Below are 57,671 nucleotides of genomic sequence, written 5' to 3' on the forward strand. Positions count from 1 at the left end.
GCTTGTGCTCGCGTGCCGGGCGATCGCCGCGGGCTGCTGCAGCCGGTTTTTCCTTGCCACCCTTGTCCTTGCCTTTGTCCTTGCGACCGCCGCCGCCACCACCGCCGTTCGGACCGTCGCCGCGCGGGCCACGTGAGTTGCGCGGGTTACGCACATCCGGACGCTCGCGGACTTCAGGCTTCTCGGCTTCGACAGCGCTGGAATCGAAGCCCATCAGGTCGCCGTCAGCAATTTTCTGCTTGGTCATGCGCTCGATGCTTTTCAGCAGTTTTTCTTCGTCCGGAGCAACCAGCGAGATCGCTTCGCCCGAACGACCGGCACGGCCGGTACGGCCGATACGGTGAACGTAATCTTCATCGACGTTCGGCAGTTCGAAGTTGACCACGTGTGGCAACTGGTCGATGTCGAGACCGCGTGCGGCAATGTCGGTGGCGACCAGAATGCGCACTTCGCCCGCCTTGAAGTCGGCCAGCGCTTTGGTACGTGCGTTCTGGCTCTTGTTGCCATGGATGGCGACGGCGGTGAGGCCGTGTTTGTCCAGGTACTCGGCCAGACGGTTGGCGCCGTGCTTGGTGCGGGTGAACACCAGCACCTGTTCCCAGGCGCCCGCAGTGATCAAATGCGCCAGCAGCGACCGCTTGTGGTTCGCCGGCAGACGGAAGACACGCTGTTCGATGCGCTCGACCGTGGTATTCGGCGGCGTGACTTCGATGCGTTCCGGGTTGTGCAGCAGCTTGCCGGCGAGGTCAGTGATGTCTTTGGAGAAGGTCGCCGAGAACAGCAGGTTTTGACGTTTGCTCGGCAAGCGGGCAAGGACCTTCTTCACGTCATGGACAAAACCCATGTCGAGCATGCGGTCGGCTTCGTCCAGCACGAGTATTTCCACATGGGACAGGTCGACGCTGCCCTGGCCGGCGAGGTCGAGCAGACGGCCGGGGCAGGCCACCAGCACGTCAACGCCGCGGGACATGGCCTGAACCTGTGGGTTCATGCCAACGCCGCCGAAGATGCAGGCACTGACGAACTTCAGGTCACGGGCATAAACCTTGAAGCTCTCGTGTACTTGAGCCGCGAGTTCGCGAGTAGGGGTCAGGACCAGTACGCGCGGTTGGCGCGGGCCGTGGCGCTGGGATTTGTCCGGGTGACCGTTGGGGAACAACCGTTCCAGAATCGGAAGGGCGAAGCCGCCGGTTTTACCAGTACCTGTCTGAGCCGCGACCATCAGGTCGCGACCTTGCAACACGGCGGGAATGGCCCGCTGTTGCACCGGAGTAGGCTCGGTATAGCCCGCCGCCTCGATGGCACGGACTAAAGCCTCGGAGAGACCGAGGGAAGCAAAGGACATGAGTAATCCTGTTTTAGTTAGGGCTTGGCCCAATGGGAGTCTTGCCTGGCGCGAATGGCGTTTAAGAAGAACGCAATCCCGTCCGGTCCTGCTGGGTCACGAAGGCTCGTCTGGAGCGCTCGCGCGGGCTTGAAAGCTGCGCTGTAGCGGGTTCGAGATGCCTTGAACGGTTCCGAGCGTCCGGGCGTGAGCCTGGCGGGAAGGCCGGAGTATAACAGAGCAATCACTGCGCGCCGCTTTCCTGCTGCTCAACGGTTTGTTCAACGCTGTTAGTCGGCCTGTCGGCTTTTGCGCTGGCAGCCGGCCCGGCGCCGTATCGCGCGCTCAGCTCCGCATAGGCGGGTTCACGTTTGAAACGCTTGAGTTCAGCGCCAAAGCGCTGCACCAGCAGATCCATGCCGGCATTGCGGCGCACTGCCAGAAACTGGCTCTGCTGGCTGATGATGGTAGGGTTCTCACTGATCTGGTCGCGGATATTCAGTTCGTCGAGCAAATGCTGGCCGACACGGCGGTCGGTGATCAGCAGGTCGATACGTCCGCGTGCAAGCTTGCCGAAGTTGGCTTCATGACTGGGCGCCGGTTCGCGAGTGAACAGCGTCGAATTGCGAAAATCTTCGCTGTAGAGGTAGCCCGGCGAGGTGCCGACAGTCAGGCCACGCAGGTCTTCGAGGGTGCGAAACGGGTGAGGGCGCTCGTTGGCGTAGAAGATGACGAACTGCACCTCTGACAATGGCTCGCTCGGGTAGAGCAGGCTCGCATCGCGTTCGGGACTGTGGAAGATATCCAGCGCGCCGTCGGCCTGGCCTTGCTCGAGCATGGACAAACAGCGCTTCCAGGGCAGAAATTGCCAGTCCACCTCGATGCCCAGTCGTTTGAAGACGATGGCTGTCGTTTCATAATCCAGGCCCAGTGGTTTGCCGTCTTGCTCATAGACATAGGGGGCCCACGGCTCGGTGACAATGCGCAGTTTCTCGCCCCGGGCAGTCACGCTCAGGCAAGTGAATAGCAGCAGGATGAGTAACTGGGAAATCCAAGGCATGGCCTGAGATTACGACGAGAAACGGCAAAGAGCCAGAAACCGCATGCAGAAGCTCTAGCTCCGTGTGTTGCTTCACATTTTCAGCTAGCGAGAAAGCAAAAAATCGCAGCTTCATTTCACCTTGGAGCCCGTAGGAGCTGTCGAGTGAAACGAGGCTGCGATCTTATGATCCTACCGGGTGCTTTCAGCTTGAAGCTTGCAGCTGTTTCACCGCGGCAACTTCAAATTATTCCACACCGCCAGACTCGCTTCAGCCTGATTCAATGTGTAAAAGTGCAAGCCTGGTGCGCCGCCCTGCAACAGGCGTTCGCACATCTCGGTGATGACCTGCTCGCCAAAACGCTGAATGCTCGCAGTGTCATCGCCGTAGGCTTCCAGCTGCTTGCGAATCCAGCGCGGAATTTCGGCGCCGCAGGCATCGGAGAAACGCGCGAGCTTGCTGTAATTGGTGATCGGCATGATCCCCGGCACGATCGGGATGTTCACGCCCAGCGCCCGTACTCGTTCGACAAAATAGAAATAGCTGTCGGCGTTGAAGAAGTACTGGGTGATTGCGCTGTTTGCACCGGCATTGGCCTTGCGCACGAAATTAGCCAGATCGTCTTCAAAGTTGCGCGCTTGCGGATGCATCTCCGGGTAGGCGGCGACTTCGATGTGGAAATGGTCAGCGGTTTCTTCACGAATGAATTCAACCAGATCGTTGGCGTGGCGCATCTCGCCGCTGGCCATGCCCATGCCGGAAGGCAGGTCACCGCGTAGCGCAACAATGCGTTTGATGCCGGCCGATTTGTATTGAGCGAGCAGGTCGCGCAGGTCGGCCTTGCTATCGCCAACGCAGGACAGATGCGGAGCGGCGGGAACTTTGACTTCGCTTTCAAGCTGCAACACGGTGTTGAGCGTGCGATCACGGGTCGAACCGCCAGCGCCATAGGTGCAGGAAAAGAAGTCGGGGTTGTAAGTCGCCAACTGACGGGCAGTGGCGAGCAGTTTTTCATGCCCAGCATCGGTCTTGGTGGGGAAGAACTCGAAGCTGTAGCGACGGTCTTGGGACATGGGCGGGACCTCCAGCTGCAAGCTGCAAGCTGCAAGCTGCAAGCTACAAGAGGCGTAGCGCCGACTCTCGTAGTTGAAGCCTGCAACTCACGGCTGCGTAATAGCGATGAAGAAACGAGCAACAAGCCTCAAACCTCAAGTAAACGAATCGCTTTTACTTGCCGCTTGAAGCTTGTAGCTCGCAGCTGCTCTTAGTAGCGATAAGCGTGCGGCTTGAACGGGCCTTCGACGGTGACGCCGATGTAATCAGCCTGTTGCTTGGTCAATTGAGTGACCACGCCGCCGAAACCGCGGACCATTTCCAGGGCCACTTCTTCGTCGAGCTTCTTGGGCAGTACTTCAACGGTCAGGCGCTCGGCTTTCTGGGCTGGCGACAGGTCGGCGTACTTCTGGCCGAACAGGAAGATCTGTGCCAGCACCTGGTTGGCGAACGAACCGTCCATGATGCGGCTCGGGTGACCGGTGGCGTTACCCAGGTTTACCAGGCGGCCTTCAGCCAGCAGAATCAGGTAGTCGTCGTTCTGCGCATCAAATGCACCAGCGCCGGTGCGGTGGATCTTGTGAACCTGCGGCTTCACTTCTTCCCATGCCCAGTTCTTGCGCATGAAAGCGGTGTCGATTTCGTTGTCGAAGTGGCCGATATTGCACACCACAGCGCGCTTCTTCAGCGCTTTGAGCATGTTCGAGTCGCACACATTGACGTTGCCGGTGGTGGTCACGATCAGGTCGATCTTGCCCAGCAGCGCTTTGTCGATGCTTGCTTCGGTGCCGTCGTTGATGCCGTCGATGAACGGCGAAACCAGTTCAAAGCCGTCCATGCACGCTTGCATGGCGCAGATCGGGTCAACTTCGGAAACTTTGACGATCATGCCTTCCTGACGCAGGGACTGCGACGAGCCCTTGCCCACGTCACCGTAGCCGATGACCAGCGCTTGCTTGCCGGACAACAGGTGGTCTGTGCCGCGCTTGATCGCATCGTTCAGGCTGTGACGGCAGCCGTACTTGTTGTCGTTCTTGCTCTTGGTCACCGAGTCGTTGACGTTGATCGCAGGGATTTTCAGCTCGCCCTTGGCCAGCATGTCCAACAGACGGTGAACGCCGGTGGTGGTTTCTTCGGTCACGCCATGGACGCGGTCGAGGATTGCCGGGTATTTCTTGTGCAGCAACTCGGTCAGGTCGCCGCCGTCGTCGAGGATCATGTTGGCATCCCAAGGCGCGCCATCTTTGAGGATGGTTTGCTCCAGGCACCACTCGTACTCTTCTTCGGTTTCGCCTTTCCAGGCATACACCGCGATGCCGGCAGCAGCGATGGCAGCAGCGGCCTGGTCTTGCGTCGAGAAAATGTTGCAGGACGACCAGCGCACTTCGGCACCCAGGGCAACCAGGGTCTCGATCAGCACGGCAGTCTGAATGGTCATGTGAATGCAGCCGAGAATCTTCGCGCCTTTGAGCGGTTGCTCAGCAGCGTACTTGCGACGCAGACCCATCAGGGCCGGCATTTCGGATTCGGCGATAATGGTTTCGCGACGACCCCAGGCAGCCAGGGACATGTCGGCGACTTTGTAATCGGTAAAATCTGCAGGCGTGATAACAGCGCTCATGAAGAGCCTCCATTCGTAATGTATGCGAATGGGCGCCGTTGTGCGTTTAGTGTCTGGCCATGGCCAGGCAACGCCCCATCCGAGCCTGACAGGTCGAACCTGCTGCAGCGCCCCTCGGACAGGTGGCGGGAAAACGGTCGTGAGTGAAAATGACCGTTCTGAAACGGTGGCGATTATAGCGGGCTATGCTGATCTTCCAAAGCGTTTCTGTCGGCCAATGTCCGAACGGTAATCGAGACCATAGTCGATGCTCAATAGAGCTCTGGCCCGGGCTCTGCCATGATGGTCGGCATCAATAGGCAAGACGGTCAGGAGTGAATATGAATTTCCACACCCGCAAATGGGTAAAACCCGAAGACCTCAACCCCAACGGCACGCTGTTCGGCGGCAGCCTGCTGCGCTGGCTCGACGAAGAAGCGGCGATCTACGCCATCGTGCAGCTGGGTAATCAGCGTGTCGTGACCAAGTACATTTCCGAAATCAACTTCGTCAGCGCCTCGCGCCAGGGCGACATCATCGAGCTGGGCATCACCGCCACCGATTTTGGTCGCACCTCGATCACCCTGAAATGCGAGGTGCGCAACAAGATCACCCGCAAGAGCATTCTGACGGTGGAGAAAATCGTCTTCGTCAACCTGGGTGAGGACGGCCTGCCGGCACCGCACGGCCGCACCGAGATCAAATACGTCAAAGACCAGTTCAAGGACGATGCCGCCGTCGAATAATGTGAGCCCTGTAGGAGCTGCCGAAGGCTGCGATCTTTTGATCTTGAATTTCCGCGACCAGGATCAAAAAGCAAAAGATCGCAGCCTTCGGCAGCTCCTACAGAACGGACCCGGACTCCGCGTGTCGTACCTTCATCGCACGCCACCGGTTCCGGAGTTATATGGACACGCAAAAAGACGGCAAGACCCCGAACCTTTCGGCGCAAGAGAAACACGAGGTCGACAAAAATCAGCCACCGCGCGCTGCGGTGCTGCATGAAATCATCCGCAGCCAGGGCGATCAGGAACTGGAACGCAGCGTTGCCGCCCTGTGGTGGTCGGCCTTGGCTGCCGGCCTGACCATGGGCCTGTCGCTGATGGCGATGGGGCTGCTCAATTCACGGCTGCCGGACGCCGAAGGCTTCAAGGTGATCGCCAGCTTCGGCTACTGCGCAGGCTTTCTTGCGGTGATTCTCGCCCGTCAGCAATTGTTCACCGAGAACACGTTGACGGCCGTATTGCCGGTCATGACCAAACCCACGCTGAACAATTTTGGCCGCCTGATGCGCCTCTGGTCAGTGGTACTGGTGGGTAACCTGTGCGGCACGATACTGGTGGCTTACGTGATGTTGCACCTGCCGATTTTCGACACCAAGACCGACCTCGCTTTCCTCGAGATCGGCCGCAAGGTCATGGAAAACGACTCAGGCAAAATGTTCGCCAAGGGCATTATTTCCGGCTGGATGATCGCCACCATGGTCTGGATGATCCCGTCCATGGAAAGCGCCAAGATGTGGATCATCGTCCTAATCACCTACCTTATGGCGCTGGGCGATTTCACTCACATTGTGGTCGGCTCGGCCGAGGTGTCCTACCTGGTGTTTGCCGGCGAATTGTCGTGGAAGGACTTCTGGATGGTGTTCGCCGGGCCGACACTGGCGGGGAATATCATTGGCGGCAGTTTCATCTTCGCCTTGATCAGTCACGCGCAGATTCGCAGCGAGAGCGGGCCGCCAAAATCCGGCGGCCATGAAAAAGATCAGGCCGAATCCCGGCCGGATTGATCTGGCTCAGGTGTTTGCTGAAGAGCGTTACACAGGGCGTTCATCATGTTGGGCCGATCGGTTTGAACGTGGCTGATCAGCGCAATTTCCCTGTCGTAGCGCCGGTTGCCGACCCGTTTCACAGCGCATTTATGACCCCAGTGCTCGAACCCGGACCAATAAGGCACGAGGCTTACGCCAAGGCCTTCAGTCACGAGCATGGCAATTGTTTCCAGGGCGTCGAGATCGACCAATGGCGTAGGCATCAATTGCTGGTCCGCCAGATATTCCTCCGCATGTCGCCCGCCCCAAGAGTCGGGATCGTAGCGAATATAGGGTCGCGTGGTGAGTTGAGCAGGAATGCTGTCTGAAGTCTTTTCCTTCGATAGAAAAACCAGAGGTTCCTTGCGTAGTTGAACCATCCGCAAGGCTTTTGGTAATTCGAACGGAGGGACCACCAACACGGCAGCGTCAATTGCTCCTGAGAGAAGCGCCTCATACAGCGAACGCGATGTTCCAGGCACTATGACCGGTGTGATCCCCGGCGCCAATTCGGTCAATATGCGTAATGCCTGAGGTAGAAGACCGGTCAACACGGTTGAAATGGCGCCTATCCTCAGCTGCCCCGTAAGTCCGCCCACGTCGGCGTCTCCCGCCAGCAATGCAGTCTCGCGAACGATGCGTTTTGCCCTGGGCAGTAATCCCAGGCAGGCTTGACTCGGCTTGGCTGAGTGGCCGATACGCGACAGCAGCTCGAAGCCGAGTTGCCGTTCAAGCACGAGAATTCGCTGGCTGACCGCTGCCGCCGTCAACCCCTCCAGCCGCGCAGCATGAGCAATGGAGCCACATTCCACGACGGCAATGAGGCTTTTCAGATAACGCGTGTCCATAAGTAATACTTTCGGTGACGCAAGAATTACATGCTATCTCTTTCGGTGAAATCCCCACAAGCTTCAACCCGTTAGTCCTTTTACTCTCCGGTGATGTTCAGGAGCCACTTATGCAGTCGATTTTTCACCTTGCTATTCATGTCCGCGATTTGCAGTCGTCCCGCCAGTTTTATGGAGATTTGCTGGGCTGCGAGGAAGGTCGTAGCACCGAGACGTGGGTTGATTTCAATTTTTTCGGACACCAGTTGTCGTTGCATCTGGGCGAACCTTTTGCGGTCACTCACACGGGAAAAGTAGGAGCACACATCGTGCCGATGCCCCACCTTGGAGTGATACTTAAAATGTCAGACTGGATCGTTCTAAGAGACCGTTTGATTAACGCCGACGTCAGGTTTGTGCTCGCACCAACCATTCGGTTTTTAACAGAGCCCGGTGAACAGGCCACGATGTTCTTTATGGATCCGTGTGGAAATCCTATCGAAATTAAAGGCTTCAATGATTTGGATTCGGTTTATGCCGCTTGAGTCTTGTCGGAGGCCCGCTTTTGGAAAGTGGTGTTACAACCAACCATTAAGTCCGCCGGAATATCCGTAACGCGAAGGAGCCATATGCACGATTTCGATGAACTTGACGCCACCGCCATTTCGGAAATAGTTCGTTCGAATGTGGTGAGCGCAGAGACAGTCGCTGATCACTTTCTTGAGCGTGTCGAATCCCACGAGCGCCACATAAACGCGTTCGTCTCGTTCGATCCGGAAGCGGTGCGCACGCAAGCTTGCCAATTGAAAAACAGCCACGCGAGAGGTCTCCTGGCCGGTGTGCCAGTTGGGATCAAAGACAACTATGACACCGCGGATCATCCCACCCGGTTTTTCTCTGCGATCTATGACGACAACTGTCCATCGCGAGACGCTCATGTCGTCTCGCTTTTGCGCCAGGCCGGCGCCGTCATTATGGGCAAGACCCATACCACCGAATTTGCATACATGCATACCGGTCCGACCCGCAATCCACATGATCTTGACAGGACCCCGGGCAGTTCCAGCGCAGGGTCGGCCGCAGGAGTGGCGGCTGGCTTTTTTCCGATGGCATTGGGAACACAGACAGCCGGCTCACTGCTTAAACCGGCCTCCTATTGCGGGATTTATGCTTTCAAACCTTCGTTCGGGTTGGTGCCTCTGGAAGGGGTCAAACCCTTGGCGCCGAGCTTCGACACGGTGGGATGGTACGGTCGCTCCGTTCGTGATCTGGCGCTGATGGCTCACGTGTTGATCCCCGGATTCCCGACACCGGCTCATGAGCGCAACGTACGGTCGTTCGGCTTCTGTCGTACGGCGCGATGGGGTCAGGTAGATGAGGAAGTGGCCCTGGCACTGGAGAGTGCGGTAGAAAAACTGCGATTGGCGGGACATCAAGTGAACGAGGTAGTACTGCCCGAGGAATTTACAAGAGTATTTGATGACCATCTGCTGATAAACGACTGCGAGGGAGCCCGATCGCTCTCTAAAGAGCTGCTAATGCACCCTGACAAACTAAGTGGCGAGTTGCTAGCCATGTTCGAGCGCGCAAGCGTAACGGCGTGGGACCAAGAGTCAGCGGCAAGAAAGCGCCTGGCCAATTTATCCGCCGTTCTGGAAACGATATTCATGCCTTTTGACGCCGTGTTGGGTGCAAGCTGTGGCATCGTCGCGCCGGTGGGGCTTGAAGCGACCGGGCCATCTGATTTCTGCAAGTTCTGGATGGCGTTTGGATTGCCTCAGATTAATCTCCCGCTCCCTCGTCACGCCGGTGCGCTGCCCATAGGGCTTCAAATGGTCGGGGGGTTTAGAAACGATCGTGATCTGTTACACGCTGCGGAACACGTCGATGCGGTACTCAGAGCAGCCGTCGCTGCACCTGCCGCATCGGGTTGATGCAGCAGGCACCGGCCCTGGACGGGCGCACTTCCAGGGTTACGCAGTGACGCGACGCACCACGCGGCCAATCGTCAGCCCCTGCAGCAGGATCGAGGACAGCACCACGATGTAAGTAATGCTCAGCAGCAGGTCACGCTCGGCCCCGATCGGCAGCGACAGTGCCAGTGCTACCGAAACGCCCCCACGCAGGCCACCCCAGGTGAGAATCCGGATGGTCCCGCGCGGCACCGTGCGCCAGCGTCGCAACAGCAGAATGGCGGGCGCTACGGTCAACAAGCGGGACAGCAGAATCGCCATCGCCAGTACTCCGGCAGCCAACAGGTGCAACCAGTTGAAAGGCAGCAGCAACAGCTCCATGCCGATCAGGGCGAACAGCAGTGCGTTGAGCATGTCGTCAAGCAGCTCCCAGAAACCGTCCAGGTACTTGCGCGTCATGTCGTTCATCGCCAGGTTGCGGCCCAGGTTGCCGATGATCAAACCGGCGACCACCATCGCAATTGGCGCCGAAACATGCAGTTCGCTCGCCATGGCCGAGCCGCCGATCACCAGCGCCAGGGTCAGCATGACTTCGATCTGATGCTGCTCGATGCTTTTGATCATCAGGTACACGAGATAACCGATCAGCCCGCCGAACAGCACGCCGCCGATCGCTTCGTGGGCGAACAGCATGGCCGTGGCGCCGAGGGTCGGGGTTTCACCCAGTTGCGCGATGCCCAGCAGAACGGTGAACACCACGACCGCAGTGCCGTCGTTGAACAGCGACTCACCGACGATGGTGGTTTTCAGCGGTTTGGATGCGTTGGCGGTTCGCAGTACGCCGAGCACTGCGATCGGGTCGGTCGGCGAGATCAAGGCGCCGAACAGCAGGCAGTACAGGAAACTCACGTGCCAGCCGAACAGGGCGAAAATGTAAAAGGCCAGACTGCCAATCACGGCGGTGGCAATGAGTACGCCGAACGTCGCCAACAGGCCGATGGGCCAACGGTAGCTGCGCAAGTCATTGAGGTTGACGTGCAGGGCGCCGGCGAACAGCAGGAACGACAGCATCCAGTTCATCAGCAGATCACCGAAGTCGATCTGGCCGATCAGTTGTTGAACACGTTCTTCCAGGCCGGGGTAACCAAGCAGGCTCAAGCCTTGCAGCAACAGGGAAAACATCAGCGCGGTGACCATCACACCGATGGTCGGCGGCAAGCCGATGAAGCGGAAATTCACGTAAGTGAGGAGGGTGGTGAGGCAGATAAACGCAGCGACAAGTTCAAGCATCCGGGGTCCTTGGATGGGAGGTGGGTAGAAGGATTGTGTTTGGGCAGTTGAACCGCGTCAGCTTCATCGCGAGCAGGCTCGCTCCCACTATGGATCTTCGGTGGATGCACTATCGGGAGCTACGCAAGCCCTGTGGGAGCGAGCTCTCAAAGTGGATCTGCGGTAGATGCGGAACCCTGTGGGAGCCAGCCTGCTGGCGATTACGGTGGCAGCCGCAACGCGATGATTCAGCCGGTCACATTGACCGCAGCGACGCTGCGACGTTGCAAGTAAATAAAGAGCAGCGCCGTGAGCACCGTCAAGCCGCTGACCAGGACGCCCGTCCAGGGCAGCTCGGAGAGGTCCGCGCCGCTGGCGACTACGAGACCGCCAATCCATGCGCCCGCCGCGTTGCCGAGATTGAATGCGCTCTGGTTCAGCGTTGAGCCTAGGTTCGGTGCTTCATGCGCCTGATCGATGATCAGCAATTGCAGAATCGGGCACAGTGCAAAGGCAAAAATTCCCCACAGCACTAGCGTGATCGCAGCAGGGATGGCCGAGTGACTGGTCTGGGTGAACGCCGCCAACACGACTGCCGTTGCCAGCGCCATGCCGACCAGCGAAGGCAGCAAGCGACTGTCCGCCAAACGTCCGCCGAGCATGCTGCCGGCGGTTAAACCAACTCCGAACAACAGCAGCATGATTGTTACGCCGTGGGGGCTGACGCCGGTGATGTCCTGCAGAATCGGCGCGATGTAGGTAAAGACACTGAACAGGCTGGTCGAGGCCAGCACGCTCATGCCCAACGCCAGCAGTACATTGACCTTGCCCAGCACTTTGAATTCGCTGGCGAGGTTGGCTTTGCCCATGGCGATGTCCCTGGGGAGCCAGAGCCATTGAGCGATGGCCGCGACCACCCCGATTACCGACACCGCCCAGAACGTCGAACGCCAGCCGGCGTACTGTCCCAGCGCAGTTCCCAGCGGTACGCCGAGCACGTTGGCCAGGGTCAGACCGGTGAACATCATGGCGATTGCCTGGGCCCGTTTGTTCGGTGCAACCAGGCCGGCCGCCACCACCGAACCGATCCCGAAGAACGCTCCGTGGCACAACGCTGTCACCACGCGAGCAGCCATCAACGTGGCATAGTTGGGCGCCAGCGCGCACAAAATGTTGCCGAGAATGAACATCAGCGTCATGCCCAGCAGCGTGGCTTTGCGCGGCAGGTTGGCCGTGCCGACAGCGAGGATCGGTGCGCCAAACACCACGCCCAAGGCGTAGCCGGTGATCAGCAGGCCGGCGTCGGGAATGCTGACGGCTAGGTCGCGGGCCACATCGGGCAACAGACCCATGATGACGAATTCAGTGGTGCCGATACCGAAGGCGGCAACGGCGAGAGCAAATAAAGCGAGTGGCATGCGCAAGGTCTCTGTCGGTAGTCTTGACGCTTTGATCAGGCATACGCATGCCCGTGACTGCTCTCGACGAGAACGGACAAAGACAGGAATTATTGGAATTGGTCTGTGCGCAACTGAATGCGGCGTGGTCGCGTGCAGTATAAACAGCTGCCGACATATCGCGAATTACTTATCCACCTGAATTCCTTTAGAAGCTGTCGAGTGAAACGAGGCTGCGATCTTTTGATTTTGGTTTTGGATGGATGTGAAAAAGATCGCAGCCTCGTTTCACTCGACAGCTGCTACAGGGCTAGGTGGCAAAACAATAAGGAGCCTGCCGTGCTTGCGACAGCGTTGGTGTTGGTGGCGGCGCTGTTGCATGCGACGTGGAATACCCTGATCAAATTCAGCGCCGAACGGCTGCTGGTGGTGGCGTGCATGGACAGCGTGGCATTGCTCGTGGTCGCCGTGGCACTGCCCTTCGTAGCGTTGCCGCCGACTGCGATCTGGCCGTGGATTCTCGCCTCGGCGGTGTTCGAATTGCTCTATCGCTACCTGCTGATACAGGCCTATCGCGTCGGCGATCTCGGTCTGGTGTACCCGTTGATGCGCGGTTTGTCGCCACTGGTGGTGCTGGCCCTGACGCTGATCTTCGCTGGCGAAGTACTCTCCGATCAGCAAATATTCGGAATTCTGCTGATCCCGTTCGGCATGCTCTGCCTGCTGTGGCAAGGCGGGGGCGGCGCACGGTTGCCGTGGTCAATGTTGCCGGTGGTGGCGCTGATCGGCCTGTGCATCGGCTGCTATACCTACATCGACGGCCAGGCGCTGCGGCGTTGGTCGCACCCGCTGGACTATCTGGTCTGGGTCACGATGCTCAGCGCCTGGCCGTTCCCGTTGCTGGCTTGGGTGAGCAAACGAGCGGCGTTCAAGCTGTTCTGGCGCGAGCAATGGCGCCTGGGGCTGGCGGTCGGGTTTTGCGTATTGTTCAGCTACGCTCTGGTGCTGTGGGCCATGCAGCTGGGCTCGATTGCCGAAGCGGCCGCGTTACGCGAGATCAGTGTGATACTGGTGGTGCTGTTCGGCATGCGTTACTTGAAAGAACCTTTCGGCAGACCGCGGCTCTTAGCCTGTGGACTGGTATTGATCGGCATATTGGTGATGAAGTTTTGACTGGCTCACCGTCGACGAAGCCTCGACGCTCGACAACTTGAAGAAGGGATTGCTCTATGACGGTAGCTCTGTGGTGCATTTTGATCGCGATTTTCCTGCCCTATCTGTGCACGGTCGTGGCCAAGATCAGTGGCGGTTTCAGGATCAAGGATAATCATGATCCACGGGATTTCCTGGAGTCGCTGAACGGTCTGAGCCGACGGGCGCACGCCGCGCAACTGAACAGCTTTGAGGTAACCCCGGCATTTGCTGCTGCGGTGATTGTTGCGCATCTGGCCGGCAACGCGGAGCTGGTGACGATCAATGTGCTGTCGGTGTTGTTTATCACCAGCCGTTTGCTCTACATCATCTGCTATCTGGCGGATTGGGCGATCTTGCGCTCGCTGGTGTGGTTTGTCGGGATGGGGTTGATTGTGAGTTTGTTTGTGGTGTCGGCTTAAGAAGCAGGATCAAGAGATCGCAGGCTGCGCCAGATTCTACGAGCCACTGTTCATCGCAATTGCCGATGAACAGTGTCCGTGTAGGCGCTGGCGCAGCCTGCGATCTTTTGTGTTTAAGGTTTGTCAGCCACCTGAGGCACCTGCGGTAACGCTACGCCTTTGGGCCACAGCATCCATATTTGCCCCTGCTGTTTCATGTCGCCCGCCAATTGACCTGCTGCCTCACCTGTGCCCCAGAACAGGTCCGCTCGCACTTCGCCGGTAATCGCGCCGCCCGTGTCCTGTGCCGCCACCGGCCGTACCAATGCGGTTCCGTCCGGTTTGGTCGTGGACAGCCACAACAGACTGCCCAGAGGTATCACTTTGCGATCCACGGCAGCGCTATATCCCGCCGTCAGCGGCACGTTCAATGAACCTCGAGGCCCTTCGTTGCTGTCTGGATTTTGCGTAAAGAACACGTAACTCGGATTGCTGCCAAGCAGTTCGGGGATACGTGCTGGATTGGCCTTGGCCCAGTCGCTGATCGCTCCCATGGTCACGTCTTCTTTCTTCAACTCGCCTTGTTCAATCAGCCAGCGACCGATTGGTCGATAAGGGTGGCCATTCTGATCCGCATACGCGATGCGCAACTGGCGGCCACTGTCGAGCTGGATGCGGCCGGAGCCCTGAATCTGCAAAAACTGCAGGTTCATCGGGTCGGTCAACCATGCAACTACGGGCGCCTTCACGCCTTTGCTTTCGATGGTTGCCGCGTCGTCATACGGTTTGAGCACGCGGCCTTCGAGTCGCCCGCGCAGGCGTTTTCCTTTCAATTCCGGATAAATGCTGTCCAGCGAGACAATGATCATGTCTTCCGGCACCCCATACACCGGAATATTAGCGACGCCGGTCTGGGTCAGGCTGCCGGGGTAGACCGGCTCGTAGTAACCGGTAATCAAACCGTTGGGGTTATCTTCGGCGGCGCGCAGGCCGTAGACATCAAGGTTCTGTTTGAGGAAGACGCGGATGTCGTTGGCGCTCTGCGGCACATTGGCGGCGGCTGCGCAGGTAGCGCCCCAGACCGGATCGGCTTTGAGCCGGGCGCAGGCGCTACGCCAGGAACCGAAGCCGGCGACCAGATCGGCGTCGCTCACCGCTGGCAATGCTTCCCACGTCGCGCTGGCATACGTCGCCAGTGCGTGGGTTTTCGGTTTTTCAGGTTCGCCACCGGTGCAGCCTGCGAGCACTGCCACCATCGGAAAAGTCCAGGCCAGGCTGGGGCGCCATGCCTTGAAACGGCTGTTCATGGAGTGATTCCTTAGTCGGTCGCGTGAGTGCTCCATGCGCTCAAACAATCCGTATTGATATTAGGGCTATTGGTGTTTGCCGGTGACGCGAGGATACTGGCCGCCGTTTCCGTGACCAGAAGCCGCCATGACTTTCAAGAAAGTGTCCGTTGTATTGCTGGCCTGCCTGACGCTGTCTGCGTGCGGTGGTGTCGACCCCGATTCGCCGCTGGGCCAGCGCAAGGCGATCTTCAAGCAGATGCTCAAAACAGGTGAAGACCTTCGCGGCATGTTGCGCGGGCGCATTGCGTTTGACGGTGCAAGATTTGCCGACGGCGCGCTGAAGCTCGACGCGTTGTCCCATGAGCCATGGAAACATTTCCCGCAAGTGCGCGAGGAAGATCACACCAGCGCCACGGATGATGTCTGGGAAAAACAGGCTCGCTTCCAGGAAATGGCCCGCAACCTTGAAGCTGCCACCGGCGAACTGGTGATCGCCAGCAAGGTGCAGCCGTATAAAGTCAGCAACCTTGGACCCGCAGTGCAGAAAGTCGAAGATGCCTGCAGCGCGTGTCATAAAGAGTTTCGCGATCATTGATTGGCAATGCATTCCGGTGGCAAGGGGGGTTGGCAAAAGGTTGCACCGCCCCGTTGGGCGGCGATGCAGTTCCATAGCGCGGCTATTCAACAGAATGCATTTGTTGGGTTCGACCGCTGCGCCGCTGCCGGGGGCAAGCCCCTCGCCACATAAAGCCTTCGCGCGACCCAGGGCTTACTTATCCAGTTCGTCGAGCGCTTCCTGCAGTTCCTTGCGCGATTCGGCGAGTTTGTCTTTGCGTTTGTTGATCCGCTCCGGATCGCCTTTCTTCATCGCTTTGTCGAGGTCGGACTGACGTTCACTGACCTCGTGCTTGGCGTCGAGCACCTTGTTTTCCCGCTCTTTTTTCAGGGAGGCGTCGGTGCAATGGGTCGTGACTTCGCTCAAGGCCTTTTCCAGACCCGCTTGCTGCTGGGTGTTGCCGTGGGCCTTGGCCTGCTCGATCTGAGCGATGATGGCCTGCTTCTTGGCGGCGCAACCGGTCAGCGCCGGGGCTTCGGCAGCAGCCATTAATGGAGTGGCCAGCACGCTGCAAAGGGTCAACAGTGCAAGCGATGAAAATCGTTTCATAAAAACTCCATGTGAAGGGCGGTCGGATCGCTTCGCGATGGGCAGTTTGAGCTCATCGATAGCAATGGGTTCCCGGTTGGTCGGGCGTCGGCGGCGGTTAAAAACCGTCGATCCCGGCCACGCGTAATGTTTCGCTCAAAGCCCGAACCTGCGGGTCGCGAAAAAACGCGCTCAACTGCGCCGCGCGTCCTGGACCGATGTCCGCTTCAGCCTGCCATTGCTCGCTGGAACGCTGCGCCAGTGTCTGCCACGAATCTGCCAGCGTTGCCTGGCCGGTCGGCGGCAAACCCAGGGCCCGGAGCCACTGCGCAAACGGCCGTTGTCGAGCATCGTTGAAGCTGTTCAACAGGCGGGCAATGCTGCGCTCGCCAAAGCCATCAATGGTAGCAAGCTCTTGAGCATCGAGGGCCAACCAATCCAGCAGGCCGCTCAGATGGCCTGTTTCCAAAAGTTTCTCCCAGGTGCCTGGCCCGACATGAGGCAAGGCTAGACCCTTCCTGCCGCTAAGCCAGGTCAATCTCGCCAGGAATTGGCTTTCGCAGCCGGGCGTCGGTTGCCAGCAGCTCAATGCATGAAAGTCGGCCGCCGAGGGCGCGTCCAGTTCGGAGCGTTCGGCGGCTCGCAAGACCACGCCATCGAGCCTAGGGATGGTCAGCCCCGCGAGACTGATGGACACCTGATCGCCGGGACGAATATCCAGTTCCGCCCAACGTTGCAGCGAGCTGACGCTGACGCGTTTGATCTGACGGTCGTCCAGCACGAACGGTTTCAGTTCCAGCACCGGGGTAATGCGGCCGGTTCGGCCAACCTTGAAATCGACCTTGCGCACCTCGGCCAGCGCCTGGGCGAAAGGGTATTTCCAGGCAGCCGCCCAGTAAGGCGCTTTTGCTTGCCAGCGTTCGGCAGACGGTCGCTGGCTCTGACGCAGGACGATGCCATCGGTGGCGAAGGGCAGGGGCGAGCGATACCAATGATCACGCCAGTGCTCGGCGTCGGCAAAACGCTGGATCGGTTGAGCGTATCGTGCAGTGTCCGCGAAACCCATTTCAACCAGCGCCGCTGCACGTGCGGGCAAGCTCGCCGGACCCTGCGGCCAGTCCCACGCAAACAGGCCTATGCCGTCGGCCTGCTCGGATGGCAACACTTTGCGCGCCATCAAACCGGCCACGGAGGAGCGCGCATTGAGGCTTCCGCTTCGGGATTGCACGTGGTCGGTCAGGCGCCAGTAGAGCTCGCCTTGTACCAGCAGGTCCAGCGGCTGAGGTAGCGTTTGCGGGATTGCCTTGATCCGTCGCGCCGAAGCGCTCCAGTCCTGGCCATTGAGCCCGTCGCCCCGGCTGATCGCCTGATGCAGCAAGCCACCACGATAAATCAGCGTCACCGCTACGCCGTCGATTTTCGGCTGAGCCCAAACGTCACTGCGATCACGTAGCCAGTTTTTCACGGCGCGGGCATCGCGCAACTTGTCCAGGCCGGTGTGAGCAATGGGGTGCGCAACGGTTCCGCCCGCGGTTCGCAACGGGTCGCTGGAGTACTCCATGTTGAAACATCGACGCCATTCGCTCAGACGTGCGCGGGACTGATCATAGAGTTCATCGGCAATCAGCGACTGACCATCGCGATGGTAGCTCTCGTCCCAGCGGTTGATCTGCTGTTGGAGGGCGGCGATTTCATGAGTGGCACGTGTTGGGGCCCAGCCGGGGCATTCCTCGGAGGTGGCGCTGGCGGTCGAAACAGTGAGGGTCAACAGGAAAATGAACAGGTAACGAAGCATCGAGAGCATCCTTGCTCAGTGGGATCCTTGAAGGTTAGTCAGGATTTTTCACCCTGCCCCGCAGGTGTTTTGCCCGGTGTGTCGAAGCACGAAGATCCAAGGGGGGGCGCCCGATCGCGGGCCAATAAAAAACCCCACACGGTGAACCGTGCAGGGCTTTGTGTACCGCCCGGAATATTACAGGCCGGCAGCAGAACGCAGGGCGTCGGCGCGGTCGGTTTTTTCCCAGGTGAACGTGGTGAACGTGTCGTCGCCAACGGTCTTGGTCGCCGGGGTACGACCAAAGTGGCCGTACGCTGCGGTCTCCTGGTACATCGGGTGCAGCAGGTCGAGCATGGTGGTGATGGCGTAGGGGCGCAGGTCGAACACTTCGCGAACCAGTTTGACGATTTTGTCGTCGCTGATCTTGCCGGTGCCGAAGGTGTTCAGCGAGATCGACGTAGGCTGAGCCACACCGATTGCGTAGGAAACCTGAATCTCGCAGCGCTCGGCCAGGCCGGCCGCGACGATGTTCTTGGCCACATAACGACCGGCGTAGGCAGCCGAACGGTCCACCTTAGACGGATCTTTACCGGAGAATGCGCCGCCGCCGTGGCGGGCCATGCCGCCGTAGCTGTCGACGATGATCTTGCGACCGGTCAGACCGCAGTCACCCACCGGGCCACCGATGATGAACTGGCCGGTCGGGTTGATGTGAAACTGGGTGTCCTTGGACAGCAATTCGGCCGGCAGCACGTGCTTGACGATCAGCTCCATCACGCCTTCGCGCAAGTCTTTGTAGGACACTTCAGGGTTATGCTGGGTCGACAGTACAACGGCGTCGATCCCGACAACCTTGCCGCCTTCGTAGCGGCACGTCACTTGCGATTTGGCGTCCGGACGCAGCCAGGGCAGCAGGCCGGATTTACGGGCTTCCGCTTGCCTTTGCACAAGCTGGTGCGAGAACGTGATCGGTGCCGGCATCAGCACGTCGGTTTCGTTGCTGGCGTAACCGAACATCAGACCCTGGTCGCCGGCGCCCTGATCTTCTGGCTTGGCACGGTCGACACCCTGGTTGATGTCAGGGGACTGCTTGCCAATGATGTTCATAACACCGCAGGTCGCGCCGTCGAAACCGACGTCGGAGCTGTTATAGCCGATGTCGAGAATCACGTTACGCACGATCTCTTCCAGATCGACCCAGGCCGACGTGGTGACTTCACCTGCGATGATTGCCACGCCGGTTTTCACCAACGTCTCGCATGCCACGCGGGCGAACTTGTCTTCAGCAATGATGGCGTCCAGCACCGCATCGGAAATCTGGTCGGCGATTTTGTCCGGGTGCCCTTCGGACACGGACTCGGAGGTGAAGAGGGAGTATTCGCTCATCTCGATTTTTTCCTGAATTTACCGATGGTGAGTGTCGCCAGCCGGTCGCTGAAAATGGCGGACCTGAATCTGGAAACCATTACGTAAGCCTACATAGAGGCTTTCCCCGGGAACGAGTCCCGCAGCGGTGGCCCAACGGGCCAGATCGTCCTGTTCAAACCCCAACCACAGATCACCGCAGGCCTCCCTGGCCCAACTCTGGTTGTGGCTACATAACTCTGTCACGAGCAGGCTACCGCCCGGTTGCAGCAAGGTGGCCATGTGCTTGAGCGCTTCGGCCGGCGCGGCGAAATGGTGCAGCACCATATTCAACACGACGCAATTGGCCTGAAAATTAACCCCGTTCAGGGCGTCGGCCAGTTGCAGGCTGACATTGGCCAGCGATTCCCGCTCGCACACGTGTCGTGCCAGTTCGAGCATCGCCGGGCTGTTGTCCAGTGCGGTGACATGCCTGAAACGACGGGCCAGCTCCGGCAGAAAGGCGCCGTCACCGGGTCCGACTTCAATGGCAGTGGCGCGGTCGTTGAACCCCAGCTTGTCGAGCAACGCCACCACGCTGTCGCGATACTGCGGTAGGCCGGCGATCAAGTCCTGCTGAGCGCGAAACTTCTCGGCGACCCGTGAGAAAAAGTCCTGGCTGGCCGCCGCACGTTGCCCATGCACCTGAGCGATCCGCGCCTGCACATCGGCTGGCAGGGTCAGGTTGTCCACTTCGTCGAGCAAGGCGGCGTGCAGCTTGCCACCCAGCAAGTCGGTGTGGGGCAGGGCGCGACGGTAGAAAATCGCATTGCCTTCACGGCGGGTCGCCACCAGGTCGGCCTGGGCCAGCACCTTGAGGTGATGACTCATGCCGGACTGGCCGATGCCGAAAATCTGCGCCAGTTCCAGCACGCCGAACGAGTCGTTGGCCAGCGCACGCAATACATTCAGCCGCAGAGGATCGCCACCGGCCTTGCACAGGGCCGCCAGTTCATCGCAATCGTCATGTTGAATGGAAGGCACACGTAGATTCATAAGGCCGGCAGTCTAGTCACGGTCCGAAAGCATCGCAAGGGCAATATCAAAAAGTTTTGATATTGCTCGATAGATGGCATTTCCCGACCTTCGGTTAGCATTCAAACGAACAGCGGAAAGGTTTCACCTGTCGAAACCTTGGTTATGCACGGGAAAAACGCTTCCATATGATTATCCGTCATTGCCCCAAGGCGGGTCGGTGAGGGAAAATGCTCGCCTTTTTTCCGTTTCGTATTATTCACTCTTGATTCAGAATCCCCAGGAGAACAGCGATGCCAAGCCGTCGTGAGCGTGCCAACGCCATTCGTGCCCTCAGCATGGATGCCGTGCAAAAAGCCAACAGCGGCCATCCGGGTGCCCCTATGGGTATGGCGGATATCGCCGAAGTACTTTGGCGTGACTACCTCAAGCACAACCCGAGCAATCCTTCGTTCGCCGACCGTGACCGCTTCGTGCTGTCCAACGGTCATGGTTCGATGTTGATCTATTCGCTGCTGCACCTGACCGGTTACGACCTGTCGATCGAAGACCTGAAAAATTTCCGTCAGCTGCACAGCCGCACCCCGGGTCACCCGGAATTCGGCTATACCCCGGGCGTTGAAACCACCACCGGTCCACTCGGGCAAGGCCTGGCGAACGCCGTGGGTTTCGCCTTGGCAGAAAAAGTCCTGGCGGGGCAATTCAACCGTCCTGGCCACAACATTGTCGACCACCACACCTACGTGTTCCTGGGTGATGGCTGCATGATGGAAGGCATTTCCCACGAGGTCGGTTCGCTGGCCGGTACGCTGGGTCTGGGCAAACTGATCGCTTTCTACGATGACAACGGTATTTCCATCGACGGCGAAGTTGAAGGCTGGTTCACCGATGACACGCCCAAGCGTTTCGAAGCCTACAACTGGCAGGTAATCCGCAACGTCGACGGTCACGACCCGGAAGAGATCAAGACGGCCATCGAAACCGCTCGCAAAAGCGAGCAGCCGACTCTGATCTGCTGCAAGACTACTATCGGCTTCGGTTCGCCGAACAAGCAGGGTAAAGAAGACTGCCACGGCGCCCCGCTGGGTGACGCGGAAATCGCTCTGACCCGTGCGGCACTGAAGTGGAATCACGGCCCATTCGAAATCCCGGCTGATATTTATGCCGAGTGGGATGCCAAGGAAGCCGGTCTCGCGGTCGAAGCCGAGTGGGATCAACGTTTTGCTGCCTATTCCGCCGCGTTCCCTGAGCTGGCCAACGAACTGGTGCGTCGTCTGAGCGGTGAGCTGCCGGCGGATTTCGCTGAAAAAGCGTCGGCCTACATCGCTGAAGTCGCCGCCAAAGGCGAAACCATTGCCAGCCGCAAAGCCAGCCAGAACGCGCTGAACGCTTACGGGCCATTGCTGCCTGAACTGCTCGGTGGTTCGGCTGACCTGGCCGGTTCCAACCTGACTTTGTGGAAAGGTTGCAAAGGTGTCACTGCCGAAGACGCCAGCGGCAACTACATGTACTACGGTGTTCGCGAGTTCGGCATGAGCGCGATCATGAACGGCGTGACTTTGCATGGCGGTCTGGTGCCTTACGGCGCAACCTTCCTGATGTTCATGGAATACGCGCGCAACGCCGTACGCATGGCCTCGCTGATGAAGAAGCGCGTGGTGTTCGTCTACACCCACGATTCCATCGGTCTGGGCGAAGACGGCCCGACGCACCAGGCGGTCGAGCAACTGACCAGCCTGCGCACCACGCCAAACCTCGACACCTGGCGACCAGCCGATGCCGTTGAATCGGCGGTTTGCTGGAAATACGCGATCGAGCGTAAGGACGGCCCTTCGGCGCTGATCTTCTCCCGTCAAAACCTTCAGCATCAAGAGCGTGATGCTGGCCAGATCGCCGACATCGCCCGTGGCGGTTACGTGTTGAAGGATTGCGTGGGCGAGCCTGAGCTGATCCTGATCTCAACCGGATCGGAAGTAGGTCTGGCGGTTCAGGCATATGACAAACTGACGGCACAGGGTCGCAATGTGCGGGTTGTTTCGATGCCTTGCACCAGCGTGTTCGATGCACAGGACGCCGGTTACAAGCAGGCGGTTCTGCCGCTGCAGGTCAGCGCCCGTATCGCCATTGAAGCCGCGCATGCGGACTACTGGTACAAGTACGTGGGGCTGGAAGGTCGCGTGATCGGCATGACCACCTACGGCGAGTCGGCGCCTGCGCCAGCCTTGTTCGAAGAGTTCGGCTTTACCCTGGAAAACATCCTGGGTCAGGCTGAAGAGCTGCTGGAAGACTAAAGCGCGACGCGGCGGTTTTATGACCGCCGCGGTCCCCTGTAGGAGCTGCCGAGAGAAACGAGGCTGCGATCTTTTGATCCTGATCTTAAAAAACAAGATCAAAAGATCGCAGCCTCGTTTCACTCGACAGCTTCTACCAGCTCCTACAAGGGATTGTGTTGTTAACGAGAATTCGTCTGCCCGCGTCTATCGAGAACCCCATGCCTCAACCGCGTCCTTACAAAGTTGCACTCAACGGCTATGGCCGCATTGGTCGTTGCGTCTTGCGTGCGTTGTTCGAGCGAGGCGACAAGGCCGGGTTTGAGATTGTCGCGATCAATGATCTGGCCGACATGGCCAGCATCGAATACCTGACACGCTTCGACTCCACACACGGGCGTTTTCCCGGTGAGGTGAGGGTCGAGGGCGATTGTCTGCATATTAATGGCGACTGCGTGAAGGTATTGCGCAGTGCTACCCCCGAAGGCATCGATTGGGCGTCGCTGGGCGTCGATCTGGTGCTGGAGTGCTCCGGCGCTTATCACACCCGCGAAGACGGCCAGCGATTCCTCGACGCTGGCGCACCACGCGTGCTGTTTTCCCAGCCGATGGCCAGCGAGGCGGATGTTGACGCTACCATCGTCTTCGGCGTGAATCAGGATTGCCTCACCGGCGACGAACTGCTTGTGTCCAACGCGTCCTGCACCACCAATTGTGGTGTGCCGCTGTTGCGTCTGCTGGATCAGGCCATCGGTCTGGAATATGTGTCGATCACGACCATTCACTCGGCCATGAACGATCAACCGGTCATCGATGCATATCACCACGAAGACCTGCGCCGCACCCGCTCTGCGTTTCAGTCGGTAATCCCGGTGTCCACGGGTCTGGCGCGTGGCATCGAACGGCTGCTGCCGGAACTTGCCGGGCGAATTCAGGCCAAAGCCGTGCGAGTGCCAACGGTAAACGTGTCCTGCCTCGACATCACGATGCAGACCGTGAGCGATACCGACGCTGCCGAGGTCAACCGGATTCTGCGCGACGCCGCCACCAGCGGCCCGCTCAAAGGCCTGCTGGCTTATACCGAGCTGCCTCACGCAAGCTGTGATTTCAATCACGACCCACATTCGGCAATTGTCGATGCCAGTCAGACCCGCGTTTCCGGCCCACGGCTGGTGAACATCCTGGCCTGGTTCGACAACGAATGGGGTTTTGCCAACCGAATGCTGGACGTTGCAGAACATTATCTGCAAACAGCCATCAACAAACCTGCTCTCTAAAACAGCTACCAGGAAATGCGACCCATGACCGTGTTGAAGATGACCGACCTCGATCTGCAAGGTAAGCGCGTATTGATCCGCGAAGACCTCAATGTCCCAGTCAAGGACGGTGTAGTCACCAGCGATGCGCGAATCCTGGCTTCGCTGCCGACCATCAAGCTGGCCCTGGAAAAAGGCGCGGCGGTGATGGTCTGCTCGCACCTCGGCCGCCCGACCGAAGGCGAATTCTCCGCCGAGAACAGTCTCAAGCCAGTCGCAGACTACCTGAGCAAGGCCCTGGGCCGCGAAGTACCGCTGGTGGCTGATTACCTGGAAGGCGTCGAGGTCAAGGCCGGCGACATCGTTCTGTTCGAAAACGTGCGTTTCAACAAGGGTGAGAAGAAAAACGCTGACGAGCTGGCCCAGCAATATGCCGCGCTGTGCGATGTGTTTGTGATGGACGCTTTCGGCACCGCGCATCGCGCCGAAGGTTCGACTCACGGCGTCGCCAAGTTCGCCAAGGTCGCCGCCGCTGGACCGCTGCTCGCTGCCGAGCTGGACGCACTGGGCAAGGCACTGGGTTCGCCGGCGCAGCCAATGGCCGCCATCGTCGCCGGCTCCAAGGTCTCGACCAAGCTCGATGTGTTGAACAGCCTGAGCCAGATCTGCAATCAACTGATCGTCGGAGGCGGCATCGCCAACACCTTCCTCGCAGCGGCCGGTCACCCGGTCGGCAAATCCCTGTACGAACCGGATCTGCTCGACACCGCGCGTGAAATTGCCGCCAAGGTCAGCGTGCCGCTGCCAGTGGATGTTGTCGTTGCCAAGGAGTTCGCGGAAAGCGCCACCGCCACCGTCAAACTGATCGCTGATGTGGCCGAAGACGACATGATTCTGGACATTGGCCCGCAGACCGCTGCTAATTTCGCCGAACTGTTGAAATCGTCGAAAACCATTCTCTGGAATGGCCCAGTCGGCGTGTTCGAGTTCGATCAGTTCGGCAACGGCACCAAAGTGCTGGCGCTGGCGATCGCTGAAAGCCCGGCGTTTTCCATTGCTGGCGGCGGCGACACCCTTGCCGCGATCGATAAATATGGCGTTGCCGACCGGATCTCCTACATTTCCACCGGTGGTGGCGCTTTCCTCGAATTCGTCGAAGGCAAAATACTGCCGGCTGTCGAAGTCCTCGAAAGCCGGGCCAAGGCCTGAAGTTTTGGCATTGGCCAGGCTACGGAGTGTTCAAATGGTCAGGCTGCTAGCGTTGTTGATCCTCGCCGGTTCGGTGGCGGCGTGCGGGAGTAATCCCAAAGCCGTAGCGGAACCTGCGCCGCAAACCGTGGAGAAGGGCTGCTACCAGGCTGACTGGCAGGCGGAAACCAACCCGGTCATCAACAAGCGTTCAGGGCCGGATGGCCTGGAGAAATACGAAACGCAGACCCCTGCCAAGGAACATGGTTGCCCTTGACGGGTCTGACTCCTTACTCAGGGCTGGCGGTATGCGCCGCCGGCCGAGGAACACGGATGAAAGGTTTTATCGCCATTACGGCACTGGCCCTGCTGGCAGGTTGCTCCAGTTTCAACCTGTTCAAGCCGGCCGAACCCACGGACAGCTGGACCACGTGGACCTGTGACAGTCAGGCCAAAGTGTTGTGGCGCTACGTGAATGACAGCCGCGAAGAAGTCGATGTGCGCCTCGGCGGTGCGGATCAGGTTTATCGCCTGAAGCAGGAGCCCGGCGCGTCGGGTTCGCTGTATAGCAACGATATGCTGGCGTTTCACATCAAAGGTGAGGAAGGCCTGGTGTACTGGGTAGCCACCAATGATTTGATTGGCCGCGGGTGTAAAGCGCAGTAATTGAAGGTAGCGCCATTCCTGTAAGGACGGCCTTGGTGGCAAGAGGTTTTTGTCGCAAGGGGGCTTCTGTGGCAAGAGGCTTTTGTCGCAAGGGATTTTTTGAGGCTAGGTTGCTTTCGTGCCGAGGGTGCTTTTGTGGCGAGGGGGCTTGCCCCCGTTGGAGCGCGAAGCGCTCCCCAAGCCAGTCACCGCGGTACGGCAGCGACACCACAACATCTGCTTCGCGACTGCTGCGCAGCCGAACGGGGGCAAGCCCCCTCACCACAAGGTTTCAGCGTTACAAGGTTTTGAGCAACACCAAATTCGCAGCCCGGGCCAACCCCCGATCTGCAATAACTTGAATAGCCGCCGCCGCTCCGGCAGGCTGGCACGATTAACGACCCAAACCGGGAGAGACACGCACAATGGCACTTATCAGCATGCGTCAGATGCTGGACCACGCAGCCGAATTCGGCTACGGCGTTCCAGCCTTCAACGTCAACAACCTTGAGCAGATGCGCGCCATCATGGAAGCCGCTGACAAGACTGACTCCCCGGTGATCGTCCAGGCTTCGGCCGGTGCCCGTAAATACGCTGGCGCGCCGTTCCTGCGCCACCTGATCCTGGCGGCAATCGAAGAGTTCCCGCACATCCCGGTGTGCATGCACCAGGACCACGGCACCAGCCCTGACGTCTGCCAGCGCTCCATTCAACTGGGCTTCAGCTCGGTAATGATGGACGGTTCCCTGGGCGAAGACGGCAAGACCCCGACCGACTACGACTACAATGTCCGTGTCACCCAGCAGACTGTAGCCATGGCTCACGCCTGCGGCGTTTCGGTTGAAGGCGAGCTGGGCTGTCTGGGTTCGCTGGAAACCGGCATGGCCGGTGAAGAAGACGGCATCGGCGCTGAAGGCGTTCTGGATCACAGCCAGATGCTGACCGACCCGGAAGAAGCCGCTGACTTCGTCAAACGTACCCAGGTCGATGCTTTGGCAATCGCCATCGGCACCAGCCACGGCGCCTATAAATTCACCAAGCCTCCTACTGGCGACGTGTTGGCCATCGACCGCATCAAGGAAATTCACAAGCGCATCCCCAACACTCACCTGGTGATGCACGGTTCGTCTTCGGTTCCACAAGAGTGGCTCGCGATCATCAACCAGTACGGCGGCGACATCAAGGAAACCTACGGCGTGCCGGTTGAAGAAATCGTCGAAGGTATCAAGTACGGCGTGCGTAAAGTCAACATCGACACCGACCTGCGTCTGGCGTCCACCGGTGCAATGCGTCGTCTGATGGCCACCAACCCGAGCGAATTCGACCCGCGTAAATTCTTCGGTGCGACCGTGACCGCGATGCGTGATGTCTGCATCGCTCGTTATGAAGCTTTCGGTACTGCCGGCAACGCTTCGAAGATCAAGCCGATCTCGCTCGAAGCGATGTATCAGCGTTATCTGAAGGGTGAGTTGAACGCCAAGGTCAACTAAGCCTTCTGCTTTAAGCCCAAAAAAACCCGCACAAATGCGGGTTTTTTATTGCCTGAAGCAAGGCGACGCCCTGTAGCAGCTGTCGAGGCTGCAAGGCTGCGTTCGGCTGCGAAGCAGTCGTGAAAATCACACATCGTATCCATTCGAAAAGGAGCGATGGCGAGGACTCCGTCCTCGAACGCAGCCTCGCATGCTCGGCAGCTGCTACAGAGGTGCGAAAAGGGCGAAGGCGAGGACTCCGTCCTCGAACGCAGCCTCGCATGCTCGGCAGCTGCTACAGAGGTGCGAAAGGGCGAAGGCGAGGACTCCGTCCTCGAACGCAGCCTCGCAGGCTCGGCAGCTGCTACAGAGGTATGACGCTATTTATCGTGATCGATATCCAGCTTGCTGAACGTCACCTTTCCACCTTCACTGGTGTAGCCGGTGTTGTCCTGCACATACACCCCCGCTTTGAAATACAACGGTTTGACGCGCCACTTCGCGCTGACGTTGGTATCCCACTGATAGCCCGCTGCACTGATACCCAGCGCGCCGCCCGGACTCAGGTGGATGAGGTAGGAAAATTGCTGATCGAGTTTCACGCCGGTGGCGACGGTGATGACGCGTCCCTCGCCGTCATCGGGATGCATGCGCACTTTGGCGACGATATTCCCGCTGTTCGAGCTGGTCTTGTATTGATACTCGACCTTCACCATCGGCTTCTGGCTCTGAAAGGCGTGGATCTGGCCGATGACGATCTTGCCGGAGCTCGGCACCTGATTGACTGCCAGCGTTGCTCGCAGAGAATTGTCTGCCTCGGGGTAATACCAGTTTCGCAGGGTGCCGTTGCTGTAGGTTTCGCGCAATTCGGTGCGGGCATATTTCGCGTTTTCGGTGCGGGTGCCTGTTACCGGAGACCAGAAAAAAAGTTTGCCGGTGTTCGAATGGAAGTATTGATCCTTGAATCCCTTCACCAGTTTCGCAGTTTCAACGGTGTAGGGAGGGCTACCGACAGGAACACTCAGGTTCCAGGTTGCAAGATCGATCATAAACAGAAGCTTCCACGGAGTTTTTTGCGGCACGCACGTGCCAGAAGCTCTAGCACGCGCCTTGGAGGGGGTCTTTATAAGCCCAGTTAGCCAGTTTGTTAACGGCAGGCTGACAGATGGATGACGTCAAAATCCTGTTAAAAGGCCATCTCTCGCGGTTTCAGCGGCCTGTAGCAGCGACCGTTAGTCGGCCAGCGAAGTTAATGGTTAAATGCTGGCGTACGGACATCTTCTGCTTTAACCCATCCCGGTCTAGAGTGGAGGCTTCGTATTTGTCCGGTTTATCTGAAAACCGGCCTGACGCCCCGACAAGAGAAGCAGCATGGAATGCGCGCACATCACGCCAGTTGAAGGCGGCTCTACCTTATTGATCGTCGACGACTACCCTGAAAATCTGCTCAGCATGCGTGCTTTGCTCGAACGCGAGGACTGGCAGGTCATCACGGCTGCCTCCGGTTTCGAAGCCCTCAGCCTGCTGCTTGAGCACGATATCGACCTGGTTCTGCTGGATGTGCAGATGCCCGGCATGGATGGTTTCGAAGTCGCGCGGTTGATGCGCGGCAGCCAGCGGACCCGCCTGACCCCGATCATTTTCCTGACCGCCAACGAACAATCGCAGGACGCCGTGATCAAGGGCTATGCGAGTGGCGCAGTGGACTACCTGTTCAAACCGTTTGACCCGCAAATCCTCAAACCTAAAGTTCAGGCCTTGCTGGAGCACCAGCGCAACCGACGCGCATTGCAGCGCCTGAGCCATGACCTGGAGGTTGCGCGCGCTTTTAATGCCTCGGTATTGGATAACGCCGCCGAAGGTATCCTGGTGGTGGGTGACGACGGTCTGATTCGCTTTGCCAACCCGGCCATGTCGCGCCTGCTCAATGCCACGCAGCAGGAGTTGCAGGGCACGGAGTTTCTCAATTATCTGCAAAAGCCCCATGTGCCGATCTGGACAGATTCGGATCTGCTCAAGGGTTACAGAGAGGGCGAAACCCTGCGCCTGCACGATGCGCTGTTGCGTACCGCCTGCGGGCAGCAGGTTCCGGTGGCGTTGTCCTGCGCTCCGTTGCCCAGCCCGCAACAGGCGATGGTCGTGACCGTGCTCGACATGTCAGTGGTGCGTCATCTGCATCAGCAATTGGAAGTTCAGGCCGTGACCGACCCGTTGACCGGGTTGCTCAACCGGCGCGGTTTTTACCAGACCGTGGAAAACCTGCTGCTGCGCGGTGAGCGCTCGGACAGTGCCTGGGTTTTGCTCTATCTCGACCTGGACGGATTCAAGCGGGTCAATGACTCCCTAGGTCATGATGCCGGCGATCGGGTTTTACGTTGGGTGTCCGAGCAGCTCAAAGCGTGCCTGCGCCCATTCGACATACTTGCGCGCATCGGCGGTGACGAATTCACCGCGTTACTGAAACTGGAAGCGGTTGAGCAAGCGGCGCAGATCGCCGAGCAACTGATCGAGCGCGTATCGATCTGTCAGCAGATCGACGGCCTGGACATCGCCCTCGGCGCAAGTATTGGTATCGCGACATTCCCGGACTGCGGTGCCGATCTGGATGGGTTGATGCGCGCATCCGACATCGCCATGTATGAGGCCAAGCGCGCAGGTCGTCAGCAGTATCGCTTCTACGATCACGACATGAATGGTCGTGCGCGCTCGCGACTTATGCTCGAGGAAAGCGTGCGCGCCGCCATCGAGAACCGCGACTTCAGTCTGGTGTATCAACCGCAGGTGGCAATCGACAGCGGAAAGATCCGTGGTGTCGAGGCGCTGCTGCGCTGGCAGCACCCGAGCGTCGGCGACGTACCGCCCGGGCTGTTTTTACCGCTGTTGGAGGAAGCGCGGCTGATCAGTCGTCTGGGCAGCTGGATCTATCAGCATGGGGCGGAACAACGCAAAGCCTGGGCGCCCCTGTTTGCCGACGAGCTGGTGCTGGCGGTGAGCTTGAGCAGCACGCAGTTCGGCATGCCCAATCTGGTCACCGAGTTACGCCAGGTGCTGGAACGTCATGGCTTGCAGGCGCGTCATCTGGAAGTCGAGGTCACGGAAGAGGCCCTGATGCAGCACCCTGAAGAAACCCGCAAACAGATACGTCTGCTGCGCAATCTGGGGGTGCGGGTGGCGCTGGACGATTTCGGTTCGGGACCTTGCTCGCTGTCACTGTTGCGGGATCTGGAGCTGGACACGGTCAAGCTCGACCGGCACTTGATAGCCCGGTTGCCCGACTCTTCCCGAGACGCGATGCTGGTGCAGCATATGATCGACCTGTGTAGTCAGTTCGGCATTCTGGTGATTGCTGAAGGAGTGGAAACGGTTGCGCAGTATGAATGGCTGCGCGCCGGCGGCTGTGGGTTCGTGCAGGGCTTTCTGGTGGCAAAGCCGCTGGTCGCCGAAGACGTCGGCGATTTTGTGCGGCCGTTCGACTGGAGCGCGTTACCCCGCTGAATTGGCTACACTGGCGGCCTTTATCGATATTGATGCTGTGCGTCCCATTATGACTGCGCTGAAATACCTCCAGGCCTATCCGGTCGAATTGCAGGACCAGGTGCGCCGGTTGATCGCTGAAGGCCGGCTGAGCGATTACCTGAGCCAACGTTATCCCGAGAAGCATGGGGTACAGAGCGACAAGGCGTTGTATACCTACGCACTGGACTTGAAGCAGGAGTACCTGCGCAATGCCCCGGCGATTGACAAGGTGTTGTTCGACAGCCGTCTCGACCTCACCCACCGCGCCCTAGGCCTGCACACCACGATTTCGCGCGTGCAGGGCGGCAAGCTCAAGGCCAAGAAGGAAATCCGCGTAGCGGCGCTGTTCAAGGACGCACCCTCGATGTTTCTGAAAATGATCGTGGTGCATGAACTGGCGCACTTCAAGGAATCCGACCACAACAAGGCCTTCTACAAACTCTGCGAGCACATGTTGCCGGGGTATCACCAGGTGGAGTTCGATTTGCGCGTCTACCTGACGTGGAGGGACATGGCGGCGAGCGCAGGTACGCAGGAGCTGCCGCAGGCTCCGATCTTTCGATCTATCAAATAACCCGGAGCGAATGGATGGACGTCAGCAAAACCAAGAGCAGCTTCTATCGCCGACTGTATGTTGCCTATCTGATCGACAGTGACGTCGCGAGCAGCGTGCCTGCCCTGACCGAAGCGACCGGCATGCCCCGGCGTACGGCTCAGGACACCATCGCGGCATTGGCGGATCTGGACATTGTGTGTCAATTTGAGCAGGAAGAAGGCGGCCGCAACCATGCCGGTCGCTATCGAATCCGTGATTGGGGGGCGATCGACAAGGCATGGATCAAGGGTAATTTGCGGCAGATCAAGACGGTGCTGGACTATCCCTGACCTGCGCGGTTCAGCCCTTGGCGAAAGTGTCTTACGGCCGCCGCATCCCGATGTGCGGAATGCCATCCTCCAGGTATTCCTCGCCCGCCACGATAAATCCGTAGCTCCCGTAATAACCCTGCAAGTGCGCCTGAGCTGACAAATAGATCGACACGTCCGGCCAGCGCTTGTCAGCCTGTTTCAGCGCCTGCGCCATCAACTCGTGACCCAGCCCGGTACCGCGCGCCTGTGGGGCAATAATTACCCTGCCGATCACCACGTCGCCGCCCTGCAATTCGGGGTCGAGCAAGCGCAGATACGCCACCAGCCTGTCGCCGTCCCACGCCATCAAATGGCAGGTGTCACCCGCCAGGTCCTGGCCATCCAAGTCCTGATACAGGCACTTCTGCTCAACGACAAAGACTTCGATACGCAGCTGCAGAATCGCATACAGCTGTTCTTTGCCCAGGTCACTGTGGTGCTTGCAGACCCAATCAATTGTCATTTTTCCACTCCTTGATCAACTTGCTCCGATACTAAGCGCACCGACTGAAGATGTCTGTATGGCGAATAAATCTGTGACAAAGGCCAAAATGCCATCATTCATTTCGCGCGTGCTCGTGTTCTTTGTGTAATCTGGAATCAGCGCTGTGCAATTGCGTCGATGAGCTAGTGTTAGTACCTGGGTTTTGCCGGTACGGGGCCTTGGAGTTTTGGCTGAAACACACCGGGCCTCCCGCCCGCTAAGGATTTCTGGCATGCCGCAATTGCATCGAGCTTTGGCCTTGATCGGTCTGCTGTTGCTGACCCACGCGGCAGCCGCGCAAAAACTGCGTCTGGTCGCGGACGCCTGGCCTCCCTTTACCGACGCCACGCTGATCAACGGCGGGTTGGCGACCGATATCGTCAGCACCGCACTGGCCCGGGCCGGTTATGCCAGCGAGTTCGAGCAGGTACCCTGGGCGCGGGCGTTGCTGGGTGTGGGTGAGGGACGCTACGACGTGCTGGTCAACGCCTGGTACGCCGAGGATCGTACCCGGCTCGGTCAGTTTTCCGGCGAATACCTGCTCAACCGCGTGCGTTTTCTCAAGCGCAAAGACGCGCCGATCGAATACAACAACCTGCAGCAATTGCACACCTACCCGATTGCAGTGGTGCGCGGTTATGCCTATTCGTCAGCCTTCGACGAAGACACGGTGCTGCAGAAAGTCCCGGTGCACAGTTTCGCCATGGCAGTGCGCATGCTCGCGGCAGATCGGGTCAAGTTGACCCTGGAAGACGAGTTCGTGGCGCGTTATTACCTGTCCCGAGAATCTTCCAAAGTGCGTAACGCCGTTGAGTTCCTGCCCAAGCCGTTGAGTGAGAACAGCCTGCATATTCTGGTCAGTCTGAAAAACCCTCGGCATGCGGAAATCGTCTCGAATTTCGACCGCGAGATTGCCGAGATGAAGGCGGATGGGAGCTACGAGCGCTTGTTGAAGCGGCATGGCATGTGAAGAACCGAGTTGAAGCTATTTACCTCACACTACGCGCCTCTCAAACCTTGTTCGTGTCCTTGATCAGATGCGCCGCCAGCGTGCGTAACGGCCCCAGTTGGCGGCAGATCAACGCCAGTTGCGTCTGCACCAGTCGCTGGCCTTCGTCGATCTCGTCCGGCATTTGCTCCAGCTCGTTGGCCAGGGCCTCTTCCTCATCGCTTTGAATCGCGATGGACGACTTGCTCGCCAATCCTTGTGCGATTTCATCGATACTCGCCGCCAGTTTGACCCCCGCGCCGTCAATCAAGTATTCACGCACGTCTGTCGGCAGCGGGGTTTCACGGTGTGCGCCCAGGCCTGACAGGTAACTCAGCAAGGTGTGCGACAGCACCAGAAAGCGGAAACCGACATCGGCTTCCTTACGAAAATGCCCCGGCTCCATCAGCATGTTGGCGAGTGTGGTCGACAGCGCTGCGTCGGCATTGTGCGCGTTGCGGCGGGCGAGTCGATAAGCGAGGTCGTCGCTCTTGCCCGCCGCGTATTGCTGCATGATCTGGCGCAGGTAAATACTGTTGCAGGTCAGGGTATTGGCCAGCACCTTGTTCAGGCGTCGGCCCTGCCAGTCCGGCAAGAACAGGAACACCGCAAGGCCGGCAATCAGGCTGCCGAGCAAGGTGTCGAACAGGCGGGGCAGGAACAGGCCATAACCGTCGCCCACCTGATTGAAACAGAACAGCACCATCAAGGTTATCGCAGCGGTGGCCAGCGTGTAGCGGGTGGTGCGGTTGGTGAAGAACACCACCCCGGCGGCGATGGCGAAGCACGACTGCACTACGGGATTGGGGAACAGGTCGAACAGCGCCCAGGCCACGGTCAGGCCGATCGCGGTGCCGATAATCCGTTGACCGAGTTTGCGGCGGGTGGCGCCGTAGTTCGGCTGACACACGAACAGCGTGGTGAGAATGATCCAGTAGCCCTGCGACGGGTGGATCAAATGCACCATGCCGTAGCCAATGCTCAACGCAAGGGGCAGGCGCAGTGCGTGGCGGAACAGCAACGAGGTCGGCGTCAGCTGCGTGCGCAAGCGGATCCACACATCCTTGAGGCTGCGCGGCGAACGGTCGAGCAGGCTGCTGTCGGTGGCATCGGCGAGAGCATCCGGGTTGCTGGCGTCGCTGAGCAGGCGGTCCAGCGTGCCGAGATTGGCTGCCAGCGCGCGGAGCGATCGCAACAGGCCGCGCCAGGCCGGGTTGCTCTGGATGCGCAGGTGTTCAAGGGAGGCGTGCAGGTCGCCCAAGGCTTCCGCAAAACCGGCGTCGTAGACGAACGGCTGACGCATCTGGATCGATTCCGCCAGCGCTCGGCAGGCTTTGCCTTGCTGGCGCAGTAGGCGCTGACAGCGGAACAGCACGTCGCTGTGGAAGAACGCCTCCGCCAGCGCGTTGTACGGGTAGTGCGAGGAGCTGGCACGCTCGTGGATGTCTTGGGCGAGGAAATACAGCTTGAGGTAGCGGCTGACCTTCGAGCCTGGCCGGCCATTGCCGACCCGGTGCAGGATGATTTCCTTCGCCGCATTCAGCGCCGCGACCACGCGCCCATTCTGCTGGGCGAGCTCCAGTCGACGTGCTTCTACGTCCATCTGCCGGATCGGCTCGAATAGCGACGATTTCAACTTCAGGTACAAACCCAGTTCACGGAACAGCCGCGCCAGACTCTGCTGCACCGGCTGGTTGGAAAACAGCGCCTGCCACAGCACGGACAACAAACCGTACCATGCCGCGCCGGCCACCAGCAGCATCGGTTCGTGCCAGAAATCGGTGACCGGGCCGCCGCGCTGGTCTACGCCGATCATGGTGTAGACCGAGAGGATCAGCGTTGCCGAGGCGATCGCGCCGTAGCGTTCGCCTAACGCGCCGAGCATGGTCAGGGCGAAACTGGCGAGGGCGAGGGCGATGACAAAAATGATCGGGTAGGGGAACAGTAATTCGACGGACAGGGCGGCGATGGTGAAACACACCAGCGTCACCGCCAGTGAACTGAGGCGGCCCTGCCAGCTGTCGTCGGTCTCGGCCAGGGCGCTGGCGATGATCCCGAGAAACAGCGGGATCAACAGGCGCATTTCGTCCTGATACCAGCACAGCGCCATGCTGCCGGTCAGTGCGATGAACACCCGCACGCTGTAACTGAATTTATCCAGTGCCCAGAGGCGACGCAGAGACTGTTGGAAAGAGGTCGATGACATGAAGTGCGAAGGCCTTCCGAGGCAATGGCGCTAAATTGAGCCAGTAATGACGCCGACGCAATGGCGGCGATCACATCTGACAGCAAAATCTGTTCCTTCGCCGCGCAATCCACTCCTGCGTTTGCACGCTATTGCGTTGTAGGAGCTGTCGAGTGAAACGAGGCTGCGATCTTTTGATCTTGTTTTTTAAAGGGCTAAATCAAAAGATCGCAGCCTCGTTTCACTCGACAGCTCCTACACAGCTCCTACACAGCTCCTACAGAGCCTCGGATGCGTTGATCAGACGTATTGCGCAGCCGCGTAGCCGGAGGCCCAGGCCCATTGGAAGTTGAAGCCACCCAGGTGCCCGGTGACATCCAGCACTTCGCCGATGAAATACAGCCCCGGGCTTTTCAGCGATTCCATGGTCTTGGACGACACTTCGCGCGTATCGACCCCGCCCAGCGTCACTTCTGCCGTGCGATAGCCCTCGGTCCCGGCCGGCACCACTTTCCAGCTCGCGAGCTTTTCCGCAATGTCGGCGATTTCCGCGTGGGTGTACTGCTTCATCGGTTTGGAGACGAACCAGTTGTCGGCGAGCAGGTTAGCCATCTTTTTGGTGAAGATTTCCCCGAGCAGGGTTTTCAGCTCGCTGTTCGGGCGTTCCACTTGCTGCTGTTGCAACCACGCCGGGACATCGTGATCCGGCAGCAAATTGATTTCAATGGTATCGCCTGACTCCCAGAAAGAGGAAATCTGCAAAATCGCTGGACCGCTGAGGCCGCGGTGGGTGAACAGAATATTCTCGCGGAAGCTCTGTTCATTACAGCTCACCAGACAATCTACCGAGGTGCCGGACAGCTCGGTGCACAGCTCTTTGAGTTGATCGGTGATGGTGAACGGCACCAGGCCGGCGCGGGTCGGCAGCAACTCGTGGCCAAACTGTTTCGCTACCTGATAGCCGAACCCGGTGGCGCCCAGGGTGGGAATCGACAAGCCGCCCGTGGCGATCACCAATGATTCGCAGGTGATTTGGTCGAGTGTGGTTTGCAGCAGATAGCCACTGTCCATTTTCTCGATGTGCTGGATCGACGTGTCCAGGTGCAGGCTGACGCCCACCTGTTCGCATTCGTTGACCAGCATTTCGAGGATGTCACTGGATTTGTTATCACAGAACAGCTGGCCGAGTTTTTTCTCGTGGTAAGGCACGCCGTGCTTGGCGACCATGCCGATGAAATCCCACTGGGTATAGCGCGCCAGTGCGGATTTGCAGAAGTGTTCGTTTTGCGAAAGGAAATTGCCCGGCTCGGTGTACATGTTGGTGAAATTGCATCGGCCACCGCCCGACATCAGGATTTTCTTGCCGGCCTTGTTGGCATGGTCGAGCAGCAGCACCTTGCGCCCGCGTGCGGCGGCGGTCAGCGCACACATCAACCCTGCGGCGCCAGCGCCAATGATCACGACTTCGGTAGAGCGCAAAACGGTGTCCTCTTGATGTGTCACCACAAAACTAACTGTGGGAGCGAGCCTGCTCGCGAAAGCGGTGTATCAGCCAACATCAACGTTGACTGACAGATTGCATTCGCGAGCAGGCTCGCTCCCACAGGGGTAATGGCGTTGTTCTTACAAAATACGCACGCGCAGCGAGCGGCCTTTGATCTTGCCGTCGTTCAGGCGCTGCACGGCCTGCTTGGCAACGCCACGCTCCACGGCCACATAGGCCTGGAAATCGAAAATCGCGATCTTGCCGACCTGAGCGCCGGGGATGCCGGCGTCGCCGGTCAAGGCACCGAGAATGTCGCCCGGACGCACTTTGTCTTTACGGCCCGCGCCGATCACCAACGTGCTCATCTGTGGCAGCAGCGGTGCGCCGCCCTGGGACTTGAGGTTGTCCAGCTGATCCCAGCTCAACGGCGATTTCTGCAGCTGCTCGATGGCCTGGGCGCGGTGCGCTTCGGACGGTGCGACCAGGCTGATCGCGATGCCTTTCTCGCCGGCACGACCGGTACGGCCAACACGGTGAATGTGGATTTCCGAATCGCGGGCCAGTTCGACGTTGATCACCATGTCCAGTGCATCAATGTCCAGACCGCGTGCGGCGACATCAGTAGCGACCAGCACCGAGGTGCTGCGATTGGCAAACATCGCCAGCACCTGGTCGCGATCACGCTGTTCCAGGTCGCCGTGAAGGCCGACGGCGGAAATGCCCTTGGAGGTCAGGTGATCGACAGTTTCCTGAACCTGCTGCTTGGTGAAGCAGAACGCCACGGTGGACGCCGGGCGGTGATGGGCGAGGACCTTGACCACTGCGTCCATACGCTCTTCAGGGGAGATTTCGTAGAAGCGCTGTTCGATCTGCGTGTCGTCGTGGAACGCCTCCGCTTTGACGATCTGCGGGTTGCGCATGAACTTCGAGGCCAGTTGCTTGATGCCCACCGGGTACGTGGCGGAGAACAGCAGGGTCTGCCGACGCTCCGGGCACTGGGCGATGATTTCTTCGATGGAATCGTAGAAACCCATGTCGAGCATGCGGTCGGCTTCGTCGAGGATAAGCGTGTTCAGGCCGTGCAAGATCAGCGAACCCTTGCGCAGGTGCTGCTGAATGCGACCCGGGGTGCCGACGATGATGTGCGCGCCATGTTCCAGCGAACCGATCTGCGGACCGAAGGACACGCCGCCGCACAGGGTCAGGACCTTGATGTTGTCTTCGGCGCGAGCCAGACGACGGATTTCCTTGGCGACCTGGTCGGCCAGTTCGCGGGTCGGGCAAATGACTAGCGCCTGGCAACCAAAGAAGCGTGGATTGATCGGGTTCAGCAGGCCGATACCAAAGGCAGCAGTCTTGCCGCTGCCGGTCTTGGCCTGGGCGATCAGATCCATCCCTTTGAGGATCACCGGCAAGCTTTGCGCCTGGATCGGCGTCATCTGGGCATAACCGAGCGAGTCGAGGTTAGCCAGCATGGCGGCGGACAGCGGCAAAGTATTAAAAGCGGTGGCGATGGTGGTCACGGGACTGGCCTGCAAAACAAAATGTCGCGCAGTGTATCAGTCCCGTGCGGTCCACCTGCAAATTATGGACGAGCAGTCGTAGCAGCCACTGATGACGTGTAGCAGCTGCCGAGGGACATGTAGCAGCTGCCGAGGAACGAGGCTGCGTTGCGTGTCCGCAGGACCGCCCTCGGGGGCCGCTTCGCAGCCCGACGCAGCCTCGTACCTCGGCAGCTGCTACACGATTCAGTGCTCAATGTGTTCTTCCGGACGTCTGACGCGCCGTCCGTCTTCCTTCGACAGCTGCGAGAAGATCGTCGCCGCCAGCATCGCCATGATGCCGACCGTCACGAACGTGAGCTGGAATGCGCCCAGCACCGTGTCCACACCATCATTGCCGACTTGCGCCGTGAAGCCTCCGAGCAGAGCGCCGGCGCAGGCGACGCCGAGGCTCAGCGACAATTGCGCGACCACCGACAGCAGGCTGTTACCGCTGCTGGCGCTGGCGTCGTCGAGGTCGATCAGAGTCACGGTGTTCATCGCGGTGAACTGCAGAGAGTTGATCGCCCCGAGCACCGCCAGCATGCCGAGCAATAACCAATAGGGCGTCTGCGCGCTGACCAGGCCCATGCTCGCCAGCATCATGCCCAACGCCAGGGTATTGCCGGTCAACACAATGCGGTAGCCGAAACGCTCGATCAGTGGACGCGCAACCGACTTGGCAATCATTGCGGCAGCGGCCAGTGGCAGCATGCTCATGCCGGCCTGAGAGGGCGAGTAACCGAGCGCTACTTGCAGCAACAACGGCACCAGAAACGGCAACGCGCCGCTGCCCAGACGGGCGAACAGATTACCGAGAATGCCGACGGCAAATGTCCGGGTCTTGAACAGCGATGGCGCAAACAAGGGATTGTCGATGTGCCCGGCGCGCAGCCAATACGCAGCCAGGCACGCCATGCCGGCGAACAATAGCAACATCACCCGCAAGTGCGGCAGATGCAATTCACCAAGGCCTTCCATGGCCACAGTGATCAACACCATTGCCGCACCGAACAGCAGGAAACCGATGCCGTCGAAGCGAGTGCGTTCGGTGCCGCGCAGGTCCGGAATGAATTTCCACACCGCGTAACAGCCGATCACGCCGACCGGCAGGTTGAGCAGAAAGATCCAGTGCCACGACAGGTATTCGACCATCCAGCCGCCGGTCGTCGGCCCCAGCAATGGGCCGAGCAGACCGGGGATGGTTATGAAACCCATTATCCGCACCAGCTCCGAACGCGGATACGCACGCAGCACCACCAGCCGCCCGACCGGCAGCATCAGTGCGCCGCCCAGGCCTTGAATCACCCGGGCACCGATCAGCATGCCGAGGCTGCTCGACAGTGCGCAGAGCAGCGAGCCCACACTGAACAGCAGAATGGCGCTGAAGAAGATCTTCTTGGTGCCGAAGCGGTCGGCGATCCAGCCTGAGGCGGGGATCAGCAGGGCGACGGTGAGCATGTAGGCGATGATCACACCCTGCATGCGCAACGGGTCTTCGGCAAGATCGCGTGCCATGGCCGGCAGGGCAGTGTTGAGGATGGTGCCGTCCAGCGATTGCATGAAAAACGCGATGGCGACCACCCACGGAATCCAGCGCGCGGTGACGGGGTCGAGAGGCGGACGATTGGGCATGGGACCTCTTGTCAGTGTGAAAATCCAAGGTCTGCAGAGCGACGACAATCCTGTAGCAGCTGGCGAAGCCTGCGTCCGAGGGCGCAGTCCTCGCGAGTTCAGCGAACGAGTGCCTGCAGAAGAAGCTTGTCGTTTTGGCGAGGACTGCGTCCTCGGACGCAGGCTTCGCCAGCTGCTACAGGTGTCTACAGCGTCAGCGTCAGCTTGCTGATCAACGCACCCGGCAACAGCGCCGACGCCGTCGCCCGCTGGCTGTAGGTGCTGGCCGACAGCAACAATTCGCGCTGTTCGGTCAACGCCTCCAGCTGAGAACCCAGCAAACTGAACGCACTGTCATCAAAACGCATCGTGCTGACCGGTGCCTGAATCTGCCCGTTCTCGACCCAGAACGTCGCGAAGCGGGTCATGCCGGTCATGCGCGCGGCAGGTTGATCGGAGTAGTTCAGATACCACAGATTGCTGATGTACAGCCCGGTTCCCAATTGTTTGAGAATCTCTGCATCGGCCAGCGTTCCCGCCGTCATGTTCAAGGCGCTCGGCATCTCACCCGCGCCGGCACCGTTAGCGGTCAGGCCATATTCAGCCGCACTGCGTGAACTGACCATCTGCGCGCCGGCCTGACCATTGACGATTAATCCGAGATCACTGCGCGGATAGCCCTCCCCGGAAAATGCAGGGCTCAAAGAATCGCTGACTTTCTCATCCAGCGAGAGCAAAGGGCTGAACGCGATTTCACCCGCGTAGAGCTTCTGTAAAGCGCTGCTCTTGCTGGCAATCGACTGCGCCGAGAATCCGCCCCAGCTGAGCATGCCCATGATTTCTTCCATTGCCGCCGGCGCCAGGTACGCGCGGTACTGCCCCGGCGCCAATGTACGCAACGGCCGGCCAAGGAATTCGAGCTGTTCGCGGGCCAGCTCAAAGCGTTTGGCAAAACCTTCGCTGCTCCAGTCATGCCCGGCGTAACTGGCTTTCACTGCCTGACCGTTTTCATGAAACAGGCTGAAGTCGAAATTGAAACTATTCGCTTGATGCCAGCCGAACGCGCCCGAGGAACTGGCGAACCCACGGCTGATCGGCCCTGCAGCGTAGAACCCGACCAGGTCCAGACCTTTTGCGGCCTGAGCGATTTCGGCGACTACCTTTTCTGTATCGGGCAGCGGAACATCCTGCACGTTCTTGCTCTGCCAGCCGTTGTGATTGAGCAGCAGGTAAGGATCTGCCGGCAACAGTGGCAAGGTTTCGCGCAGTTGTTGCAGCCCTTCGGCCAACCGTTGCACGTCGACTTCCGCATCACCCGACAGCGTGACGTCGAGGTCGGCGTGACGTCCGTCGTTGATCAATTTGAAGCCGACGCTCGCTTGCTGAACCTGCCCCGCCTGACGCACCTTGGCGTGGTTGAAACGGACGAAGGCCGATGCTTCGGCGGCGTAGCTGAGGGTGAATTGCTCGGGCTCGCGGATCGCGTCCCGCAACCAGTTGACCAGCGCATTGAACGATTCGACCTGACTTTTCAATACACTCATCAGGCATCTCCTCCAAACACATCCACATGGCTGAACACGCAGGCCGGCGACGCATGGCCCACGCGGATCACCTGGTTGGGCTCGCCCTTGCCACAGTTCGGCGTGCCCAGAACCTTGAAGGTGCTGGCGTCGCCGACCGCGATGAGACTTTTCCAGAAGTGCGCGGAAATCGCCCGGTAGTTCGGATTTTTCACCACGCCTTTAAGCTCGCCGTTTTCGATCAACTGCCCCCATTCGCAGCCGAACTGGAATTTATTGCGCGCATCGTCGATCGACCACGAGCGGTTGGTGCTCATCAAAATTCCGTGCTCGATGTTGCCGATCAGTTGCTCCAGGGGTTGATCGCCGGGCTCGATATTGAGGTTGGCCATGCGATCGATCGGCGGCCGGTTCCAGCCACACGCGCGGCTGTTGGCGACGCCGTCCATGCCCGTGCGAAATTGCGACAACGCACCGCCCAAGGGGCGCAGCAGTAAACCTTGCTTGATCAGGAATTGCCTGCTGGCTGCCGTGCCGTCGTCGTCATGGCTGTAGCTCGCCAGCTGCTCGGGAATGTCCGGGTCGAACGTCACGTTGAGCAACTCCGACCCGTATTGCAGGCGGCCGAAGTCTTCAGCTTTGACGAAACTGGTGCCGGCATAATTGCGCTCATCGCCCAGAATGCGGTCCAGTTCCAGCGGGTGGCCGATCGATTCGTGGATCTGCAGCATCATCTGGTCAGGCATCAACAACAGGTCGCGCTGGCCTTGCGGGGTATTGGGGGCCAGCAGCAACTGCAGTGCCTGATCTGCCACGGTCGGGCCGGCGCCGATCAGGCCGCAGCGGCTGATGACATCGGCGCTGCCTTGTTGACCAAAGTTTTCCCGGCCGAGGCTGCGCGTCTGACTGTCTTGGCCGTCGTAGGCCGTGACATCCAGACCGGGGTAGACGAAGCGCTGGGCCTGGCGCAATTCGGCGCCCGCGCTGTTGAGGTAGATCTGCTCGACGTGGGTGATGCCGATGCTCACTTGCCAGTTCACCAGCCGCTCATCCTTCGGCACGGAGGAGGACTCGGCGCCGAGCAATTGATAGCAGTCACTCAGGGACGGAAAAGGCTGTTCAAGGTTTGGCGAAAAATAGTCGGCGCGTTCGCTGGAAACGGCTTGCTCTCGCAGATCGAGCAGGGCGTGCGGTTTGAGTGCACGAGCCTGTTGCTCGGCTTTTTCCAGCGCGGCTTGCAGGCCGGATTGCGACAGGTCGTTGGTCGCGGCATAGGCCTCAACGCCATTCACGCGCACGGTCAGCATCGCCCCTTCATCGCGGCTCAGGCTCGGCGGTTCGGCAACGTTCTTGCGCACTGAAAGATGCTGACCGGACTCGCGAACATAACGCAGCGAAAAGAATTCAGCGCCCGTGCGCAACGCAGCAAACCGCTGCTTGAGCTGGGGGTGGAAATCGAACATTCGGGGGAACCTCCCTGGTATGGAGTGGCGATGCTGCGGTGTCGCGAGGGGGTGAAACGTTTGCGTGGCGCTAGATTAGGCCTGGGCGGGGGGAGTATCAAGTCTGGATCGGTATGGGAGTTTGTAGCAGCTGGCGAAGCCTGCGTTCGAGCGAAGCGGCCGCAATTCCATGCTCCTCTATTCCACTACGGAATCGGGGGTTCAGGTTTTGTGACCGCTTCGCGCTCGAACGCAGGCTGCGCCAGCTGATACAAGGGCAGGCTTAGGCCGGTGTTACATCCCGCATCGGCTTGCCACGCACCGGTGCATCGCCGGCCACGTAGTAATCGGCGGTGCTGCGTGGCAACGGTTGACGGCCACGGATCTTGTCGGCGATTTTCTCAGCGATCATGATCGTCGGCGCGTTCAGGTTGCCGGTGGTAATGATCGGCATGATCGAGGCATCGACCACACGCAGGCCTTGCATGCCGTGCACGCGACCTTCGCCATCGACCACGGCCATGTCGTCGGTGCCCATCTTGCACGAGCAGGACGGGTGGAACGCGGTTTCGGCGTGTTCGCGAATGAACGTGTCGAGCTGCTCGTCCGTTTGCACGTCGATGCCCGGGCTGATTTCACGGCCACGGTACGGGTCCAGCGCAGGCTGCTGCATGATTTCCCGGGTCAGGCGGATGCCATCGCGGAATTCCTGCCAGTCCTGCTCGGAGGCCATGTAGTTAAAGAGGATGCTCGGGTACTCGCGCGGATCCTTCGATTTGGCCTGAACGCGACCACGGCTTGGTGAACGCATGGAGCCCATGTGTGCCTGGAAACCGTGCTCTTTTACGCCGTTGCTGCCGTTGTAGTTAATCGCTACCGGCAGGAAGTGATACTGGATGTTCGGCCATTCGAAATCGGTACTGCTGCGGATGAAACCGCCGGCTTCGAACTGATTGCTCGCGCCGATACCGGTGCCGTTGAACAGCCACTCGGCACCAATGGCCGGCTGGTTGTACCAGAGCAACGAAGGGTACAGCGAGACCGGTTGGGTGCAGGCGTATTGCAGGTACAACTCAAGGTGATCCTGCAGGTTTTCGCCGACGCCTGGCAGGTCATGGACCACCGGAATGTCGAGCTTGTTCAGCAGCTCGGCCGGGCCAACGCCGGAGCGTTGCAGAATCTGCGGCGAAGCGATGGCGCCGGAGCACAGCAACACTTCCTTGCGGGCGCGCGCTTCGACGCGTTCTTCTGCCGCACCAATCAGATACCGCACGCCGACCGCACGCTTGCCTTCGAACAGAATCTTGTCAGTCAGGGCGTGGGTGACGATGGTCAGGGTCGAGCGCTTCTTGGCGACGTCCAGGTAACCGCGAGCGGTGCTGGCGCGACGGCCGTTCGGTGTGACGGTACGGTCCATTGGACCGAAACCTTCCTGCTGATAGCCGTTAAGGTCCTCGGTACGCGGGTAACCGGCTTGCACGCCTGCTTCAACCATCGCGTGGAACAGCGGGTTGTTGCCGGCTTTCGGCGTAGTCACGCTGACCGGGCCATCGCCACCGTGGTAATCGTTCGGGCCGATGTCGCGGGTTTCGGCCTTGCGGAAATACGGCAGGCAGTTGAGGTAATCCCAGTCTTCCAGACCCGGCAGTTTGGCCCAGTTGTCGTAGTCCATGGCGTTGCCGCGGATGTAGCACATGCCGTTGATCAGCGACGAACCGCCGAGGCCCTTGCCGCGACCGCATTCCATCCGGCGACCGTCCATGTGTGGCTCTGGATCAGTTTCGTAGGCCCAGTTGTAGCGACGGCCTTGCAGCGGGAACGCCAGGGCGGCCGGCATTTGCGTGCGGAAGTCCAGACGGTAGTCCGGGCCGCCTGCTTCGAGCAGCAGGACGGTGACGCCTTCGTCTTCAGTAAGACGGGTCGCCAGGGTGTTACCGGCCGAGCCGGCACCGATGATGATGTAATCGAATTCTTGGGACATAAAATGCACCCTCTTTGAAGTTGGTCAGGTCGCCTGTAGCAGCTGCCGAGGGACGAGGCTGCGTTGGGTTGCGCAGCGACCCCCGAGGGCGGTCCTGCGGACGCGCAACGCAGCCTCGTGCCTCGGCAGCTGCTACAGGAAATTCAGCCGGGGCTTAGAACACCGAGGCGTAATCGCCCAGTTCGACCTGTACCGATTTGATGCGTGTGAAGTTGTTCAGCGAGCTAATGCCGTTCTCACGGCCAACACCCGACTGCTTGTAGCCGCCGACCGGCATTTTCGCGTCGGACTCGCCCCAGGCGTTGATCCAGCAGATACCGGCTTCCAGTTGATGAATCACGCGGTGAGCGCGGTTCAGGTCCTTGGTGACGATGCCGGCGGCCAGGCCGAAGTCGGTGTCGTTGGCACGACGGATGACTTCTTCTTCGGTTTCGTAGGTCAGAATCGCCATCACCGGGCCGAAAATTTCTTCGCGCACGATGGTCATTTCGTCGGTGCAATCGGTGAACACCGTCGGTGCCACGAATGCGCCTTTGGCGAACTCGCCGTCGGTCAGGCGATCGCCGCCACACAGGACGCGTGCGCCTTCTTCTTTACCCTTGGCGATGTAGCCCAGCACGCTTTCCATGTGGGCGAAGCTGACCAGTGGGCCGAAGTTGGTGTTTTCGTCTTCCGGGTTACCGATGCGGATGCGCGCAACACGCTCGGCGATCTTCGCTTCGAAGGCGGCCTGCAGGTGGCTCGGGACAAATACGCGAGTGCCGTTGGTGCAGACCTGACCGGAGCTGTAGAAGTTGGCCATCATTGCAGTGTCGGCGGCGCGATCGAGGTCGGCGTCGTCGAAAATGATCAGCGGGGACTTGCCGCCCAGTTCCATGGTCACGTCTTTGAGCGAGGAAGCCGAGGCGCTGGCCATGACCTTCTTGCCGGTGTCGGTGCCGCCGGTGAAGGAGATTTTCTCGATGCGTGGGTGCTCTGTCAGCCAGGTGCCGACTTCACGGCCACTGCCGGTCAATACGTTGAACACGCCAGCCGGCACGCCCGCCTCGGTGTAGATCTCGGCCAGTTTCAGCGTGGTCAGGGAAGTGACTTCGCTTGGCTTGAAGATCATTGCGTTGCCAGCGGCCAGGGCCGGTGCGGATTTCCACAGGGCGATCTGGATCGGGTAATTCCATGCGCCAATTCCGGCGACCACGCCCAGCGGCTCGCGACGGGTGTAGACGAACGACGTATCGCGCAGTGGGATCTGCTCGCCTTCGATGGCCGGCACCAGGCCTGCGTAGTACTCCAGCACGTCGGCGCCAGTGACGATGTCGACGTATTTGGTTTCGGAGAAGGATTTGCCGGTGTCCAGGGTTTCCAGGGCAGCCAGTTCATCGTTGCGCTCACGCAGGATGTCGACGGCACGACGCAGGATGCGCGAACGCTCCATGGCGGTCATCGCAGCCCAGATTTTCTGGCCCTTTTCGGCGCTGACCACAGCGCGTTCAACGTCGTCCTTGGTCGCACGCTGAACGTTTGCGAGGACTTCACCGGTAGCCGGGTTGATGGCTTCGAAAGTGGCGTCGCTGCTGGCGTCAGAGTAGCCACCATCGATGTAGAGTTTTTGCAGTTCGAAACGGGCCATAGTGTCCTCGCAAGTGCATGTGTGGTTGGCGTTAACCACTGGACGTTGCCATATAGCTGTGGCATCGCTGATCAGTGGCGGTTCAGGGGCTGAGCGTTTATGTGTGCTCTAACTCACCTGCTTGGCCAATTGGAAATCCATGTATTCGTAAGCGATCCGGAGCGCCTGGGCAGTGTCGAAAGCATCTCCCGACAGCGCTCCGCGCAACCACAAACCGTCAATCAACGCGGCCAGACCGCGGGCTGCACTGCGCGCATCATCGAGCGGCAATACACGGCGGAACTGGCAGCACAGGTTGGAATACAGGCGGTGATCGTTGATCCGCTGCAACCTGTGCAATGACGGGTGGTGCATGCTGGTGGCCCAAAAGGCCAGCCAGGTTTTCATTGCCGGGCCATTGACCTGGCTGGCGTCGAAGTTGCCTTCGATAATCACCTGAAGATGCGCCCGCGGGCTGTCATCTGTCAGCGCTTGACGACGCCCGGTGACGTTCTCGCTGAGGACACTCATCAGGTGCTGCGCCGTGGCAGCGATCAGGCCGTTCTTGTCCTGAAAGTAATGACTGATGATGCCGTTCGAGACGCCGGCCAAACGAGCGATCAGTGCAATGCTGGCGTCCCCCATGCCGACTTGATCAACCGCCTGCATCGTGGCTTCGATCAATTGCTGACGGCGGATGGGTTGCATACCGACCTTGGGCATCTTGCACATCTCCTTAGGCCTTCCGGCAGACGACGCACGTCTATCGGATTGAGGGCCAGTCTAATTTGTTTTGATTGAACGTTCAATCAACAAAGAATAAGCTCTGCGACAAATCGTCGCTGCTTACAGATTTTTCCTACATGTAAATGGCGCAAACCGACTCCCCGAACGGCTCGAAACCTGTCTGCCACAGGCTTTCGCGGTTTCGGCCATTTCCGGGCTGTCTTTATATCACCCGTCCGTCGGCTGCCAACCAATCGATGGCTCGGGTCAACGCGTTGCCTTGCGTTCTTCTCTCGTACTGCCGGAGCCGCTGTGCCATGAGTTCTGCCTCTCTTATAAAGACCCCGCCCGAGAAGGTGAAGGTCAACGGTTGGGTGTTTTGCACTTCCACCGCGCTGATTCTGCTCTTGACCGCCATTCTGATCATCGCCCCGCAAGAGGCTGGCCGTCTGCTCGCAACGGCCCAGGCCTGGCTGTCGCGCAGCTTCGGCTGGTATTACATGGTGGTGATTGCCGCCTATCTGGTGTTTGTAGTCGGCCTGGCGTTTTCGTCATACGGCAAACTCAAACTGGGCAGCAAGGACGATACCCCGGACTTCAGCTACGGCGCATGGGCGGGCATGTTGTTCTCGTCGGGCATCGGCATTTCGCTGCTGTATTTCGGCGCTTCCGAGCCGCTTGATCATTATTTCAATCCACCCGAAGGCGTTGCCGCCAGCGGCACCGCTGCGCGTCACGCTGTGCAGCTGACATTCCTGCACTGGGGCCTGCACGGTTGGGCGATCTATGCGTTGGTGGGTTTGGCGGTGGCGTATTTCGCTTATCGGCATAATCAGCCGCTGGCGCTGCGTTCGGCGTTGTATCCATTGGTAGGCGAGCGTTGGGTCAAGGGCGCGGCTGGCCATGCCGTGGACGGCTTTGGCATGTTCGTGACGCTGCTGGGGCTGGTAACGAATCTGGGCATCGGTTCGCTGCAAGTGTCCTCCGGGCTGGAAAACCTGTTCGGCATGCAACACAGCAATACCAACCTGCTCATTGTGATCATTGTGATGAGCACTGTAGCGACCATCGCTGCCGTGTCCGGCGTGGAAAACGGCATTCGCCGGCTGTCCAACCTGAACATCGTGCTGTTCAGCGGTCTGCTGATTTTCGTCCTGCTGTTCGGACCGACATTGCACCTGCTTAACGGATTTGTGCAGAACGTTGGCGATTACCTGAACGGCATCGTGCTGAAGACTTTCGACCTTTATGCGTATGAAGGCGACGCTCAGAAAACCGAGCGCTGGATGGGTTTATGGACGCTGTTCTACTGGGCCTGGTGGATTTCCTGGGCACCATTCGTGGGCATGTTCATCGCGCGTATTTCCCGTGGTCGCACCGTGCGCGAACTGGTCGCCGGTGTGCTGCTGATTCCGCTGGGCTTTACTCTGGCGTGGCTGTCGATTTTCGGCAACTCGGCCCTGGACCTGGTGATGAACCATGGCGCTGTGGAGCTCGGGAAGACGGCGCTGGAACAGCCGTCGATGGCGATCTATCAGTTGCTCGAACATTACCCGGCATCGAAAGTAGTGATCGGGGTGTCGATTTTCGTTGGTTTCGTGCTGTTTCTCACCCCGGCGGATTCCGGCGCGGTGATGATGGCCAACCTTTCGTGCAAGGGCGGTAACGTCGATGAAGATGCGCCGCACTGGCTGCGTATCTTCTGGTCGGTGGTGATCACGCTGGTGACCATCGGCCTGCTGTTCGCCGGTAACTTCGAAGCCATGCAGACCATGGTGGTGCTGGCCGGCCTGCCGTTCTCGGTGGTGCTGGTGTGCTTCATGTTCGGCCTGCATAAGGCCATGCGCCAGGATGTGCAGGTTGAACAGGAGCAAGCCGAACTCGCCGCCCGTGGTCGTCGCGGCTTCAGCGAGCGCCTGACGCAATTGGACCTGCAGCCGAGCCAGTCGGTCGTTCAGCGTTTCATGGACAAACACGTCAGCCCGGCGCTTGAAGATGCGGCTGTGCAATTGCGCGGACTAGGTCTGGATGTACAAACGTTGCTGGGCAAGGCAAAGCGCTGCATGGGTGTACGGATCGAGATGGAGGAGGGTAATCCGTTTGTGTATGAGGTGAGCCTGGATGGCTATCTGGCAGCGGCGAGTGACACGGCGTCGGCGCAAAGTGCCAATGAAACCCGCGCCCGTTACTACCGCGCCGAGGTTTACCTGCACAACGGCAGCCAGGATTACGACTTGATGGGCTTCACTCAGGAGCAGATCACCCGGGATGTGCTCGATCAGTTTGAAAGCCATCGCCAGCTCCTTGGCCGGGTTTATAGCTGAGTTGTAAATGCGCCACAGGTCCATTGTGGCGAGGGGGGGGGGATGTGGCGAGGGGGGTTGCCCCCGTTGGGCTGCGAAGCGGCCCCCAAACCAGATAACGCGTTGTTTCAGCAAGATTACGGTGAATGGTTCTGGGACTGCTTCGCAGCCCAACGGGGGCAAGCCCCCTCGCCACAGAAATCACCTCTTCTCGATGGTCCGTGTTGCCACTCGTACACGCGCACCAACAAAAACGCCGCGATCCTTTCGCGGCGTTTTTGTGTGTGACGGGTTAGCCCAGGTTCTTGCCCAGCAAGGCGTGATACAGCTCGCTGTCGCCGAGAATCCCGACCACTTTGTGGTTGTCGTGCAGCACCAGTTTGTTGCCCGTTTGATAGCGAATCTGCAGCGCATCGCGCATGCCGATATTTGAATCCACCAGTGTCGGCCGACGTCCCAGACCTTCCACCGCCTGCCCTGGAATCCAGTTCTGCAAATCCAGGCTTTCACCGTTCTGGCGAGCGCCTTTTATGGTGTTGCCTTCGGCCAGGTCCAGCCAGGAATCACCACCCGGATCGAGGCACACCGAACCGTTGATGCGTTTGCAGTTGTCCAGCGTGCGCATCAGGCTGCGACCGCACAGTACGTTCAGCGGATTGGTGTGGGCGACGAACGTGCGAACATAATCGTCGGCCGGGTTCAGGACGATTTCTTCAGGTTTGCTGTACTGGATGATCCGTCCGTCTTTCATGATCGCGATACGGCTGCCGAGTTTCAGCGCCTCATCGAGGTCGTGGCTGACGAAGACGATGGTTTTGCTCAGCTTGCGTTGCAATTCCAGCAGTTCGTCCTGCAAGCCTTGGCGGATCAGCGGGTCAAGCGCCGAGAACGGTTCGTCCATCAGCAAAATGTCAGCGTCCATCGCCAGCGCACGGGCCAGGCCAACACGTTGTTGCATACCGCCGGAAAGCTCATCGGGTTTCTTGTTGCGCCACTGGGTCAGACCCACCAGTTCGAGTTTTTCGTCGACCAGTTTCTTGCGCTCCTTTTCCGGGCGCCCCTGCATTTCCAGGCCGAAACTGATGTTCTCGCGCACTGTCAGCCACGGCATCAAGGCGAACTTCTGGAACACCATGGCGATACGTTTGGTGCGCATCATTTTCAGCTCGGCCGGCGTGCAGGAAGCGATGTCGATCTGCCGACCCTCGTGCTCGACGAACAACTTGCCACGGCTGACGGTGTTGAGCCCGTTGATGCAGCGCAGCAAGCTGGACTTACCGGAGCCGGACAGGCCCATCAGCACGCAGATCTCACCTTTCTCGACATCCAGGCTGGCTTTTTCAACGCCGACAATCTGGCCGGTCTTTTTCAGGATCTCGTTGCGGGTCATGCCTTGATCGAGCAGTTTCAGTGCTTCGCGCGGATCCTTGGTGAAGATTACGTCGACGTCTTCGAAGCGAATAATGCTCATGCGTCACCCCCTACTTTTGCGTCGGGTTGTTTGCAGATACGGTCGAGCATGATCGCCAGCAGTACGATCGCCAGGCCGGCTTCGAAGCCGAGGGCGATATCAGCAGTGTTCAGTGCGTTGACCACGGGTTTGCCCAGGCCGTCGGCGCCCACCAGTGCAGCAATCACCACCATCGACAGCGACAGCATGATGCACTGGGTGATCCCGGCCGCGATGCTTGGCATGGCGTGGGGCAATTCGATCCGTGAGAGCAGTTGACGGCGCGAGCAGCCGAAGGCTTTGCCGGCGTCCATCAGTTCCTGAGGAACATCGCGAATGCCCAGGTAGGTCAGGCGGATCGGCGCAGCAATCGCGAACACCACCGTCGAGATCAGACCCGGGACTACGCCCAGCCCGAACAGGGTCAGGGTAGGAATGAGGTAGACGAACGTCGGTACGGTCTGCATCAGATCGAGCACCGGCCGCATCACGGTATAGAACATCGGTTTGTGCGCGGCGATGATGCCAAGCGGCACGCCGATCAACACGCATACAAAGGTGGCGAACAGCACCTGGGCGAGGGTTTCCATGGTTTCCTGCCAATACCCCAGATTGAGGATCAGCAGAAAGGAAGCGATGACAAAAACAGTCAGGCCCCACTTTCGTTGTATGAAATGAGCCAGGAGTGCAATGAGGCCGATCAATGCCAGCGGGTTGAACCAGGTCAGCGCAAACGTCACGCCGTGGATCATCGTTTCCAGTGACATGGCGATGGCGTCGAACGTGTCGGCGCCGTTGTCCGTCAACCATTCAACGAAGCCCGCAATGTACTGGCCTAAAGGGATTTTCTGATCAATCAGCATGGTAGTGAACGTCCGCATGCAAGGAAATAACAGCCCGGACGACCGAAGTCGCCCGGCGTAAGCGATGCTCCTGAAATCAAGGCTGAGCGAGCTTGGCTTTCACGGCCTCCAGGCCTGGTTTACCGTCAATGGTGGTCACGCCAGCGAGCCAGGTATCAAGCACCTGTGGATTGTTTTTCAGCCACGCCCTGGCGGCCGCGTCGGGCTTTATCTTGTCGTCCAGAACGTTGCCCATCAGCGTGCTTTCCATGTCGAGGGTGAACACCAGGTTTTTCAGCAACTGTCCGACGTTGCTGCATTCCTGCGCATAGCCCTTGCGGGTGTTGGTGAAGATGGTGGCCTGACCGAAGTTGGGGCCGAAGAAGTCGTCGCCGCCAGTCAGGTATTTCATCTTGAAGCGTGTGTTCATCGGGTGCGGTTCCCAGCCCAGGAACACCACAGCAGTGTTGCGGCGCTGGGCGCGATCGACTTGCGAGAGCATACCGGCCTCGCTGGACTCGACCACCTTGAACCCGGCTTCCTTGAGGCCGAAGGCGTTCTTGTCGATCATGCTCTGGATCAGGCGATTGCCGTCGTTGCCCGGTTCGATGCCGTAGATCTTGCCGTCGAGTTCCTTCTTGAACTTGGCGATATCGGCGAAATCCTTGAGCCCCTTGTTATACAACTCTTCCGGAACGGCGAGTGTGTATTTGGCGTTTTCCAGGTTGGCGCGCACGGTTTCCACCGTGCCAGCATCGCGGTAGGCCTTGATGTCGTTCTCCATGGTCGGCATCCAGTTACCGAGGAACACGTCCATGTTCTTGCCGTCTGCCAGGGATTTGTAAGTGACCGGCACGGAAATCATCGTGGTTTTGGTTTTGTAGCCGAGGGCATCGAGAACGACGCTGGTGGTGGCGGTAGTGACGGTAATGTCAGTCCAGCCAACATCGGAGAAATTTACAGTGCTGCATTGGGCCGGCTCTGCAGCTTGCGCCAGAGCCGGCAGACTTAGCATGGCGGCCAACAACAACGACGGGGAACCTTTCATGGATGGACTCCTTGGTGTTTTTTTTGGCAGTGTTCCGACTGGACCACCGCACTTATAGGTTGCGGTTGGATGGCGTTTTGAAGACATCTCTACCACGGCGCCTTGCAATCGAGTCGATACGATCATGTACCAGTGAAAATCTGACGCCTACAGGGAGCGTCGTAACCAGTACAGGGATGGTCGCATCCAGTGTCGGTGACGTCGTTTACAGCTTTTTTCAGCCCTGATCAGCGTGCTTGATCACCAGAAAACGGCGAAAGCGGCGCGCTGACCGCGTGCGGCGTTTGTGGGCATGATCGCGTCGGTGTCAGACGCCGGACGAGCCGGTAAAAGCCCGATGATGCGGCCATTCCGACGGATTGCAGCTTGAGCGTAGCAGCTCCGTCACCGGGCGCTTTTGCGCCTGGAGTTGGCACATCCTGGAGTTTTGCAGTCATGGCTATCAGCGTTTTCGACTTGTTCAAAATCGGCATCGGCCCTTCCAGCTCACATACCGTGGGGCCGATGCGCGCTGCAGCGCTGTTCGTGCAAGGTTTACGTGAGCAGGGTCTTTTGGAGCAGGTACGGCGCGTCGAAGTTCAGCTGTTTGGTTCGCTGTCCGCCACCGGCATCGGTCACGGCAGCGACAACGCGGTGATCATGGGGTTGATGGGTGAATGGCCGGATGCGATCGATCCGTCGCAAATCGGCATTCGCATCGCCACCCTGCGGGAAACCGACACGCTGTTGCTCGACGGCCGCTTCGCGATTCCATTTACGTGGGCGCGGGACATGCGCCTGATCGATGAAAACCTGCCTTTCCATCCGAATGCCATGACCCTGGTGGCCGAAGGCGATGCGGGCGAACTGCATCGCGATACCTACTATTCCATCGGCGGCGGCTTCGTGGTCGATGAAGCGCAGGCGTCGAGTGGTGTGGTGGACCTCGATCGCACGGTGCTGCCTTACGATTTCTCCAGCGCGGTTGAACTGCTGAGCCTGTGCAAGCAACACAATCTGCGCGTCGCCGAGCTCATGATGGCGAACGAAAAGGTCTGGCGCAGCGAGGAAGAAATCCGCGTAGGCCTGATGACGCTCTGGCGCGCCATGCAGGATTGCGTCGAGCAAGGCCTCAAGCACGAAGGCATCCTGCCGGGCGGCCTGAATGTGCGGCGTCGCGCGGCAAAACTGCATCGCAGCTTGCAGGAGCTGGGCAAGCCCAATGTGATCGGCTCGACACTCAGTGCGATGGAATGGGTCAATTTGTTTGCGTTGGCCGTCAATGAAGAAAATGCTGCGGGCGGGCGTATGGTCACCGCGCCGACCAATGGCGCGGCGGGGATCATCCCGGCGGTGTTGCATTACTTCATGAAGTTCAGCGAGGTGGTGACCGAGGCCAATGTCGTTGACTACTTTCTCAGCGCTGCGGCGGTAGGGATTCTGTGCAAGAAGAACGCGTCGATTTCCGGTGCGGAAGTCGGCTGTCAGGGCGAGGTCGGCTCTGCTTGCGCCATGGCGGCGGCAGGCTTGGCAGAGATTCTTGGCGCTACGCCAGAGCAGTTGTGCAACGCGGCGGAAATTGGTCTGGAGCACAACCTTGGCTTGACTTGCGATCCGGTCGGCGGGCTGGTGCAGGTGCCATGCATCGAGCGCAATGCGATTGCTGCGGTGAAGGCGATCAATGCAGCGCAAATGGCGTTGCGTGGCGATGGGCAGCACTTTATTTCGCTGGACCGGGTGATCCGCACCATGCGCGATACCGGGGCGGATATGCATGACAAATATAAAGAGACGTCCCGGGGCGGGTTGGCGGTGAGTGCGGTGGAGTGTTGATTGATTTACCTGTGGTGATGGGGCCCCCGTTGGGTCGCGCAGCGGTCATAAGTATTCAGGGCCGCTGCGCGACCCAACGGGGGCAAGCCCCCTCGCCACAGGAACCTCCTTTTCACAGTAGCCTCATTGCCCCAGAAACCTCATTGCCAAAAGGGGGCCCCATTGCTACAGGGGTCTCGCTGCCACAGGAACCTCATTGCCAAAAGGGGGGGGCCCATTGCTACAGGAACTTCATTGCCACGAATTTCATTGCCACAGCGTAATCAGTCAGAACTGCGCGTTAATTGACCACTGAATGTAAAATCCGCCACCTTTTAGCGCGTCGCTTACAGACAAGCGCGCTTCTGCGAATTGAAGCAGGTAGAGCCCCCGACCGTCTGTCACCCGTGCTTGTGGTGACACTCTCAGCCAACCCCTCGCGGGCCTGTTCCCACAAGTGCTACCGATCTGCTCACCGCCCATGAAACACACCCGCTGCAGTCTCTGATGGCACTTGAATTGCACTTTTCACTGGCGTCATATCCAGACACATTCACAGGTCGTTTTCAGGAGTTATTGAACACGCATTCAATTTTAGGCATGGCAATTGCTCTGTCATAACAAAGCCCGTCTCTCACGCGAGAACGATGGCAATAACAAGAGCCTCCGCCTGAGGCCATCACCCGCTTTCGTGTGAGGAGATACCGCGATGACGACGTCCAACTCCGGGGCCCAACCCCAGAACCGTGCGCCTCAATCCATCGGCTTTTTGCTGCTGGACAATTTCACGCTGATTTCTCTGGCCTCTGCAGTGGAACCGCTGCGCATGGCCAACCAATTGTCCGGTCGCGAGCTGTATCGCTGGACCACGCTCACCGTCGACGGTGGGCAGGTCTGGGCCAGTGATGGACTGCAGATAACTCCCGACGCCTCCATGCACAAAGCCCCTTCTCTGGACACCATCATCGTTTGCGGTGGCATAGGCATTCAGCGCACCGTCACTCGCGAACACGTTTCGTGGCTGCAAAGCCAGGCGCGTCAGTCCAAGCGTCTGGGTGCGGTCTGCACCGGCAGTTGGGCCTTGGCCTGCGCCGGTCTACTCGACGGCTTCGATTGCAGTGTGCACTGGGAATGCCTGGCCTCGATGCAGGAAGCATTTCCGCGCGTGGCCATGAGCACGCGCCTGTTCACCCTTGACCGCAACCGTTTCACCAGCTCCGGCGGCACTGCGCCGCTGGACATGATGCTGCACCTGATCAGCCGCGATCACGGGCGTGAACTGTCCGCCGCAATCTCGGAGATGTTTGTCTACGAACGCATCCGCAACGAGCAGGATCACCAGCGCGTGCCGCTCAAGCACATGCTCGGGACCAATCAGCCGAAGCTGCAGGAGATTGTCGCGCTGATGGAGGCCAACCTCGAAGAGCCGATCGACCTCGACGAACTGGCGGTGTACGTCGCCGTGTCCCGTCGGCAACTCGAGCGATTGTTCCAGAAGTACCTGCACTGCTCGCCGTCGCGTTACTACCTCAAGCTGCGCCTGATCCGTGCCCGGCAGTTACTCAAGCAAACGCCGATGTCGATCATCGAAGTGGCGTCGGTATGTGGCTTCGTGTCCACGCCGCACTTCTCCAAGTGCTACCGCGAATACTTCGGCATTCCGCCGCGTGACGAGCGCGTAGGTTCCAACACCACGCAACAGGTGGCGATGATGCCGTTGCCGCAAGCGTTGGTGCTGTCGCCGCTGTCCGGGCCCTTGTCGGCGTTGAGTCAGGCGCGCAACGAGTCGACGTTCGCTAGCGTGAGGCTTTAAACCTTGTGGCGAGGGGGCTTGCCCCCGTTGGGTCGCGCAGCGGCCCCAAGAATTTACGACTGCCGCGCCGCCTAATGGGGCGATGCGGCGATCCGACAAGCCCCCTCGCCATAGGTCAGGCGCTACGGCTCTGCTGATAGGTCGCCAACGCTGGCAACAATTGCCTGTCGATGGCCTGGCGCACGGCCGGCAGGATGGTCGCGCTGCTGGTGTACATCTGCTTGACCATCGTGCGCAACGTCATCGCCCGTTCATCGTTCAAGCCTCGCACTGCGCACTCGCAAGCCTGCTCGGCCGTGGCGCCGTTCGGCACTTGAAAACCCAATGACTTCAGCTGGCCCAGCAGGTCTTCCTGGTCAATCAAATCGGCGTACATCATGACGCAATCCTTCTTCAGGGAACGGTGTCGTGGCTCGATTCTCGTAGGGGTGCGGGGTGGCGGCAAGGACGATTTGTCGCAATGGCCGCAATACCTATGAACAGGTCGTTTTCGGCTAACTTTCGAGAGGGCAGAGTGGGCAAACTGGATTCAGCTGGCTTCACGAAGGTTTGGTCACCCTCGCGCAACGGCTCCTCAACAGTACCCTCCTCAGCTCCGATCCTGTCACGGCTTGATCGGGGTTTTTTTTGTCTGTGAATCAGGAGGGTTTGTGTTGCTTGAACTGACGCCATCGCGAGCAGTTGATCAGTGCTCGACGTCAAACCACTGAGAGCGATATCGGCTTGCCGGCGATGAACGACGACTCGGTCTAACGCTGCAACACCAAAATCCGCGACAACAACTCATCCCGATCCACATAGCATCCCTGGAAATGCCTGGCGCCGCTGGCGGGGTCGAAGGCATTGCGCGCGTGAAGCGTGCGGCGGTTATCAAAACACCACATCTCCCCCGGATTGAGCCGCGTCAGCACCCGAAACTGCGCCTCGCGAGTCATCGCAATGAAGCGCCGATAAGCGCGATACAGCCGGGGCATTTCCTCCGCGGATGCATCGAACGGTCCGCGCAAAAAGTTCGCCATGCGTATTTCGGAAATCTGCCCCATGGCATCCAAAGCGATGATCGGCGCGAGACAGCGATAGTCGCTGTGACGGTCCTTGTTGCGAAACTCCACGGGGATTTCACACAGGGCTTTGAATGACTCGGTATCTTCCTCGCGCAGTGCTTCGGCGATGGCAAAACCGTC

General features: G+C 59.3%; 48 protein-coding genes and 1 riboswitch (1 of these 49 running past the window's edge). Of the genes, 20 read left to right on the forward strand and 28 right to left on the reverse strand.

Annotated elements, in window-relative coordinates; translation table 11 throughout:
- The 4 genes from F8N12_RS03730 to ahcY all read right to left on the reverse strand — a co-directional run.
- A partial coding sequence (locus F8N12_RS03730) for a DEAD/DEAH box helicase (protein ID WP_150579228.1) occupies nt 1-1,345 on the reverse strand: 1,345 nt, incomplete at its 3' end.
- A 223-nt stretch (nt 1,346-1,568) separates the two neighbouring features.
- Complete coding sequence (locus tag F8N12_RS03735) at nt 1,569-2,384, reverse strand: substrate-binding periplasmic protein (RefSeq protein WP_150579229.1); 816 nt, start codon at nt 2,382-2,384, stop codon at nt 1,569-1,571.
- A gap of 207 nt (nt 2,385-2,591) precedes the next feature.
- Nucleotides 2,592-3,437 (reverse strand): methylenetetrahydrofolate reductase [NAD(P)H], encoded by an 846-nt coding sequence (gene metF / locus F8N12_RS03740; protein ID WP_150579230.1) that lies wholly within the window; start codon nt 3,435-3,437, stop codon nt 2,592-2,594.
- Between the two features lie 191 nt (nt 3,438-3,628).
- Entirely contained in the window at nt 3,629-5,038 is a 1,410-nt protein-coding gene (gene ahcY / locus F8N12_RS03745) for an adenosylhomocysteinase (protein ID WP_150579231.1), read from the reverse strand.
- A 23-nt stretch (nt 5,039-5,061) separates the two neighbouring features.
- Nucleotides 5,062-5,160, reverse strand: a riboswitch (S-adenosyl-L-homocysteine riboswitch).
- 198 nt (nt 5,161-5,358) lie between these two features.
- Here ahcY and F8N12_RS03750 point away from each other — a divergent pair.
- Nucleotides 5,359-5,763: an acyl-CoA thioesterase gene (locus F8N12_RS03750; protein WP_150579232.1), complete on the forward strand. Its 405-nt coding sequence runs from the start codon at nt 5,359-5,361 to the stop codon at nt 5,761-5,763.
- 161 nt (nt 5,764-5,924) lie between these two features.
- Nucleotides 5,925-6,806 (forward strand): formate/nitrite transporter family protein, encoded by an 882-nt coding sequence (locus F8N12_RS03755; RefSeq protein WP_150579233.1) that lies wholly within the window; start codon nt 5,925-5,927, stop codon nt 6,804-6,806.
- On the opposite strand, the gene F8N12_RS03760 is transcribed toward F8N12_RS03755, so the two are convergent.
- The gene (locus F8N12_RS03760) at nt 6,782-7,675 is read right to left on the reverse strand and encodes a LysR family transcriptional regulator (protein WP_150579234.1); all 894 of its coding nucleotides are present in this window, start codon (nt 7,673-7,675) and stop codon (nt 6,782-6,784) included. The genes F8N12_RS03755 and F8N12_RS03760 overlap by 25 nt on opposite strands.
- 110 nt (nt 7,676-7,785) lie before the next feature.
- Between F8N12_RS03760 and F8N12_RS03765 the strand changes: the two genes are divergently transcribed.
- Nucleotides 7,786-8,199 (forward strand): VOC family protein, encoded by a 414-nt coding sequence (locus tag F8N12_RS03765; protein WP_150579235.1) that lies wholly within the window; start codon nt 7,786-7,788, stop codon nt 8,197-8,199.
- An 84-nt stretch (nt 8,200-8,283) separates the two neighbouring features.
- Nucleotides 8,284-9,588 (forward strand): amidase, encoded by a 1,305-nt coding sequence (locus tag F8N12_RS03770; RefSeq protein ID WP_150579236.1) that lies wholly within the window; start codon nt 8,284-8,286, stop codon nt 9,586-9,588.
- A 39-nt stretch (nt 9,589-9,627) separates the two neighbouring features.
- Here the strand turns inward: F8N12_RS03770 and F8N12_RS03775 are convergent, their stop codons facing one another.
- Both F8N12_RS03775 and F8N12_RS03780 read right to left on the reverse strand, forming a co-directional pair.
- On the reverse strand, nt 9,628-10,857 hold the full coding sequence (locus F8N12_RS03775) for a cation:proton antiporter (RefSeq protein ID WP_150579237.1): 1,230 nt from the start codon (nt 10,855-10,857) through the stop codon (nt 9,628-9,630).
- 227 nt (nt 10,858-11,084) lie between these two features.
- Nucleotides 11,085-12,254 carry an MFS transporter gene (locus tag F8N12_RS03780; RefSeq protein WP_150579238.1) on the reverse strand — a complete coding sequence of 390 codons (1,170 nt, stop codon included), beginning with the start codon at nt 12,252-12,254 and terminating at the stop codon, nt 11,085-11,087.
- A 318-nt stretch (nt 12,255-12,572) separates the two neighbouring features.
- Here F8N12_RS03780 and F8N12_RS03785 point away from each other — a divergent pair, with 318 nt between their 5' ends.
- Both F8N12_RS03785 and F8N12_RS03790 read left to right on the forward strand, forming a co-directional pair.
- Entirely contained in the window at nt 12,573-13,406 is an 834-nt protein-coding gene (locus F8N12_RS03785) for an EamA family transporter (protein ID WP_150579239.1), read from the forward strand.
- A 56-nt stretch (nt 13,407-13,462) separates the two neighbouring features.
- Nucleotides 13,463-13,846, forward strand: coding sequence for an MAPEG family protein (locus F8N12_RS03790; RefSeq protein WP_150579240.1), 384 nt, complete (start codon nt 13,463-13,465; stop codon nt 13,844-13,846).
- A 113-nt stretch (nt 13,847-13,959) separates the two neighbouring features.
- Here F8N12_RS03790 and F8N12_RS03795 read toward each other — a convergent pair whose 3' ends face one another.
- Complete coding sequence (locus F8N12_RS03795) at nt 13,960-15,132, reverse strand: murein transglycosylase A (protein ID WP_150579241.1); 1,173 nt, start codon at nt 15,130-15,132, stop codon at nt 13,960-13,962.
- 127 nt (nt 15,133-15,259) lie between these two features.
- Between F8N12_RS03795 and F8N12_RS03800 the strand changes: the two genes are divergently transcribed.
- Nucleotides 15,260-15,709 carry a c-type cytochrome gene (locus F8N12_RS03800; protein ID WP_150579242.1) on the forward strand — a complete coding sequence of 150 codons (450 nt, stop codon included), beginning with the start codon at nt 15,260-15,262 and terminating at the stop codon, nt 15,707-15,709.
- 174 nt (nt 15,710-15,883) lie between these two features.
- On the opposite strand, the gene F8N12_RS03805 is transcribed toward F8N12_RS03800, so the two are convergent.
- The 4 genes from F8N12_RS03805 to F8N12_RS03820 form a co-directional block, all read right to left on the reverse strand.
- Nucleotides 15,884-16,279 carry a DUF1090 domain-containing protein gene (locus F8N12_RS03805; protein WP_150579243.1) on the reverse strand — a complete coding sequence of 132 codons (396 nt, stop codon included), beginning with the start codon at nt 16,277-16,279 and terminating at the stop codon, nt 15,884-15,886.
- Nucleotides 16,280-16,376: 97 nt separating this feature from the next.
- Nucleotides 16,377-18,062 (reverse strand): NAD-dependent DNA ligase LigB, encoded by a 1,686-nt coding sequence (gene ligB / locus F8N12_RS03810; RefSeq protein ID WP_150579244.1) that lies wholly within the window; start codon nt 18,060-18,062, stop codon nt 16,377-16,379.
- A 168-nt stretch (nt 18,063-18,230) separates the two neighbouring features.
- Complete coding sequence (gene metK / locus F8N12_RS03815; RefSeq protein ID WP_150579245.1) at nt 18,231-19,421, reverse strand: methionine adenosyltransferase; 1,191 nt, start codon at nt 19,419-19,421, stop codon at nt 18,231-18,233.
- A gap of 18 nt (nt 19,422-19,439) precedes the next feature.
- Complete coding sequence (locus F8N12_RS03820; protein WP_150579246.1) at nt 19,440-20,435, reverse strand: ArsR/SmtB family transcription factor; 996 nt, start codon at nt 20,433-20,435, stop codon at nt 19,440-19,442.
- 272 nt (nt 20,436-20,707) lie between these two features.
- Here F8N12_RS03820 and tkt point away from each other — a divergent pair, with 272 nt between their 5' ends.
- The 6 genes from tkt (at nt 20,708) to fba (ending at nt 27,263) form a co-directional block, all read left to right on the forward strand.
- Nucleotides 20,708-22,705, forward strand: a complete 1,998-nt coding sequence (gene tkt / locus F8N12_RS03825; protein ID WP_150579247.1) for a transketolase — start codon at nt 20,708-20,710, stop codon at nt 22,703-22,705.
- 200 nt (nt 22,706-22,905) lie between these two features.
- Complete coding sequence (gene epd / locus F8N12_RS03830) at nt 22,906-23,961, forward strand: erythrose-4-phosphate dehydrogenase (protein ID WP_150579248.1); 1,056 nt, start codon at nt 22,906-22,908, stop codon at nt 23,959-23,961.
- Nucleotides 23,962-23,985: 24 nt separating this feature from the next.
- The gene (locus F8N12_RS03835; RefSeq protein ID WP_150579249.1) at nt 23,986-25,149 is read left to right on the forward strand and encodes a phosphoglycerate kinase; all 1,164 of its coding nucleotides are present in this window, start codon (nt 23,986-23,988) and stop codon (nt 25,147-25,149) included.
- A gap of 34 nt (nt 25,150-25,183) precedes the next feature.
- Entirely contained in the window at nt 25,184-25,405 is a 222-nt protein-coding gene (locus F8N12_RS03840; protein WP_150579250.1) for a hypothetical protein, read from the forward strand.
- 56 nt (nt 25,406-25,461) lie between these two features.
- Nucleotides 25,462-25,794 (forward strand): MliC family protein, encoded by a 333-nt coding sequence (locus F8N12_RS03845; protein ID WP_150579251.1) that lies wholly within the window; start codon nt 25,462-25,464, stop codon nt 25,792-25,794.
- A gap of 404 nt (nt 25,795-26,198) precedes the next feature.
- Complete coding sequence (gene fba / locus F8N12_RS03850) at nt 26,199-27,263, forward strand: class II fructose-bisphosphate aldolase (protein WP_007913760.1); 1,065 nt, start codon at nt 26,199-26,201, stop codon at nt 27,261-27,263.
- A 359-nt stretch (nt 27,264-27,622) separates the two neighbouring features.
- Here the strand turns inward: fba and F8N12_RS03855 are convergent, their stop codons facing one another.
- A complete protein-coding gene (locus F8N12_RS03855; protein ID WP_150579252.1) occupies nt 27,623-28,291 on the reverse strand; it encodes a polysaccharide lyase family 7 protein in 669 nt (222 codons plus the stop codon).
- A gap of 322 nt (nt 28,292-28,613) precedes the next feature.
- Between F8N12_RS03855 and F8N12_RS03860 the strand changes: the two genes are divergently transcribed.
- Genes F8N12_RS03860 through F8N12_RS03870 form a run of 3 tightly spaced genes read left to right on the forward strand, consistent with a single transcriptional unit; the run spans nt 28,614 to nt 31,643 of the window.
- Entirely contained in the window at nt 28,614-30,737 is a 2,124-nt protein-coding gene (locus F8N12_RS03860; RefSeq protein ID WP_150579253.1) for a putative bifunctional diguanylate cyclase/phosphodiesterase, read from the forward strand.
- A gap of 49 nt (nt 30,738-30,786) precedes the next feature.
- Nucleotides 30,787-31,332, forward strand: a complete 546-nt coding sequence (locus F8N12_RS03865) for a M48 family metallopeptidase (protein WP_150579254.1) — start codon at nt 30,787-30,789, stop codon at nt 31,330-31,332.
- Nucleotides 31,333-31,346: 14 nt separating this feature from the next.
- Complete coding sequence (locus tag F8N12_RS03870) at nt 31,347-31,643, forward strand: winged helix-turn-helix domain-containing protein (RefSeq protein WP_150579255.1); 297 nt, start codon at nt 31,347-31,349, stop codon at nt 31,641-31,643.
- A gap of 31 nt (nt 31,644-31,674) precedes the next feature.
- Here F8N12_RS03870 and F8N12_RS03875 read toward each other — a convergent pair whose 3' ends face one another.
- Nucleotides 31,675-32,127, reverse strand: coding sequence for a GNAT family N-acetyltransferase (locus tag F8N12_RS03875; RefSeq protein ID WP_150579256.1), 453 nt, complete (start codon nt 32,125-32,127; stop codon nt 31,675-31,677).
- A gap of 253 nt (nt 32,128-32,380) precedes the next feature.
- Here F8N12_RS03875 and F8N12_RS03880 point away from each other — a divergent pair, with 253 nt between their 5' ends.
- Nucleotides 32,381-33,118 (forward strand): substrate-binding periplasmic protein, encoded by a 738-nt coding sequence (locus F8N12_RS03880; RefSeq protein WP_150579257.1) that lies wholly within the window; start codon nt 32,381-32,383, stop codon nt 33,116-33,118.
- A gap of 40 nt (nt 33,119-33,158) precedes the next feature.
- Here the strand turns inward: F8N12_RS03880 and yccS are convergent, their stop codons facing one another.
- From yccS to betI, 9 genes are all read right to left on the reverse strand, one after another.
- Entirely contained in the window at nt 33,159-35,342 is a 2,184-nt protein-coding gene (gene yccS / locus F8N12_RS03885; RefSeq protein WP_150579258.1) for a YccS family putative transporter, read from the reverse strand.
- Nucleotides 35,343-35,621: 279 nt separating this feature from the next.
- Nucleotides 35,622-36,800, reverse strand: a complete 1,179-nt coding sequence (locus F8N12_RS03890) for an NAD(P)/FAD-dependent oxidoreductase (RefSeq protein ID WP_150579259.1) — start codon at nt 36,798-36,800, stop codon at nt 35,622-35,624.
- A 144-nt stretch (nt 36,801-36,944) separates the two neighbouring features.
- A complete protein-coding gene (gene dbpA, locus F8N12_RS03895) occupies nt 36,945-38,282 on the reverse strand; it encodes an ATP-dependent RNA helicase DbpA (protein WP_263596515.1) in 1,338 nt (445 codons plus the stop codon).
- A 273-nt stretch (nt 38,283-38,555) separates the two neighbouring features.
- On the reverse strand, nt 38,556-39,983 hold the full coding sequence (gene mdtD, locus F8N12_RS03900; protein WP_150579261.1) for a multidrug transporter subunit MdtD: 1,428 nt from the start codon (nt 39,981-39,983) through the stop codon (nt 38,556-38,558).
- Between the two features lie 185 nt (nt 39,984-40,168).
- Entirely contained in the window at nt 40,169-41,506 is a 1,338-nt protein-coding gene (locus F8N12_RS03905; RefSeq protein WP_150579262.1) for a TldD/PmbA family protein, read from the reverse strand.
- Nucleotides 41,506-42,948, reverse strand: a complete 1,443-nt coding sequence (locus F8N12_RS03910; protein ID WP_150579263.1) for a TldD/PmbA family protein — start codon at nt 42,946-42,948, stop codon at nt 41,506-41,508. Before F8N12_RS03910 ends, F8N12_RS03905 begins: the two co-directional genes overlap by 1 nt.
- Before the next feature lie 262 nt (nt 42,949-43,210).
- The gene (gene betA, locus F8N12_RS03915) at nt 43,211-44,908 is read right to left on the reverse strand and encodes a choline dehydrogenase (protein WP_150579264.1); all 1,698 of its coding nucleotides are present in this window, start codon (nt 44,906-44,908) and stop codon (nt 43,211-43,213) included.
- A gap of 154 nt (nt 44,909-45,062) precedes the next feature.
- Nucleotides 45,063-46,535 carry a betaine-aldehyde dehydrogenase gene (gene betB, locus F8N12_RS03920; RefSeq protein ID WP_150579265.1) on the reverse strand — a complete coding sequence of 491 codons (1,473 nt, stop codon included), beginning with the start codon at nt 46,533-46,535 and terminating at the stop codon, nt 45,063-45,065.
- Nucleotides 46,536-46,643: 108 nt separating this feature from the next.
- Nucleotides 46,644-47,237 carry a transcriptional regulator BetI gene (betI, locus tag F8N12_RS03925; protein WP_150579266.1) on the reverse strand — a complete coding sequence of 198 codons (594 nt, stop codon included), beginning with the start codon at nt 47,235-47,237 and terminating at the stop codon, nt 46,644-46,646.
- Nucleotides 47,238-47,614: 377 nt separating this feature from the next.
- On the opposite strand from betI, the gene F8N12_RS03930 reads away from it, so the two are divergent.
- A complete protein-coding gene (locus tag F8N12_RS03930; RefSeq protein WP_224787664.1) occupies nt 47,615-49,564 on the forward strand; it encodes a BCCT family transporter in 1,950 nt (649 codons plus the stop codon).
- Between the two features lie 271 nt (nt 49,565-49,835).
- On the opposite strand, the gene choV is transcribed toward F8N12_RS03930, so the two are convergent.
- The 3 genes from choV to F8N12_RS03945 form a co-directional block, all read right to left on the reverse strand.
- Nucleotides 49,836-51,014 carry a choline ABC transporter ATP-binding protein gene (gene choV, locus F8N12_RS03935; protein WP_150579268.1) on the reverse strand — a complete coding sequence of 393 codons (1,179 nt, stop codon included), beginning with the start codon at nt 51,012-51,014 and terminating at the stop codon, nt 49,836-49,838.
- Nucleotides 51,011-51,856 carry a choline ABC transporter permease subunit gene (gene choW / locus F8N12_RS03940; protein ID WP_150579269.1) on the reverse strand — a complete coding sequence of 282 codons (846 nt, stop codon included), beginning with the start codon at nt 51,854-51,856 and terminating at the stop codon, nt 51,011-51,013. Before choW ends, choV begins: the two co-directional genes overlap by 4 nt.
- Before the next feature lie 76 nt (nt 51,857-51,932).
- Nucleotides 51,933-52,883: a choline ABC transporter substrate-binding protein gene (locus F8N12_RS03945; protein WP_150579270.1), complete on the reverse strand. Its 951-nt coding sequence runs from the start codon at nt 52,881-52,883 to the stop codon at nt 51,933-51,935.
- Nucleotides 52,884-53,318: 435 nt separating this feature from the next.
- On the opposite strand from F8N12_RS03945, the gene F8N12_RS03950 reads away from it, so the two are divergent.
- Nucleotides 53,319-54,695, forward strand: coding sequence for an L-serine ammonia-lyase (locus F8N12_RS03950; RefSeq protein ID WP_150579271.1), 1,377 nt, complete (start codon nt 53,319-53,321; stop codon nt 54,693-54,695).
- A 688-nt stretch (nt 54,696-55,383) separates the two neighbouring features.
- A complete protein-coding gene (locus tag F8N12_RS03955) occupies nt 55,384-56,487 on the forward strand; it encodes a GlxA family transcriptional regulator (protein ID WP_150579272.1) in 1,104 nt (367 codons plus the stop codon).
- A gap of 115 nt (nt 56,488-56,602) precedes the next feature.
- Here the strand turns inward: F8N12_RS03955 and F8N12_RS03960 are convergent, their stop codons facing one another.
- Together F8N12_RS03960 and F8N12_RS03970 are read right to left on the reverse strand one after the other, a co-directional pair.
- A complete protein-coding gene (locus tag F8N12_RS03960; RefSeq protein WP_150579273.1) occupies nt 56,603-56,866 on the reverse strand; it encodes a hypothetical protein in 264 nt (87 codons plus the stop codon).
- Between the two features lie 370 nt (nt 56,867-57,236).
- Nucleotides 57,237-57,671 carry the end of a gamma-butyrobetaine dioxygenase gene (locus tag F8N12_RS03970; RefSeq protein ID WP_150579275.1) on the reverse strand. 726 nt of this gene lie beyond the right edge of the window, so the window shows 435 of its 1,161 coding nt (coding positions 727-1,161); its start codon lies beyond the right edge, outside the window; its stop codon occupies nt 57,237-57,239.

This window comes from Pseudomonas fluorescens (genome assembly GCF_902497625.1).
In the GTDB taxonomy this organism is placed as follows: domain Bacteria; phylum Pseudomonadota; class Gammaproteobacteria; order Pseudomonadales; family Pseudomonadaceae; genus Aquipseudomonas; species Aquipseudomonas fluorescens_BQ.

Bases quoted from the DNA above. Each gene is read 5' to 3' on its own strand.
- F8N12_RS03735 (WP_150579229.1), bottom strand. From the start codon at position 2,384: ATGCCTTGGATTTCCCAGTTACTCATCCTGCTGCTATTCACTTGCCTG.
- metF (WP_150579230.1), bottom strand. From the start codon at position 3,437: ATGTCCCAAGACCGTCGCTACAGCTTCGAGTTCTTCCCCACCAAGACC.
- ahcY (WP_150579231.1), bottom strand. From the start codon at position 5,038: ATGAGCGCTGTTATCACGCCTGCAGATTTTACCGATTACAAAGTCGCC.
- F8N12_RS03750 (WP_150579232.1), top strand. From the start codon at position 5,359: ATGAATTTCCACACCCGCAAATGGGTAAAACCCGAAGACCTCAACCCC.
- F8N12_RS03755 (WP_150579233.1), top strand. From the start codon at position 5,925: ATGGACACGCAAAAAGACGGCAAGACCCCGAACCTTTCGGCGCAAGAG.
- F8N12_RS03760 (WP_150579234.1), bottom strand. From the start codon at position 7,675: ATGGACACGCGTTATCTGAAAAGCCTCATTGCCGTCGTGGAATGTGGC.
- F8N12_RS03765 (WP_150579235.1), top strand. From the start codon at position 7,786: ATGCAGTCGATTTTTCACCTTGCTATTCATGTCCGCGATTTGCAGTCG.
- F8N12_RS03770 (WP_150579236.1), top strand. From the start codon at position 8,284: ATGCACGATTTCGATGAACTTGACGCCACCGCCATTTCGGAAATAGTT.
- F8N12_RS03775 (WP_150579237.1), bottom strand. From the start codon at position 10,857: ATGCTTGAACTTGTCGCTGCGTTTATCTGCCTCACCACCCTCCTCACT.
- F8N12_RS03780 (WP_150579238.1), bottom strand. From the start codon at position 12,254: ATGCCACTCGCTTTATTTGCTCTCGCCGTTGCCGCCTTCGGTATCGGC.
- F8N12_RS03790 (WP_150579240.1), top strand. From the start codon at position 13,463: ATGACGGTAGCTCTGTGGTGCATTTTGATCGCGATTTTCCTGCCCTAT.
- F8N12_RS03795 (WP_150579241.1), bottom strand. From the start codon at position 15,132: ATGAACAGCCGTTTCAAGGCATGGCGCCCCAGCCTGGCCTGGACTTTT.
- F8N12_RS03800 (WP_150579242.1), top strand. From the start codon at position 15,260: ATGACTTTCAAGAAAGTGTCCGTTGTATTGCTGGCCTGCCTGACGCTG.
- F8N12_RS03805 (WP_150579243.1), bottom strand. From the start codon at position 16,279: ATGAAACGATTTTCATCGCTTGCACTGTTGACCCTTTGCAGCGTGCTG.
- ligB (WP_150579244.1), bottom strand. From the start codon at position 18,062: ATGCTCTCGATGCTTCGTTACCTGTTCATTTTCCTGTTGACCCTCACT.
- metK (WP_150579245.1), bottom strand. From the start codon at position 19,421: ATGAGCGAATACTCCCTCTTCACCTCCGAGTCCGTGTCCGAAGGGCAC.
- F8N12_RS03820 (WP_150579246.1), bottom strand. From the start codon at position 20,435: ATGAATCTACGTGTGCCTTCCATTCAACATGACGATTGCGATGAACTG.
- tkt (WP_150579247.1), top strand. From the start codon at position 20,708: ATGCCAAGCCGTCGTGAGCGTGCCAACGCCATTCGTGCCCTCAGCATG.
- epd (WP_150579248.1), top strand. From the start codon at position 22,906: ATGCCTCAACCGCGTCCTTACAAAGTTGCACTCAACGGCTATGGCCGC.
- F8N12_RS03835 (WP_150579249.1), top strand. From the start codon at position 23,986: ATGACCGTGTTGAAGATGACCGACCTCGATCTGCAAGGTAAGCGCGTA.
- F8N12_RS03840 (WP_150579250.1), top strand. From the start codon at position 25,184: ATGGTCAGGCTGCTAGCGTTGTTGATCCTCGCCGGTTCGGTGGCGGCG.
- F8N12_RS03845 (WP_150579251.1), top strand. From the start codon at position 25,462: ATGAAAGGTTTTATCGCCATTACGGCACTGGCCCTGCTGGCAGGTTGC.
- fba (WP_007913760.1), top strand. From the start codon at position 26,199: ATGGCACTTATCAGCATGCGTCAGATGCTGGACCACGCAGCCGAATTC.
- F8N12_RS03855 (WP_150579252.1), bottom strand. From the start codon at position 28,291: ATGATCGATCTTGCAACCTGGAACCTGAGTGTTCCTGTCGGTAGCCCT.
- F8N12_RS03860 (WP_150579253.1), top strand. From the start codon at position 28,614: ATGGAATGCGCGCACATCACGCCAGTTGAAGGCGGCTCTACCTTATTG.
- F8N12_RS03865 (WP_150579254.1), top strand. From the start codon at position 30,787: ATGACTGCGCTGAAATACCTCCAGGCCTATCCGGTCGAATTGCAGGAC.
- F8N12_RS03870 (WP_150579255.1), top strand. From the start codon at position 31,347: ATGGACGTCAGCAAAACCAAGAGCAGCTTCTATCGCCGACTGTATGTT.
- F8N12_RS03875 (WP_150579256.1), bottom strand. From the start codon at position 32,127: ATGACAATTGATTGGGTCTGCAAGCACCACAGTGACCTGGGCAAAGAA.
- F8N12_RS03880 (WP_150579257.1), top strand. From the start codon at position 32,381: ATGCCGCAATTGCATCGAGCTTTGGCCTTGATCGGTCTGCTGTTGCTG.
- yccS (WP_150579258.1), bottom strand. From the start codon at position 35,342: ATGTCATCGACCTCTTTCCAACAGTCTCTGCGTCGCCTCTGGGCACTG.
- dbpA (WP_263596515.1), bottom strand. From the start codon at position 38,282: ATGCTGGCTAACCTCGACTCGCTCGGTTATGCCCAGATGACGCCGATC.
- mdtD (WP_150579261.1), bottom strand. From the start codon at position 39,983: ATGCCCAATCGTCCGCCTCTCGACCCCGTCACCGCGCGCTGGATTCCG.
- F8N12_RS03905 (WP_150579262.1), bottom strand. From the start codon at position 41,506: ATGAGTGTATTGAAAAGTCAGGTCGAATCGTTCAATGCGCTGGTCAAC.
- F8N12_RS03910 (WP_150579263.1), bottom strand. From the start codon at position 42,948: ATGTTCGATTTCCACCCCCAGCTCAAGCAGCGGTTTGCTGCGTTGCGC.
- betA (WP_150579264.1), bottom strand. From the start codon at position 44,908: ATGTCCCAAGAATTCGATTACATCATCATCGGTGCCGGCTCGGCCGGT.
- betB (WP_150579265.1), bottom strand. From the start codon at position 46,535: ATGGCCCGTTTCGAACTGCAAAAACTCTACATCGATGGTGGCTACTCT.
- betI (WP_150579266.1), bottom strand. From the start codon at position 47,237: ATGCCCAAGGTCGGTATGCAACCCATCCGCCGTCAGCAATTGATCGAA.
- choV (WP_150579268.1), bottom strand. From the start codon at position 51,014: ATGAGCATTATTCGCTTCGAAGACGTCGACGTAATCTTCACCAAGGAT.
- choW (WP_150579269.1), bottom strand. From the start codon at position 51,856: ATGCTGATTGATCAGAAAATCCCTTTAGGCCAGTACATTGCGGGCTTC.
- F8N12_RS03945 (WP_150579270.1), bottom strand. From the start codon at position 52,883: ATGAAAGGTTCCCCGTCGTTGTTGTTGGCCGCCATGCTAAGTCTGCCG.
- F8N12_RS03950 (WP_150579271.1), top strand. From the start codon at position 53,319: ATGGCTATCAGCGTTTTCGACTTGTTCAAAATCGGCATCGGCCCTTCC.
- F8N12_RS03955 (WP_150579272.1), top strand. From the start codon at position 55,384: ATGACGACGTCCAACTCCGGGGCCCAACCCCAGAACCGTGCGCCTCAA.
- F8N12_RS03960 (WP_150579273.1), bottom strand. From the start codon at position 56,866: ATGATGTACGCCGATTTGATTGACCAGGAAGACCTGCTGGGCCAGCTG.